This window comes from Streptomyces sp. NBC_01016 (assembly GCF_026341035.1).
Classification (GTDB): Bacteria; Actinomycetota; Actinomycetes; order Streptomycetales; family Streptomycetaceae; genus Streptomyces.
The window spans coordinates 1,480,865-1,538,029 of the sequence record NZ_JAPEOQ010000002.1; the positions used below are offsets into that span (position 1 = coordinate 1,480,865).

General features: G+C 70.8%; 55 protein-coding genes (2 of these 55 only partly in view). 42 read left to right on the forward strand and 13 right to left on the reverse strand.

All coding sequences use genetic code 11. The annotated features are described in order from the left end of the window. The 15 genes from OG746_RS33465 to OG746_RS33535 form a co-directional block, all read left to right on the forward strand. Positions 1–579, forward strand: the 3' portion of a protein-coding gene (locus tag OG746_RS33465) for an FKBP-type peptidyl-prolyl cis-trans isomerase (protein ID WP_266721506.1). Its footprint begins 438 nt before the window's first position; only the last 579 of its 1,017 coding nucleotides appear in the window; the start codon falls outside the window, past its left edge; its stop codon occupies positions 577–579. Positions 580–674: 95 nt separating this feature from the next. Next, entirely contained in the window at positions 675–1,049 is a 375-nt protein-coding gene (locus tag OG746_RS33470) for an FKBP-type peptidyl-prolyl cis-trans isomerase (protein WP_266721507.1), read from the forward strand. Between the two features lie 130 nt (positions 1,050–1,179). After that, a complete protein-coding gene (locus tag OG746_RS33475; protein WP_266721508.1) occupies positions 1,180–2,133 on the forward strand; it encodes a helix-turn-helix transcriptional regulator in 954 nt (317 codons plus the stop codon). An 18-nt stretch (positions 2,134–2,151) separates the two neighbouring features. Further along, positions 2,152–3,108, forward strand: coding sequence for a helix-turn-helix transcriptional regulator (locus tag OG746_RS33480; protein WP_266721509.1), 957 nt, complete (start codon positions 2,152–2,154; stop codon positions 3,106–3,108). Between the two features lie 118 nt (positions 3,109–3,226). Beyond that, positions 3,227–3,472, forward strand: coding sequence for a hypothetical protein (locus tag OG746_RS33485; protein WP_266721510.1), 246 nt, complete (start codon positions 3,227–3,229; stop codon positions 3,470–3,472). 9 nt (positions 3,473–3,481) lie between these two features. After that, complete coding sequence (locus OG746_RS33490; protein ID WP_266721511.1) at positions 3,482–3,679, forward strand: G protein-coupled receptor family protein; 198 nt, start codon at positions 3,482–3,484, stop codon at positions 3,677–3,679. A 259-nt stretch (positions 3,680–3,938) separates the two neighbouring features. Continuing rightward, positions 3,939–4,232 carry a Sec-independent protein translocase subunit TatA gene (gene tatA, locus OG746_RS33495; RefSeq protein WP_266721512.1) on the forward strand — a complete coding sequence of 98 codons (294 nt, stop codon included), beginning with the start codon at positions 3,939–3,941 and terminating at the stop codon, positions 4,230–4,232. 51 nt (positions 4,233–4,283) lie between these two features. Further along, entirely contained in the window at positions 4,284–5,249 is a 966-nt protein-coding gene (gene tatC / locus OG746_RS33500; protein ID WP_266721514.1) for a twin-arginine translocase subunit TatC, read from the forward strand. Positions 5,250–5,291: 42 nt separating this feature from the next. After that, positions 5,292–6,194 (forward strand): diacylglycerol kinase, encoded by a 903-nt coding sequence (locus OG746_RS33505; protein ID WP_266721516.1) that lies wholly within the window; start codon positions 5,292–5,294, stop codon positions 6,192–6,194. A 43-nt stretch (positions 6,195–6,237) separates the two neighbouring features. Next, positions 6,238–9,048, forward strand: a complete 2,811-nt coding sequence (locus OG746_RS33510; protein ID WP_524540509.1) for a DEAD/DEAH box helicase — start codon at positions 6,238–6,240, stop codon at positions 9,046–9,048. Between the two features lie 350 nt (positions 9,049–9,398). Further along, the gene (locus OG746_RS33515) at positions 9,399–11,099 is read left to right on the forward strand and encodes an ATP-binding protein (protein WP_266721519.1); all 1,701 of its coding nucleotides are present in this window, start codon (positions 9,399–9,401) and stop codon (positions 11,097–11,099) included. Beyond that, on the forward strand, positions 11,096–11,503 hold the full coding sequence (locus tag OG746_RS33520; RefSeq protein ID WP_266721521.1) for a roadblock/LC7 domain-containing protein: 408 nt from the start codon (positions 11,096–11,098) through the stop codon (positions 11,501–11,503). The genes OG746_RS33515 and OG746_RS33520 overlap by 4 nt, the downstream gene beginning before the upstream one ends. Next, on the forward strand, positions 11,500–11,907 hold the full coding sequence (locus tag OG746_RS33525; RefSeq protein ID WP_266721523.1) for a DUF742 domain-containing protein: 408 nt from the start codon (positions 11,500–11,502) through the stop codon (positions 11,905–11,907). Before OG746_RS33520 ends, OG746_RS33525 begins: the two co-directional genes overlap by 4 nt. Next, positions 11,888–12,532, forward strand: coding sequence for a GTP-binding protein (locus OG746_RS33530; RefSeq protein ID WP_266721525.1), 645 nt, complete (start codon positions 11,888–11,890; stop codon positions 12,530–12,532). Before OG746_RS33525 ends, OG746_RS33530 begins: the two co-directional genes overlap by 20 nt. A gap of 79 nt (positions 12,533–12,611) precedes the next feature. Next, complete coding sequence (locus tag OG746_RS33535; protein WP_266721527.1) at positions 12,612–14,162, forward strand: cytochrome P450 family protein; 1,551 nt, start codon at positions 12,612–12,614, stop codon at positions 14,160–14,162. Between the two features lie 72 nt (positions 14,163–14,234). Here the strand turns inward: OG746_RS33535 and OG746_RS33540 are convergent, their stop codons facing one another. The 3 genes from OG746_RS33540 to OG746_RS33550 are packed head-to-tail and all read right to left on the reverse strand — an operon-like array spanning position 14,235 to position 17,020. Continuing rightward, the gene (locus OG746_RS33540; protein ID WP_266721529.1) at positions 14,235–15,194 is read right to left on the reverse strand and encodes a pseudouridine synthase; all 960 of its coding nucleotides are present in this window, start codon (positions 15,192–15,194) and stop codon (positions 14,235–14,237) included. Positions 15,195–15,227: 33 nt separating this feature from the next. Then, positions 15,228–16,061, reverse strand: a complete 834-nt coding sequence (locus OG746_RS33545) for a siderophore-interacting protein (RefSeq protein ID WP_266721531.1) — start codon at positions 16,059–16,061, stop codon at positions 15,228–15,230. Positions 16,062–16,111: 50 nt separating this feature from the next. Further along, on the reverse strand, positions 16,112–17,020 hold the full coding sequence (locus OG746_RS33550; RefSeq protein ID WP_266725597.1) for a 5'-3' exonuclease: 909 nt from the start codon (positions 17,018–17,020) through the stop codon (positions 16,112–16,114). 291 nt (positions 17,021–17,311) lie between these two features. Between OG746_RS33550 and OG746_RS33555 the strand changes: the two genes are divergently transcribed. The 4 genes from OG746_RS33555 to OG746_RS33570 all read left to right on the forward strand — a co-directional run bounded on the left by OG746_RS33555 (position 17,312) and on the right by OG746_RS33570 (position 22,766). Then, complete coding sequence (locus OG746_RS33555; RefSeq protein WP_266721533.1) at positions 17,312–18,454, forward strand: quaternary amine ABC transporter ATP-binding protein; 1,143 nt, start codon at positions 17,312–17,314, stop codon at positions 18,452–18,454. Beyond that, on the forward strand, positions 18,447–21,056 hold the full coding sequence (locus OG746_RS33560; RefSeq protein WP_266721535.1) for an ABC transporter permease/substrate binding protein: 2,610 nt from the start codon (positions 18,447–18,449) through the stop codon (positions 21,054–21,056). The genes OG746_RS33555 and OG746_RS33560 overlap by 8 nt, the downstream gene beginning before the upstream one ends. A gap of 242 nt (positions 21,057–21,298) precedes the next feature. Beyond that, positions 21,299–21,880, forward strand: coding sequence for a helix-turn-helix domain-containing protein (locus OG746_RS33565; protein ID WP_266721536.1), 582 nt, complete (start codon positions 21,299–21,301; stop codon positions 21,878–21,880). A 169-nt stretch (positions 21,881–22,049) separates the two neighbouring features. After that, complete coding sequence (locus OG746_RS33570) at positions 22,050–22,766, forward strand: helical backbone metal receptor (RefSeq protein WP_266721538.1); 717 nt, start codon at positions 22,050–22,052, stop codon at positions 22,764–22,766. Here OG746_RS33570 and OG746_RS33575 read toward each other — a convergent pair. Beyond that, positions 22,735–23,856 (reverse strand): TDT family transporter, encoded by a 1,122-nt coding sequence (locus tag OG746_RS33575; protein WP_266721540.1) that lies wholly within the window; start codon positions 23,854–23,856, stop codon positions 22,735–22,737. The two genes, OG746_RS33570 and OG746_RS33575, sit on opposite strands and share 32 nt — an antisense overlap. Positions 23,857–23,926: 70 nt before the next feature. Here OG746_RS33575 and OG746_RS33580 point away from each other — a divergent pair, with 70 nt between their 5' ends. After that, on the forward strand, positions 23,927–24,862 hold the full coding sequence (locus OG746_RS33580) for a LysR family transcriptional regulator (RefSeq protein WP_266721559.1): 936 nt from the start codon (positions 23,927–23,929) through the stop codon (positions 24,860–24,862). A 517-nt stretch (positions 24,863–25,379) separates the two neighbouring features. Next, positions 25,380–26,366, forward strand: a complete 987-nt coding sequence (locus tag OG746_RS33585; RefSeq protein ID WP_266721561.1) for an aminoglycoside phosphotransferase family protein — start codon at positions 25,380–25,382, stop codon at positions 26,364–26,366. On the opposite strand, the gene OG746_RS33590 is transcribed toward OG746_RS33585, so the two are convergent. Further along, on the reverse strand, positions 26,320–27,018 hold the full coding sequence (locus OG746_RS33590) for a gamma-glutamyl-gamma-aminobutyrate hydrolase family protein (RefSeq protein ID WP_266721563.1): 699 nt from the start codon (positions 27,016–27,018) through the stop codon (positions 26,320–26,322). The two genes, OG746_RS33585 and OG746_RS33590, sit on opposite strands and share 47 nt — an antisense overlap. 204 nt (positions 27,019–27,222) lie before the next feature. Between OG746_RS33590 and OG746_RS33595 the strand changes: the two genes are divergently transcribed. Genes OG746_RS33595 through OG746_RS33610 form a run of 4 tightly spaced genes read left to right on the forward strand, consistent with a single transcriptional unit; the run spans position 27,223 to position 32,077 of the window. Then, positions 27,223–28,587 carry a glutamine synthetase family protein gene (locus OG746_RS33595; protein WP_266721565.1) on the forward strand — a complete coding sequence of 455 codons (1,365 nt, stop codon included), beginning with the start codon at positions 27,223–27,225 and terminating at the stop codon, positions 28,585–28,587. A gap of 11 nt (positions 28,588–28,598) precedes the next feature. Further along, on the forward strand, positions 28,599–29,954 hold the full coding sequence (locus tag OG746_RS33600) for an aldehyde dehydrogenase family protein (protein WP_266721567.1): 1,356 nt from the start codon (positions 28,599–28,601) through the stop codon (positions 29,952–29,954). 7 nt (positions 29,955–29,961) lie between these two features. Continuing rightward, complete coding sequence (locus tag OG746_RS33605) at positions 29,962–30,744, forward strand: 3-oxoacyl-ACP reductase (protein WP_266721569.1); 783 nt, start codon at positions 29,962–29,964, stop codon at positions 30,742–30,744. A gap of 43 nt (positions 30,745–30,787) precedes the next feature. Next, complete coding sequence (locus OG746_RS33610) at positions 30,788–32,077, forward strand: HAD family hydrolase (RefSeq protein WP_266721571.1); 1,290 nt, start codon at positions 30,788–30,790, stop codon at positions 32,075–32,077. A 40-nt stretch (positions 32,078–32,117) separates the two neighbouring features. Here the strand turns inward: OG746_RS33610 and OG746_RS33615 are convergent, their stop codons facing one another. Further along, positions 32,118–33,320: an amino acid deaminase/aldolase gene (locus OG746_RS33615; protein ID WP_266721573.1), complete on the reverse strand. Its 1,203-nt coding sequence runs from the start codon at positions 33,318–33,320 to the stop codon at positions 32,118–32,120. 760 nt (positions 33,321–34,080) lie between these two features. Between OG746_RS33615 and OG746_RS33620 the strand changes: the two genes are divergently transcribed. Further along, a complete protein-coding gene (locus OG746_RS33620) occupies positions 34,081–34,905 on the forward strand; it encodes a hypothetical protein (protein WP_266721575.1) in 825 nt (274 codons plus the stop codon). Positions 34,906–34,907: 2 nt separating this feature from the next. After that, a complete protein-coding gene (gene mycP / locus OG746_RS33625) occupies positions 34,908–36,068 on the forward strand; it encodes a type VII secretion-associated serine protease mycosin (protein ID WP_266721577.1) in 1,161 nt (386 codons plus the stop codon). Here the strand turns inward: mycP and OG746_RS33630 are convergent. Beyond that, a complete protein-coding gene (locus tag OG746_RS33630; protein ID WP_266721579.1) occupies positions 36,052–36,963 on the reverse strand; it encodes a serine hydrolase in 912 nt (303 codons plus the stop codon). The genes mycP and OG746_RS33630 overlap by 17 nt on opposite strands. Positions 36,964–37,058: 95 nt before the next feature. Here OG746_RS33630 and OG746_RS33635 point away from each other — a divergent pair, with 95 nt between their 5' ends. Further along, positions 37,059–37,790, forward strand: coding sequence for an SseB family protein (locus tag OG746_RS33635; RefSeq protein WP_266721581.1), 732 nt, complete (start codon positions 37,059–37,061; stop codon positions 37,788–37,790). A gap of 43 nt (positions 37,791–37,833) precedes the next feature. Here OG746_RS33635 and OG746_RS33640 read toward each other — a convergent pair whose 3' ends face one another. Next, the gene (locus tag OG746_RS33640; protein ID WP_266721583.1) at positions 37,834–38,196 is read right to left on the reverse strand and encodes a DUF1844 domain-containing protein; all 363 of its coding nucleotides are present in this window, start codon (positions 38,194–38,196) and stop codon (positions 37,834–37,836) included. Between the two features lie 348 nt (positions 38,197–38,544). On the opposite strand from OG746_RS33640, the gene infC reads away from it, so the two are divergent. The 10 genes from infC (at position 38,545) to OG746_RS33690 (ending at position 49,557) form a co-directional block, all read left to right on the forward strand. Beyond that, positions 38,545–39,249, forward strand: coding sequence for a translation initiation factor IF-3 (gene infC, locus OG746_RS33645; protein ID WP_266721585.1), 705 nt, complete (start codon positions 38,545–38,547; stop codon positions 39,247–39,249). A 122-nt stretch (positions 39,250–39,371) separates the two neighbouring features. After that, positions 39,372–39,566, forward strand: coding sequence for a 50S ribosomal protein L35 (gene rpmI / locus OG746_RS33650; RefSeq protein WP_266721587.1), 195 nt, complete (start codon positions 39,372–39,374; stop codon positions 39,564–39,566). A gap of 99 nt (positions 39,567–39,665) precedes the next feature. Beyond that, entirely contained in the window at positions 39,666–40,049 is a 384-nt protein-coding gene (rplT, locus tag OG746_RS33655) for a 50S ribosomal protein L20 (RefSeq protein WP_266721589.1), read from the forward strand. A 219-nt stretch (positions 40,050–40,268) separates the two neighbouring features. After that, positions 40,269–41,111 (forward strand): TrmH family RNA methyltransferase, encoded by an 843-nt coding sequence (locus OG746_RS33660; protein WP_266721591.1) that lies wholly within the window; start codon positions 40,269–40,271, stop codon positions 41,109–41,111. A 46-nt stretch (positions 41,112–41,157) separates the two neighbouring features. Then, on the forward strand, positions 41,158–42,273 hold the full coding sequence (locus OG746_RS33665; RefSeq protein ID WP_266721593.1) for a sensor histidine kinase: 1,116 nt from the start codon (positions 41,158–41,160) through the stop codon (positions 42,271–42,273). 140 nt (positions 42,274–42,413) lie between these two features. Then, on the forward strand, positions 42,414–43,544 hold the full coding sequence (gene pheS / locus OG746_RS33670; RefSeq protein ID WP_266721595.1) for a phenylalanine--tRNA ligase subunit alpha: 1,131 nt from the start codon (positions 42,414–42,416) through the stop codon (positions 43,542–43,544). Then, the gene (pheT, locus tag OG746_RS33675; RefSeq protein ID WP_266721597.1) at positions 43,544–46,057 is read left to right on the forward strand and encodes a phenylalanine--tRNA ligase subunit beta; all 2,514 of its coding nucleotides are present in this window, start codon (positions 43,544–43,546) and stop codon (positions 46,055–46,057) included. The genes pheS and pheT overlap by 1 nt, the downstream gene beginning before the upstream one ends. A 182-nt stretch (positions 46,058–46,239) precedes the next feature. Next, positions 46,240–47,325 carry a PP2C family protein-serine/threonine phosphatase gene (locus tag OG746_RS33680; RefSeq protein WP_266721598.1) on the forward strand — a complete coding sequence of 362 codons (1,086 nt, stop codon included), beginning with the start codon at positions 46,240–46,242 and terminating at the stop codon, positions 47,323–47,325. Between the two features lie 288 nt (positions 47,326–47,613). Continuing rightward, positions 47,614–48,954, forward strand: a complete 1,341-nt coding sequence (locus tag OG746_RS33685; protein WP_266721600.1) for an NsdA family TPR-like regulatory protein — start codon at positions 47,614–47,616, stop codon at positions 48,952–48,954. Between the two features lie 72 nt (positions 48,955–49,026). Beyond that, a complete protein-coding gene (locus OG746_RS33690) occupies positions 49,027–49,557 on the forward strand; it encodes an NUDIX hydrolase (protein ID WP_266721602.1) in 531 nt (176 codons plus the stop codon). Between the two features lie 13 nt (positions 49,558–49,570). Here the strand turns inward: OG746_RS33690 and OG746_RS33695 are convergent, their stop codons facing one another. Together OG746_RS33695 and OG746_RS33700 are read right to left on the reverse strand one after the other, a co-directional pair. Continuing rightward, positions 49,571–49,828 (reverse strand): hypothetical protein, encoded by a 258-nt coding sequence (locus tag OG746_RS33695; protein ID WP_266721604.1) that lies wholly within the window; start codon positions 49,826–49,828, stop codon positions 49,571–49,573. 193 nt (positions 49,829–50,021) lie between these two features. Then, on the reverse strand, positions 50,022–50,882 hold the full coding sequence (locus OG746_RS33700; RefSeq protein WP_266721606.1) for a 3-hydroxybutyryl-CoA dehydrogenase: 861 nt from the start codon (positions 50,880–50,882) through the stop codon (positions 50,022–50,024). 187 nt (positions 50,883–51,069) lie between these two features. Here OG746_RS33700 and OG746_RS33705 point away from each other — a divergent pair, with 187 nt between their 5' ends. Then, a complete protein-coding gene (locus tag OG746_RS33705) occupies positions 51,070–52,278 on the forward strand; it encodes a family 10 glycosylhydrolase (RefSeq protein WP_524540545.1) in 1,209 nt (402 codons plus the stop codon). A 21-nt stretch (positions 52,279–52,299) separates the two neighbouring features. Here the strand turns inward: OG746_RS33705 and OG746_RS33710 are convergent, their stop codons facing one another. After that, complete coding sequence (locus OG746_RS33710) at positions 52,300–52,512, reverse strand: DUF1918 domain-containing protein (protein ID WP_266721610.1); 213 nt, start codon at positions 52,510–52,512, stop codon at positions 52,300–52,302. 72 nt (positions 52,513–52,584) lie between these two features. Further along, positions 52,585–53,538 (reverse strand): DMT family transporter, encoded by a 954-nt coding sequence (locus OG746_RS33715; RefSeq protein WP_266721612.1) that lies wholly within the window; start codon positions 53,536–53,538, stop codon positions 52,585–52,587. On the opposite strand from OG746_RS33715, the gene OG746_RS33720 reads away from it, so the two are divergent. Beyond that, positions 53,537–55,006, forward strand: coding sequence for an aminotransferase-like domain-containing protein (locus OG746_RS33720; RefSeq protein ID WP_266721614.1), 1,470 nt, complete (start codon positions 53,537–53,539; stop codon positions 55,004–55,006). The genes OG746_RS33715 and OG746_RS33720 overlap by 2 nt on opposite strands. A gap of 10 nt (positions 55,007–55,016) precedes the next feature. Beyond that, the gene (locus OG746_RS33725) at positions 55,017–55,448 is read left to right on the forward strand and encodes a GNAT family N-acetyltransferase (protein WP_266721616.1); all 432 of its coding nucleotides are present in this window, start codon (positions 55,017–55,019) and stop codon (positions 55,446–55,448) included. On the opposite strand, the gene OG746_RS33730 is transcribed toward OG746_RS33725, so the two are convergent. Further along, entirely contained in the window at positions 55,445–55,894 is a 450-nt protein-coding gene (locus OG746_RS33730; RefSeq protein WP_266721618.1) for a DUF6314 family protein, read from the reverse strand. The two genes, OG746_RS33725 and OG746_RS33730, sit on opposite strands and share 4 nt — an antisense overlap. A gap of 117 nt (positions 55,895–56,011) precedes the next feature. Here OG746_RS33730 and OG746_RS33735 point away from each other — a divergent pair, with 117 nt between their 5' ends. After that, positions 56,012–57,165, forward strand: the beginning of a protein-coding gene (locus OG746_RS33735) for an alpha-L-arabinofuranosidase family protein (RefSeq protein ID WP_266721620.1). The gene runs 1,345 nt beyond the window's last position; the window shows 1,154 of its 2,499 coding nt (coding positions 1–1,154); the start codon lies at positions 56,012–56,014; its stop codon lies beyond the right edge, outside the window.

Here is a 57,165-nt window from a genome sequence, read left to right on the forward strand (position 1 = left end):
AAGGAGGGCAGCCGGGTCCTCGTCGTGGCGCCGCCGGCCGCGGGCTTCGGCAGCCAGGGCAACCAGCAGGTGGGCATCAAGGGCACGGACACGCTCGTCTTCGCCCTGGACGTCGGCAAGGTCATCCCGAAGAAGGTCGAGGGCAAGCAGGCCTCGATCCCGTCGAACCTGCCGCAGATCCAGGCCGACAAGGAAGAGCCGGCGACGATCTCGATCCCGAAGAGCGACCCGCCGAAGGACCTGGTGGACAAGGTCCTGATCCAGGGCAAGGGTGCCGAGGTCAAGAAGGGCCAGACGGTCACCATGCAGTACAGCGGTGCCGCCTGGAAGATCAACGAGGGCAAGAAGAAGGCCGCGCTGTTCGACTCGTCCTGGAAGAGCGGCCAGCCGTTCACGACGCCGATCGGCGGCGGTCAGGTCATCAAGGGCTGGGACAACGGGCTTGTCGGCAAGCACGTCGGTGACCGGGTGCTCCTGGTGATCCCGCCGGACCAGGCGTACGGCAAGAAGGCGCAGGGCAAGACGCTGCCGGCCAACTCGACGCTGGTCTTCACGGTCGACATCCTCGCCGCGCACTGAGCCCGCGCACCAAGCCCGCGCACTGAGCGCACCGAGCCACAGAAGATGGCAGACTGTCCCGGTTGCAGAGCAGTCGACAAGCAGGAGCACTTCACGTGAACATCGACAAGCCCGAGGTCGACTTCCCGATCGGTGACGCACCGGCGGACCTCCAGATCGAGGAACTCTGGGAGGGCGACGGCGCCGAGGCCAAGGCCGGCGACTTCGTGAAGGTCCACTACGTGGGCGTGTCCTTCTCCACCGGCGAGGAGTTCGACGCCTCCTGGAACCGGGGCAACCCGCTGGAGTTCCAGCTCGGTGCCGGTCAGGTCATCGCGGGCTGGGACAAGGGCGTGCAGGGCATGAAGGTCGGCGGTCGTCGTCGGCTGACCATCCCGGCGCACCTCGCGTACGGCGACCGTGGCGCCGGTGGCGGCCGCATCGCCCCCGGCGAGACGCTGATCTTCGTGTGTGACCTGATGGGCGTCTGAGTCAGTCACACTCCGACCGCAAGCGGTCAACCGAAGGCCCATGCCTCCTGGCATGGGCCTTCGGCTTTTGCCAGGACACGCCCGAGCGGTACGGTCGTCCGTCGGGAGTCACCTTCAGGAAAGGGCGTCGATGGCGATTGCCAAGGCCGAGCGGCTGATGAATCTGGCGCTGTGTCTGCTCGGGACGCGGCGTCCGCTCAGCAAGCGTGAGCTGCGTGGCTCCATCGAGGCCTACCTCGAAGCGGGCAGCGACGATTCCTTCAACCGGATGTTCGAGCGCGACAAGGACGATCTGCGCGAACTCGGCCTGGTCATCGAGACCGTGGAGAACCTGGACGGCGAGGTCGGCTATCTGGCCGGCCGCGACAGCAACCGCCTGCCGCCCGTCACGCTCGACGCCGAGGAGGCCGCCGCCCTCGGCCTCGCCGCGAAGGTCTGGCAGCAGGCCCGCCTCGCCGGTGCCGCGAGCGGCGCCCTGCAGAAGCTGCGCGCGGCCGGGATGCCCGAAGAGATGGACCCGTACGAGAGCCATGGCGCGCTCGAACCCAGGATCCCGGTGCACGAGGCGTCCTTCGAGCCGCTGATGCTGGCCTGCCGCGACCGGCGCCCCGTCGTCTTCGACTACCGCAAGGCCACGGCCGCCCGGCCCGGGCAGCGGCACGTCGAGCCGTGGGCCCTGGAGTGCTGGCGCGGCCATTGGTACCTCGCGGGCTGGGACCGCGACCGGCAGGCCGAGCGCGTCTTCCGGCTGTCGCGGATCACCGGCAAGGTGCGCTCGCGGGCGGGACAGTTCAAGGTGCCGGTGCCGGATGTGGTGACCGTGCGGGAGACCGTCGCGAGCTGGGCGGGGGAGACCGCCGACCGCTCCGCGCTGATCAAGCTCCGCGCGGGTGCCGGCTTCCCGCTGCGCTCCAAGGCCGCCTCCGTGCGTGAGCTCGGCGACGGCTGGGACGAGGTGGAGATCCCGTACGGGCACGGGCTCGACGCCTGGCTGGTGGAGTTCGGCCCGGACGTGGTGGTGCTGGAGCCCGCCGAGCTGCGGGCCGATGTCGTGGACCGGCTGCGCGCCGTGGCCAAGGGCTGAGGGGGAGTACGTACAAGCATGGCTTCCAACGCCATTGACCAGACCCGGCGGATGTTGTCCCTGGTGACGTATCTGCGTGAGCGCCCCGGCGCGCGCGTGGAGGATGTCGCGCGGGCCTTCGGCATCACCGAGGACGAGCTGATCTCCGACCTGGACGTGCTGCCGCTGTGCGGCACGAGCTTCCGGGGCGGCGATCTGCTTGACATCGACACCGACGGCGACCGCATCTGGTGGCACAACCCGGACGATGTCGCCGAGCCGCTGCGGATCGCTGCCGACGAGGCGACCGCGCTGTTGGTGGCCGCTCGCGCGGTGGCCACGCTGCCCGGGCTGCGTGAGAGCGACCGTCTCGCACTGCTGCGGGCGACCGCGAAGCTGGAGACCGCGGCCGGTGAGGTGGCCGGTGCGAGTGCGCGCCTGAGCGTCACCTTCGAGTCGGAGGGCGGCGTCTTCGCGGATGTCGACCGGGCGATCTCGGAGCGGCGTCGGCTGTGGATCCGCTACTACTCGCCCGCGCGTGACGAGGTCACCGAGCGGGAGATCGACCCGATCCGGCTCGTGAGCGTGGGCCACACCTACGTAGAGGCGTGGTGTCGTCGGTCGGAGGCGCGGCGGACGTTCCGGCTCGACCGGGTCGCCGAGATCAAGGTGCTGGACGAGCCGTCGGCGCCGCCGCAGGTCGAACTGCGGGACCTGTCCGAGGGGCTTGTGCAGCCCGCGGCCGAGGACCCCGAGGTGGTCATCGAGGTCGGGCCCGGCGGGCGCTGGGTCGCCGAGTACTACCCGCACGACAGCGCCGAGGAGTTGCCGGACGGCGGGCTGCGGATCACGCTGCGCACGCCGGACCCGTCCTCGCTGCGCAGGCTCGCGCTGCGGCTCGGCCGGGACGGGCACATCGTGTCGCCCGCCGAGCTGGCGACCAGTGCGCAGGCCGCGGCGCGCGAGGCGCTCGTGGCGTACGACGGGGCGGCGTGAGGGAGTTGGACGCGCCCCCGGGTTCCCGGCGACGTATCACGACGTACGGTGCACAACGGACAAATGGTGTGAGGTGTGTGACATGACTGGTGTGGCCGGTTTCACTGGCATTGCCGAAATGCCCGCCACGGCGACCACCGTGGCGCCCGTCGTCTTCAGGGCCGGCTGCCCCGACTGTCGCGCACGCTTCGAACTGGCCGCCTCGGCGATCCGGTTGGCGATCGGGGCCAGCAGTCGCACCACGTTCTACTCGTTCACCTGCCCCGAGTGCGAGACCTCGGTGCGCAAGCCCGCCGGTGAGCGCATCATCGAACTCCTCACCGGTGGCGGGGTGCGCACGCTGCGCCTCCACCAGACCGTCTAGGCTCGGCGCATGTTCTGGGCGATGCTGGCGGTTGCTGTGGGTTTCGTGGGGCTCGCCGTGCTGGCGGTCCTCGCGGTGCGGGTCTTCGTCGAGGCGCAGCGCCTCAGCCGTCAAGTGGCCGACACCACGCAGCGGATCAACAGCGCGGCGGAGGATCTCGAGCGGGCCGCCGTAGGTGTCGCGAAGGCCGGCGGCGACGTGGTCTGACGCCCCGTCGGCGTCCTCGGCGGAAGCGTGGAAAGCGCTTTATCGCCGCGGCCTGTCCCGTTGTCGGGGTCGGCGGGTACGCTCCCTTTGGCGGTCCGGTAGTGAGGCGCGGTCCGCAATTGGGAGGACGCACGGGCATTGCCTCGTGTTTACCCCCACGGGATACGATCGCTGCCAGCACGGTGGTCGGACAACAGTCCGAGGTCCGATCGGTACCGGCAGCCCCGCCCCTGCCGCCTCAGTGAGAAGGTAAACGGATATGTTCGGAAGGCTCGGTGCACCCGAGATCATCCTGATCCTCGTAGTGGTCATTCTGCTGTTCGGCGCGAAGAAGCTTCCCGACATGGCGCGTTCGCTGGGCAAGTCGGCCCGCATCCTCAAGAGCGAGGCCAAGGCCATGAAGAGCGAGGGCGGCGACAAGTCGGCTGCTCCCTCGGACCCGCCGCAGGACGCCGCGACGCCTCCGGCGCAGCGCACCATCAAGGCGGCCCCCGGTGACGTGGACGGCTCGCGTCCTGTGAACGAGCAGACGAACCAGACGACCAAGAGCTGATCGAAGGCCGCCCCTGCCATGGCGGCCTGCCGCACGAGATGAGGACGTGGGTTGCTCAAGCCTGCCCGCAAAGAGGAGAAGGATCCCGAGGGGCGGATGCCGCTCGCGGAGCACCTGCGTGAGCTCCGCAACCGGCTCGCGAAGGCGCTCCTGGCCGTCGTCGCGATCACCGTCGTCGCCGCGTTCTTCTACAACGACATCATCAACCTGATCACCCGGCCGATCCTCGACTCGGTCGGCTGTGAGCAGTCGTTCTCAGAGCTGGCCAGGTCCACGTCGGACAAGCCCTGCGCCCAGATCACCCTCAATGGTCTGCTCACCCCCTTCACGCTGGCGCTGAAGGTGTCGCTGATGGCCGGTGTCGTGGCTGCCTCCCCGGTCTGGCTGTTCCAGCTCTGGGGCTTCGTGGCACCCGGACTGCACCGGCACGAGAAGAAGTACGCGTACGCGTTCGTGGGCACGGGTGCCCCGCTCTTCATCGCCGGCGCCTACTTCGCCTACTCGGTGCTGCCGACGACGGCGAAGGTCCTCATCGAGTTCACTCCGGGCAACGCCCAGAACCTGCTGCCGCTCGACGACCTGCTCGACCTCGTGCTGCGCATGGTGCTCGTCTTCGGCCTCGCCTTCGAGCTGCCGCTGCTGCTCATCTTCCTCAACCTGATCGGGGCGATCACCGGCAGGCGGATGCTCGGCTGGTGGCGCGCGATGATCATGGGCATCACGGTGTTCGCCGCCGTCGCGACGCCGAGCACGGACCCGCTGACGATGCTGGCGCTCGCCGGTCCCATCTGGATCCTCTACTTCGCAGCGGTGTGCTTCTCGCTCCTCAACGACCGGCGCAGGCGGCTGAGCGAGGCCGCGGGGCCCGATGACGACGAGGCCTCCGAGCTCGACCTGACGCCGGAGGACATCGGCGAGATCGAGTCCGTCCCGGCGAGCCGGGCGCTCCCGGAGCAGGCGACGTCCGACGGGGCGTCGCGACCGGAGCGGGTCAACGGTTACGACGATGTGACCTGAGGTAACTCCAGTTCGGGCCGGGGCACTTGTTAGTGTCCGCCCGTGAGCAGTGAGATCACCCTCTTCGTCAATCCCACCGCGGGACGCGGCCGGGGCGCACGTGCTGCGCAGCCGGCCGCTTCCGCTTTGCGGGCAGCCGGTTTCCAGGTGCGCACCGTCGTCGGCGAGGACGCCGACGACGCCCTTGCACGCGCGCGTGAAGCGGTGGCGGAGGGGACCGGGGCGCTGGTGGCCGTCGGCGGGGACGGCCTCGTGAACCTCGCGCTGCAGGCCGTCGCAGGGACCGACACACCGCTCGGGATCGTCGCCGTCGGCACAGGCAACGACTTCGCCCGCGCCCTCGGGCTTCCGATACGTGACCCGGCCACGGCCGGGAGACTCGTCGCCGACGCGCTGAAGGGCTCGGGGACCCACGAGATCGACCTCGGCCGGATCGGTGACCACTGGTTCGGCACCGTGCTCGCCTCCGGCTTCGACTCCCGCGTCAACGACCGCGGCAACCGGATGCGGCTCCCGCTCGGCCGCTTCAAGTACGACCTGGCGATCGCGCTGGAACTGGCCACCTTCAAGGCCGTGCCGTTCAAGCTGACCCTCGACGACGGCTCCGTACGCGAGGTCGCGGCGACCCTGATCGCCGTCGGCAACGGGACCTCGTACGGGGGCGGCATGCGGATCTGCGCGGAGGCCGACATGAGTGACGGGCTGTTCGACGTGACCGTGGTCGGGGACTGCTCCCGTACGACCCTGCTGAAGGTGTTCCCGCGGGTCTACAAGGGGACCCACCTCGACCACCCGGCGGTGAGCGTGTACCGGGCCGCGCGTGTCGAGCTGGCCGCAGAGGGCATCACGGGATACGCGGACGGGGAGCCGGTCGGCGCGTTGCCGCTGGTCGCGCGGTGCGTGCCAGGGGCGGTGCGGATCCTCACCGGAGGCCTTACCGGATAATGATCGTCCGATGTCAGTGGTCGTCGGTAGGCTGGAAAGCACGATGACAGAGGACCTCTCCCCGGCCGAGCGGTATGCGGCAGCCCGTCAGCGGGCCGCCGAGCAGGCCACCGCGCTCGCGGACTTCCGCGAGATGTACGACTTCGGCCTCGACCCCTTCCAGATCGAGGCGTGCCAGGCGCTGGAGGCGGGCAAGGGCGTCCTGGTCGCGGCGCCCACCGGCTCCGGCAAGACGATCGTCGGCGAGTTCGCCGTGCACCTTGCCCTGCAACAGGGCAAGAAGTGTTTCTACACGACACCCATCAAGGCGCTGTCGAACCAGAAGTACCAGGACCTCTCGAAGCGCTACGGCGCGGACAAGGTCGGCCTGCTCACGGGCGACAACAGTGTGAACAGTGACGCGCCGGTGGTCGTGATGACCACCGAAGTGCTGCGCAACATGCTGTACGCGGGTTCGCAGTCGCTCCTCGGGCTCGGCTACGTGGTCATGGACGAGGTGCACTACCTCTCCGACCGCTTCCGTGGCGCCGTCTGGGAAGAGGTGATCATTCACCTCCAGCAGTCCGTGACACTCGTCTCCCTGTCGGCGACGGTGTCGAACGCGGAGGAGTTCGGCGACTGGCTCGACACCGTGCGCGGCGACACCGAGGTGATCGTCTCCGAGCACCGGCCCGTGCCGCTGTTCCAGCACGTGCTCGCCGGGCGCCGGATGTACGACCTCTTCGAGGAGGGCGAGGGCAGCAAGAAGGCGGTCAACCCCGACCTGACGCGGATGGCGCGCATGGAGGCCAGCCGCCCCTCGTACCAGGACCGCAGGCGCGGCCGGCACATGCGCGAGGCCGACAGGGAGCGGGAGCGCAGGCAGCGCTCCCGGATCTGGACGCCGGGCCGCCCCGAGGTCATCGAGCGCCTCGACAACGAGGGGCTGCTGCCCGCCATCACGTTCATCTTCAGCCGGGCCGCCTGCGAGGCCGCCGTCCAGCAGTGCCTGTACGCGGGCCTCAGGCTCAACGACGAGGACGCGCGGGCCGAGGTCCGTTCGATAGTCGAGGAGCGCACGGCGGCCATTCCCGACGAGGATCTGCACGTCCTGGGCTACTTCGAGTGGCTCGAAGGCCTCGAGCGCGGCATCGCCGCGCACCACGCGGGCATGCTGCCGACCTTCAAGGAGGTCGTCGAGGAGCTGTTCGTGCGCGGCCTGGTGAGGGCCGTGTTCGCGACGGAGACGCTCGCGCTCGGCATCAACATGCCTGCCAGGTCGGTGGTGTTGGAGAAGCTCGTCAAGTGGAACGGCGAGCAGCACGCGGACATCACGCCCGGCGAGTACACACAGCTCACCGGCCGTGCCGGGCGGCGGGGTATCGATGTCGAGGGCCACGCCGTGGTGCTGTGGCAGCGCGGCTTCAGCCCCGAGTACCTGGCGGGGCTCGCGGGCACGCGCACGTACCCGCTCAAGTCGAGCTTCCGGCCGTCGTACAACATGGCGGTGAACCTGGTGGAGCAGTTCGGCCGCCACCGGTCGAGGGAGCTGCTCGAGACCTCCTTCGCCCAGTTCCAGGCGGACCGCTCGGTCGTGGGCATCTCGCGGCAGGTGCAGAAGAACGAGGAGGGGCTCGAGGGCTACAAGGAGTCCATGACCTGCCACCTCGGGGACTTCGATGAGTACGCCCGGCTGCGGCGCGAACTCAAGGACCGCGAGACCGAGTTGGCCAAGCAGGGCGCCGCGCAGCGGCGCGTGCAGGCGGCGGCCGCGCTCGAGAAGCTGAAGCCCGGTGACGTCATCCACGTGCCGACGGGGAAGTTCGCGGGCCTCGCGCTCGTGCTCGACCCGGGCATCCCGGCCGGCCGGTCCAACGGGCATCGCGGCTTCGAGCACCACGACGGGCCGAGACCGCTGGTGCTGACCGCCGAGCGCCAGGTCAAGCGGCTCGCCTCGATCGACTTCCCGGTGCCCGTGGAGGCGCTGGATCGGATGCGCATCCCGAAGTCGTTCAACCCGCGCTCGCCGCAGTCCCGGCGCGACCTCGCCTCCGCGCTGCGCACCAAGGCCGGCCACATCGTGCCGGACCGGCACAAGAAGAAGGGCCGCTCGCAGGCGGCGGACGACCGGGAGATCACGCGGCTGCGGGCCGAGCTGCGGGCGCATCCGTGCCACGGCTGCTCCGACCGCGAGGACCACGCACGGTGGGCCGAGCGCTACTACCGCCTCAAGCGGGACACCGGGCAGCTGGAGCGGCGGATCGAGGGGCGCACCAACACGATCGCGCGGACCTTCGACCGCATCGTCAAGCTGCTCACCGAAATGGACTATCTGCGCGGCGACGAGGTGACCGAGCACGGCAAGCGGCTCGCCCGCCTCTACGGCGAGCTGGACCTGCTCGCCAGTGAGTGCCTGCGGGACGGCGTCTGGGAGGACCTGAGCCCGGCCGAACTCGCGGCGTGCGTCTCGGCGTTGGTGTTCGAGGCGCGGGTCGCGGACGACGCGCTCGCGCCCAAGCTGCCCGCGGGCAGGGCCAAGGCGGCGCTCGGCGAGATGGTGCGGATCTGGGGGCGGCTCGACGCCCTGGAGGAGGAGTTCCGGATCAACCAGGCGGAGGGTGTCGGTCAGCGCGAGCCCGACCTCGGCTTCGCCTGGATCGCGTACCAGTGGGCCTCCGGCAAGGGCCTCGACGAGGTGCTGCGGGAGGCCGAGATGCCGGCCGGCGACTTCGTGCGCTGGTGCAAGCAGGTCATCGACGTGCTGGGGCAGATCGCGGCGGCCGCACCGACGGAGGGCTCCACGGTGGGGCGCAACGCGCGAAAGGCCGTGGACGCCGTGCGGCGGGGCGTCGTGGCCTACTCGTCCGTCGGCTAGCGCGGCGGTCAAGGCCCGACGGGGTTTCACACAGTTCCCCGCGTCCCTCACAGGGGCGCGGGGAACTGTGCGTTCGCGCGCGTGGACGCCATTGCTCCACGTGTGCGAATCGCGACCGAGCGTGTAAATGGAGCGAGTGTATTCCTGTCATGGGGCCGATTTCAGGGCCTTGCTGAATATGACCCGGCGATGATCCGGTCGGACTAAGCTCGCTCACAGCGCACCGAGTTGAGATGGATTCGGCCGCTTGTTCCCTTCTGCGCCGAAGCTTCCCGAAACGGCGCAATTGAAGCGTGACGAACCATCCCGAATCTCCGACGTTCCCAGACCCGACCGTTCAGAGGGCATACATGGTGAGTGTTCAATCGCCTCCCGGTGGCCGAGAAGTCCCCTATCTGCGCGTGCTGTTGCTGCCCGCCATGGTCATGGCGGCCGCCACCGGAGCGGCCGCCGCCCTGGTCGCGGAGCCCGCTCGGGCGGCCGTCGCCCTGTGCGGCGCGCTCGGCATGCTCCTCGTGCTCGCCGTCTCCGCCGAAGCGGTCCGCCGCGGCCGCGTCAACAGGGCACAGCGCGCCCAATACACCCGGCACGTAGCCGAATTGGAAGCCCATATAGCCGCTCAGGAGCACCGCACGATGCGGGTGGCCAAGGAGGTCTTCCCGCACGCCCTGTACCGGATGGCGAGCGGTGACAGGCCGCACGACGCCGTCCGCAACACCTGCGACTCCGAGCCCGCCTTCCGCGATGTCACGCCGGGCGAGCGCGAGTTGATGAGCATGGCCCTCAAGGAGATCGACAACGAGATCACGATGCGGGACGCGGCGCAGCGCGCCTTCGTCTCCGTCGCCCGTCGCGTCCAGGCCATCGTGCACAAGCAGGCAGAGGAACTCCGCGAGATGGAGGAGGACCACGGCCGCAACCCCGAGGTCTTCGACGACCTGCTGCGCGTCGACCACGGCACGGCGCTGATCGGCCGACTCGCCGACTCCGTCACCGTCCTCGGCGGCGCCCGCCCCGGGCGGCAGTGGCCCAAGCCCGTCAAGCTCTACAGCGTGCTGCGCGGCGCCATGTCGCGCATCCTCGAGTACCCGCGCATCGACCTGCACGCCATCTGCGACGTGGCCATCAGGGGCGTCTCGGTCGAGCCCGTCATCCACGCCTGTGCCGAACTCCTCGACAACGCGACCCGCTACTCGCCGCCGACGACCCGCGTGCACGTCACCGCGGTCGAGGTGCAGACCGGCATCGCCATCGAGATCGAGGACGGCGGCGTCAGCCTCAGCGAGGACCAGCGCCGCAAGACCGAGGCGATGCTGGACAAGGCCAAGGCCGGCTACGACCTCAACGACCTCGGCGAGAACCCGCGGCTCGGTCTCGCGATCGTGGGCCGGCTCTGCGCGATGTACGACATGCAGATCTCGCTGCGCCAGTCCGCGTACGGCGGCGTGCGCGCGGTGCTCGTCGTGCCGCGCGCCATGATGAGCACCCAGTACGCCCCGGGCCTCGCCCACGGCATCGGCGCCTCCGCCGTGCCCCGCGTCGACCACAAGGGCGTACCGGTCAAGGAGGAGCCGCGGCTGAAGAAGACGCGCCGCCCCACCACGGGACCGCGTCCCGTCACGGGCCCGCGCCCTTCCGCCCCGCTCGTCGCCGCGATGGAGGACGACGTTCCCGTGGTCACGGAATGGCGGCCCAACGGCCTGCCGCAGCGGCGCAGGAAGTACGACACGAAGGTCATCGAGGACCAGATCATCGTGACGCCCCGCAACCCGGACCTCTCGATGCCGCCGTCCGCGGCGGAGCCCGCCCCGGCGGCGTACGGGAATCCGGCACCGGCCGCCGCCCCACCCGGGCAGCCGGACCAGCACGGCGGGGCCGAACAGCCCGAACCCGGCCTGTGGGTCGAGGCGTTCATGAACGGACTGAAGCCCGAGGGGGGCCAGGCCGAGGCGGCCGACGCGGTGGGGGAGACCGCGCAGGACCCGGGGGGTTCGGCCAAGCCGCATGACGACGCGTACAACCAGCAGGTCGACGAGGGAGACCACCAGTGATCCAGCAAAGGGCCAATTTCGACTGGATGCTCAAGGAGCTCGCCGAGTGCGTGCCCAATGTGAAGCAGGTGGTCGTGCTCTCCTCGGACGGGCTGCGCATCGCCCGCTACGGCGGTGATCCGGACGCCGCCGACCGGATCGCCGCCGCCTGTGCGGGACTTCAGTCCCTGGCCTCCGCCGTCGCCACGGAGATCCCGGAGAGCAGCGGCAAGATGAACATGGTCATCATCGAGGTCGACGGCGGCTTCTTCTATCTGATGGCCGCGGGCAAGGGCGCGTATCTCGCCGTGCTCGCCGACCAGTTCGTCGACGCGGGCCTCGTCAGCCACCAGATGCGCGATCTCGTCATCCGGATCGGCGCGCATCTGACGAGCCCGCCACGGCGCAACGGCCAGACCGTATGACGCACCGTCCTCCCGAACCCCCGTTCAGGGAACCGCCGCCGAAACGGGAGCGGCGGGCGCAGCAGGGCGACGGAAAGCCCGACCCGGAGCGTCTCTACGTCATCACGGGCGGCACCGACGGAAGCGACCGCGCGCCGCTCGACCTGGTGTCCCTGATCGTGGCACGCGGCGATCCGCCGCCGGCCTCGCCGCCCGAGCAGGCCTCCGTCATCCGCCTGTGCAAGACGCCCTTGTCGACGGCTGAGATCTCGGCCTACCTCCAACTGCCGTTCAGCGTGGTCACCGTGCTGCTCGGCGAACTTCTCGCGGCCGAGCTGGTGCAGGCGCGCGCGCCCGTGATCCGAGGCGCGGTCGCGGACCGTTCCCTTCTCGAAGCGGTGATGCATGGACTACAGAAGCTCTGACAGCACGGCCGGGGACACCGCGATGAGCGTGCACATTCCGGGGCCCCGGGCCGAGGAACGACTGCCCGACACCGTCACGTCCGCCGTCAAGATCGTCATCGTGGGCGGCTTCGGCGTCGGCAAGACCACCATGGTCGGCTCCGTCAGCGAGATCCGGCCGCTCACCACCGAAGAGACCATGACGCAGGCGGGCATCGGCGTCGACGACAACTACGGTTCGGAGACCAAAACCGCCACGACCGTGGCCATGGACTTCGGCCGGATCGGCATCACCGAGGAACTCGTCCTGTACCTCTTCGGCACGCCGGGGCAGGAGCGGTTCTGGTTCCTGTGGAACGGCCTGTTCGAGGGCGCTCTCGGCGCCGTCGTGCTCGTCGACACCCGCCGCCTCGAAGTCAGCTTCGACGTGATCGGGCGGCTCGAGGAGCGCGGAGTGCCGTTCGTGATCGCCAACAACACGTTCCCCGACGGGCCGCGCTACCCCACGGAGGAGCTGCGCAAGGCCCTCGACCTGGACCCCCACGTCCCCATCGTCGAGTGCGACGTACGCCGCAGGGCGTCGAGCCGCGAGGTGCTGCTCACGCTGATGCGATTCCTGCACGAGATGGCGCTGCACCACGCCTGATCCTGCACGAGATGGCGCTGCACCACGCCTGAGTGCCGCTCGACCGAATTCTGTTGACCACACCGACCGGAGCGAACCCGTGACGTCACCCTCCCAACCCCCGCAGTCGCCAGCCGGATTCGACGCCCCCGGAGACTCCGCGCTCGCGCCGCCGCCCGGCTGCCCCGCACACGCCTTCGGCCCCGACGGCCTTCGCCGGCTCTACGGCCCCGAGGCCGACGCGGACCTCGCCGGTGTCTACGAGAAACTCCGCGCCGAGTACGGCCCGGTCGCCCCGGCGCTCATCCACGAGGACGTCCCCATGTGGACGGTCCTCGGGCACAGCGAGAACCTCCAGATGGTGAGCACCACGGCCCTGTTCAACCGGGACTCCCGGAACTGGACCGCCGTCAGGGACGGCACCGTCAAGCCCACGCACCCGCTCGCCCCGGTCTTCACCTGGCAGCCCATGTGCGCGATGGAGGAGGGCGCCGAGCATCTGCGGCTGCGCAGCGCGGTCAACGACGCCGTCGAGACCGTCGAGCACCGTGATCTGCGCCGCGCCATCAACCGGGCCACGCAGGAGATCATCAACCGGTTCTCCGAGCGCGGCCGCTGCGAGGTCGTCAGCGAGTTCGCCGAGCATCTCCCGATGATGGTGATGCTGGAGCTGCTCGGCGCACCCGAGGCCTACAGCGAGCGCATCGTGCAGGCCACGCGCGACCTGCTCAAGGGTGGCGAGACGGCCATCGCGTGCAACGAGTACCTGATGGGGATCCTGACGGACCTCGCCGTGCGGCGTCGCGCCGAGCCGCTCGAGGAGGACTTCACCAGCACCCTCATCACCTCCCCCTCCGCGCTCAGCGACGACGAGGTCGCGCAGACTCTGCGGCTCATCCTCATCGCCACGTACGAGGGTTCGGCCAACCTCATGGTGAACGTGCTGCGCGTGGTGCTCACCGACCCCCGGTTCCGCGCGCGACTCAACGGCGGGCAGATGACCGTGCCGGAGGCGGTCGAGCAGTCGCTGTGGGACGAGCCGCCGTTCAGCGCCAACGTCGGCTACTTCGCCAAGGCGGACACGGAGCTGGGCGGGCAGCGCATCCGCGCCGGGGACGGCCTGATCTTCGGCATCCAGCCGGGCAACGCGGACCCGAGGGTGCGCCCCGAACCCGGCGCTCACATGCAGGGCAACCGCTCGCACCTCGCGTTCGGCGGCGGCCCGCACGAGTGCCCCGGGCAGGACATCGGGCGCGCCCTTGCGGAGATCGGGGTCGACGCGTTCCTGATGCGCCTGCCCGACGCCGAACTCGAGATTCCAGAGAGCGATTTGAGGTGGGTCTCGACGATCATGGGGCGGCATCTGGTGGAGCTGCCGGTGGACTTCACGCCGCGTCCGCCGCAGGACGTGAAGTCCCAGCCGGGCAAGCTGCCTTCGCAGCGGCCGGACTGGAAGATCTCCTCGGGCCTGCCGCCCACGATGCCGTCGGGCGCGATGCCGCCGGTGACGACGCCCGAGGCCGCGCCCGCCGCGCCGGCTGCTCCCGACCCGGCCGCGCAGCCGTCGCACCCGCACGCCCACCCGCACCGGCAGACGCCGGCCAGGCTCGGCGCCTGGCAGCGCTTCCTGCGTTGGTGGCGCGGCGAGTGATCAGGTGGGCGCGGTGAACGGACCGGTCGGCCAGGTGAATGAGCCGGCCGGCGCAGTGGATGAGCCGGTTGCCTAACCCGGCCCCTGCTCCCACTCCTCGTACGAGGTCCAGGCCGTGAGCTCCCTCCGGCTCACGAAGCGGTGCTCGCGGCCGCTCACCGGGTCCGTGAACTCCAGGGTCCGGGAGAGGAGTTGGAGGGGGCGCCGGAAGTCGTCGTCCGCAGCCCGGTCGGCGACCTCCGGGAAGAGCGGGTCGCCGAGGATCGGCAGGCCGACGCGGTTCATATGGACGCGCAGCTGGTGCGTGCGGCCGGTGTGCGGGGTGAGGCGGTACAGCGCCATGTCCCCCTTGCGCTCGGCGAGTTCGATGCGGCTCTCGGCGTTCGGCTCACCGCCCGGCACCTCGAACGCGGCGAGCCGGCCGGGCACCTTCTCGATCCGGCCGCGCAGGGTCACGGGGAGCTCCACCCCCGGGTCGTACGCGGCCACGGCCTCGTACTCCTTGGTGACCCGGCGGTCGCGGAAGAGGGTCTGGTAGTGGCCGCGCTCCTCGGGCCGCACCACGAACAGGACGAGCCCGGCCGTGAGCCGGTCGAGGCGGTGGGCCGGGCTCAGCCGCTCGATGCCGAGGTCGCGGCGGAGCCGGGCGAGCGCGGTCTCGGTGACATGGCTGCCGCGCGGTGTCGTGGCGAGGAAATGCGGCTTGTCGGCGACCACGATGTGCTCGTCGCGGTACACGACCTCGACGGGGAACGGCACGGGGACCTCGGGCGCGAGCTCCCGGTGGAACCACACGGTGCCGCCCACCTCGTAAGGGCTGTCGGCGGTGACCGGACGCCCGTCCGCGGTCACGAACGCCCTCTGCGCGATCATCCGGTCGATCACCGTGTCCTCGGCGGGGAGCCGGTGCACGAGGTGGTCCCGGACGGTGCGCCCCGGGCCGCCCTCCGGCATCCGCACGCGGACGGCGTCGATGCCTTGGCGCTGCGGGAGCGGGGAGGGCGGCGGGGCGGGGCGCTTGCGTCTTCTCACAGAGGGAAAGGGTACGGCGGCCGGGGCGCAGGATCAGGCCTCCTGCTCGGCCTCCACCTGCGCGTTCCAGTCGCGCTTCGAGGCCTGCCAGCCGTCCTCGTTGTGCCCGAGGCGCCAGTAGCCGGAGATCGACAGGTCCTCGCGCGGGATCGCGCGGTCGATCCGCAGGTGCCGGCGCAGCTCCTTCACGAAGCCCGCCTCGCCGTGCACGAACGCGTGCGGGCGGCCCTCGGGGAAGTCGAGCCCGGTCACCGCGGAGATGAGCGCCTGCCCGACCGGGCGGCCCGCGCGGTGCAGCCAGGTGACCTCGACGGGCGAGTCGATCTTCTGCTCCTCCTCGGGGCCCTCGACCTCGATGAAGGCGTGTGCCCGCGTGCCCTCGGGCAGCGCTTCGAGGGCGGCGGCGATCGCCGGCAGCGCGCTCTCGTCACCGGCGATGAGGTGCCAGTCCGCCGTGGTGTCGGGGTGGTAGGCGCCGCCGGGGCCCATCATGTGGATGGTCTCGCCCCCTTCGACGCCCGCGGCCCAGGGCCCGGCCAGGCCCTGGTCGCCGTGCACCACGAAGTCGAGCGTCAGCTCAAGAGTCTTCGGGTCCCAGTAGCGCACCGTGTACGTACGCGTCACGGGCCACTGGTCGCGGGGCAGCTCCTCGCGGATCCTGGCCACGTCGAAGGGCTCTTCGTAGGTCACCCCGGCCGGCGCGAAGAGCAACTTCACGTAGTGGTCGGTGTGTTCGAGCTCTTGCGGGAAGTCCGCGAGCCCCTCACCGCCGAGCACCACCCGTCGCATGTGGGGCGTGATGCTCTCGGCGCGCACGACCTGCGCGGAGCGGGCCTTGCGGGGCGGGCGTGCGGGGCGCTCGGCCATGGGCGGTCTCCCTGGATTCACAGTTAGTTAGGTATACCTAAGCTAACACCTCATTCTGAGAGGGTGGTGAGGAGGCGCTGCAAAGAACCTCCCAAGCCCCAGCGGGCCGCCAACTCGTCGAGGGTCGCGGCATCGTGCGGCTCACGCGGCAGGGCCGTGTCCACCTCAGGCAGCGGTACGTCGCCGGCGACGAGCACCACCGTCGGCGCCACCGCCAGATACGGGCGCGCCTCGTCGAGCCGCCTGCGCTGCGTCGGCGTCAGCTTCGACTTCGGGTCGTCGACGGCCGCCATGATCCCGGCCAGGTCCCCGTACTGCGCGAGCAGCTTCGCCGCCGTCTTCTCGCCGATGCCGGGCACGCCCGGCAGCCCGTCGCTCGGATCGCCGCGCAGCAGCGCCATGTCCGCATAGCCGGATCCGTCCACCCCGTACTTCTCGCGGAGCAGGTCCTCGTCCGTCACCTGCAGCGTGCCGACGCCCTTCAGCGGGTACAGCACGCGGCGCTCCAACTTGTCGTCGACCAGCTGGAAGAGGTCGCGGTCGCCGGTGACGATGTCGACCGGCCCCTCGGCCCGCCCCGTGAACGTACCGATCACGTCGTCCGCCTCGTACCCCTCGACGCCCACGCGCGCGATGCCCACCGCGTCGAGCACGGCCTCGATGATCGGGACCTGCGGGGAGAGGGTGTCGGGGATCTCCTCCTCATCCGGCGAGCCGGCCGCCGTCTCCTCGGCGACGCGGTGCGCCTTGTACGAGGGGATGAGGTCGACGCGCCACTGGGGGCGCCAGTCCGCGTCCATGCACGCCACCAGATGGGTGGGGCGGTGGTCGTGCACGAGGCGGGTGATGAATTCGAGGAGCCCGCGCACCGCGTTCACCGGGGTGCCGTCCGGGGCCTTCACCGAGTCCGGCACCCCGAAGTAGGCCCGGAAGTACAGAGATGCGGTGTCGAGCAGCATCAGGCGCCGGTCCGCCGATCCTGTCGTGGATGTCGTCTGGGTCACGTTCGCATCATGCCGCACCCCACTGACAGTCACCGACCGTAAGTACGTGATCAGCGTGAGTGAACACACTGTGAACTGGGTAACTTCCCCGTTTGTTTCAGATAAACGGGGGCAAGCGCAGCCACGGAGCGGTGCCGGTACGTACTTCAACTATTGAGGTCGACCGGTCAAGCGGACAGATCCGTATCGCTCTACGGCCCGCCGGCGGGGGAGGCGGGCCGTGTTGTTTCGACCCGAGAGGTGTATGTGTCCAGGCTTGAAGCCGAAGACCTGTACAAGGTGTTCGGCAGACGACCCGATGAGGCTGTGGAGAAACTCCGCAGTGGTGCAGACCGTGAGGAGCTGCGCTCCGAAGGAACCACCGCCGCCGTGATCGACGCGTCGTTCACGGTGGAGTCCGGCCAGATCTTCGTCGTCATGGGTCTGTCGGGATCCGGTAAGTCCACGCTCCTGCGGATGCTGAACGGACTCCTGGAGCCCACCGCGGGACACGTGCGCTTCGACGGTCAGGACCTGACGACGCTGGCTCCCAAGGACCTGCGCGAGGTGCGCTCCCGCAAGATCAGCATGGTGTTCCAGCACTTCGCGCTGTTCCCGCACCGCTCCGTGATGGAGAACGCGGGCTACGGCCTTGAGGTGCAGGGCGTTCCGCGTGCGGAGCGCGAGGAGCGGGCGATCGAGGCGTTGCGTCTGGCCGGTCTGGAGGGGTGGGAGAAGTCTTTCCCCGACGAGCTGTCCGGCGGTATGCAGCAGCGTGTGGGCCTGGCCCGCGCGCTCGCGACCGACGCCGATCTGCTGCTGATGGACGAGTCGTTCAGTGCGCTCGACCCGCTGATCCGGCGCGACATGCAGGACCAGCTTCTTGAGCTGCAGAAGACGCTGAAGAAGACGATCGTCTTCATCACGCACGATCTGAACGAGGCCATGCGTCTGGGCGACAACATCGCGGTGATGCGCGATGGTCGTATTGTCCAGATCGGTTCGGCCGAGGACATTCTCGTCACGCCGGCCAACGATTACGTGGCCTCCTTCACGCAGGACGTCGACCGTTCCCGTGTGCTGAGCGCGCGGGCGATCATGGCCGACGCGGAAGACGGCTACGACATGGCCGACGCCCCGGCGAGGGTCCACGAGGACGCGCCGATCGTCGAGCTCTTCACGCCGTGCTCGACGAGCGAGATACCCGTCGCCGTCGTCAATGACGAGGGCGAACTCCAGGGTGTGGTCCCGCGCGAGCGGCTGCTGGCCGTGCTCGGTGAGCCGATGAAGACCGTCGAGAACGGTACGAACGGTGAGGCCACCGGCCTCACGAAGGACAAGAAGGACGCCGTCCCGTCGCAGCGTGGCGAGGGCGACGAGCCGGCGGAGAAGGTGAATGCCGGTGCCTAGGATCCCCTTTGGTGACTGGGTCAACAGCATCGTCCAGTGGATGCTGACCCATCTCGACTGGCTGTTCGGCTTCTTCGAGAGCATCTTCAACGGTGTCTACAACGGCCTGAGCGACGTGCTTCAGGCGCCCGAGCCGCTGCTGCTCGCGGGCATCTTCGCCGTCATCGCGTTCTGGCTGCGCGGCACGCTCGGCGGTGTACTGACCTTCATCGGGTTCTGGTTCATCCAGAACCTGGAGCTGTGGGACGACGCGATGCTCACGCTGTCGCTCGTCCTGGTGTCCACGATCATCGCGCTCATCATCGGTGTGCCGCTCGGTATCTGGGCGGCGCGTTCGAACCGGATCAGCAATCTGTTCCGTCCGGTCCTCGACCTGATGCAGACGCTGCCGGCGATGGTCTACCTGATCCCCGCCATTCTGTTCTTCGGCTCGGGTGCCCCGGCCGGTATCGTCGCGACGCTGATCTTCGCGGTGCCGCCGGGCGTGCGCATGACCGAGCTGGGCATCCGGCAGGTCGACAAGGAACTGGTCGAGGCCGCCGACGCGTTCGGCACCAAGCCCAGCAACACGCTGTTCCGCGTGCAGCTGCCGCTCGCTCTCCCGACGATCATGGCGGGCGTCAACCAGGTCATCATGCTGGGCCTGTCGATGGCCGCCATCGCGGGCATGGTCGGCACCGGCGGTCTCGGTGGCGCGGTCAACGAGGCCATCGGTCAGCTGAACGTGGGTCTGGGTGCCGAGGCCGGCATCTCGATCGTGATCCTGGCGGTCTACCTGGACCGCATGACCAGCTCGCTCGGCCAGCAGGTCTCCCCGCTCGGCCGCCGCGCGCTCAACAAGCTGCGGTCCGCGCAGGGCCTGAAGATCTGGTCGTACCGTCCCCGCCCGGCGGTCGCCGTGGTCGGTGTCGTCGTCCTCGCGCTCGTCGCGGGCGGCATGGGCATGTTCGGGCAGAACAGCGGTGGGGCCACCCCGACCGCCGCGTCCACGAACGTGGGCCAGGGCAAGAAGATCTCCATCGGCTACATCCCGTGGGACGAGGGCGTCGCCTCCACGTTCCTGTGGAAGGAGATCCTCGAGCAGCGCGGCTTCGACGTCGAGACCAAGCAGTTCGACGCCGGCCCCCTCTACACCTCGCTCGCCGACGGCAGTGTCGACTTCCAGACCGACTCCTGGCTGCCGACGACGCACGCCCAGTACTGGAAGAAGTACGGCAAGGACCTCGAGGACCTGGGCTCCTGGTACGGGCCCACCTCCCTCGAACTGGCGGTGCCTTCGTACATGAAGGACATCAAGTCCATGGAGGACCTGAAGGGCCAGGCTGACAAGTTCGGTGGCAAGATCACCGGCATCGAGGCCAGCGCCGGTGAGATGGGGCTGCTCAAGAGCAAGGTGCTCAAGGAGTACGGCCTCGACAAGGACTACAAGGTCGTCGACAGCTCGACGCCGGCGATGCTGGCGCAGCTGAAGCGCGCGTACGCGGCGAAGAAGCCGATCGTCGTGCCGCTGTGGTCGCCGCACTGGGCGTACAACGACTACAAGCTCACCAAGCTCAAGGACCCGAAGGGTGCCTGGGGCAAGGGTGACGGGGTGCACTCGCTGGCTCGCAAGGGCTTCGGCAAGGAGTTCCCCGAGGTCAACAAGTGGGTCAAGAACTTCAAGATGAGCGAGAAGCAGCTCACCAGTCTTGAGGCCGAGATCAACAAGGTCGGCAAGGGCAAGCAGCCCGAGGCCGTCAAGGCGTGGCTGAAGAAGAACCCCGGCTTCGTCAACAAGGTCGCCCCGGTCAAGCAGGGCGCTCCGGCCGAGGCCAAGCGCCCGGTGAACGTGGCCTGGTTCCCCTGGGACGAGGACGTCGCGGTCACGCACCTCTGGAAGCACGTTCTGGAGAAGAAGGGCTACAAGCTCAACCTGAAGCAGATGGACGTCGGCCCGGTCTACACCGGCCTCGCCAGCGGTGACCTGGACGTCAACTTCGACGCCTGGCTCCCGCACGCGCAGTCCAACTACTGGGACAAGAACAAGAACAACCTCAAGGACCTGGGCAGCTGGTACAGCCCGACGTCCCTCGAGGTCTCCGTTCCGTCCTACGTGAAGGGCATCAAGTCCTACGAGGACCTCAAGGGCAAGGCGTCGAAGTTCGACGGCAAGATCATCGGTATCGAGGCCGGTACCGGCGAGATGAGCCTGCTGAAGAACGACGTGCTCCCGGCCTACGGCCTGGACAAGGAGTACAAGGTCGTCGACGGCTCCACGCCGGCGATGCTGGCGCAGCTCAAGCGCGCGTACGCCAAGAAGGAGCCGATCGCGGTCGTGCTCTGGTCCCCGCACTGGGCGTACAGCGACTACAAGCTGACCAAGCTCAAGGACACGAAGAAGGCCTGGGGCCCGGGTGACAAGATCCGGACCATCTCCAACAAGGAGTTCCCCAGCAAGTACCCGCAGCTCACGAAGTGGTTCAAGAACTTCAAGATGAGCGAGGGCGAGCTGGCGGGCCTGGAGTCCGAGATCAAGAAGCAGGGTCAGGGGCACGAGGAGGCGGCCGTCTCCAAGTGGCTCGAGACGCACCAGGACGTCGAGAAGCGGATGACCGCTTCCTGACCACTTTCTGAGGCGTGACCGATCGTGAGGGGCGGGTTCCCGAGAGGGAGCCCGCCCCTCACGGCGTTTCCGGCGCTCACATGAAACCGCGGGGTGAACATGCGTAGGGTGCAATCAAACGAATCGGGCGCATGAAGAACCGGGCGCGTGAAGAACCGGGCGCGTGAAGAACCGGGCGCATGAAGAACCGGGTGCATGAACAGGGAAACGCACAGGGCGACCGGCAGGAGGGAGCGGAAGTCATGGACGAACACAAGGAATCACTTCGCGTGGGCGCGGCCGTCCGACGCCGCCGCCGCTCCCTCGAACTGACCCTTTCGGCCGTCGCCGAGCGCAGCGGCCTGTCGGTGCCGTTCCTCAGCCAGGTCGAGAACGAGCGGGCGCGGCCCAGCCGCCGCTCCCTGGAGAAGGTCGCCGACGCGCTGGGCACCACCGCCGTCGAGCTCCTCGCCGCCGCCGACCCGGCCCACACCGTGGACCTGGTGCGCGCGGACGACACGGACGTGTCCGACCGCCAGGGCGGCACGGACTTCGTCGTACGGTCCCTGGTCCGCGGCCACCACCAGATGCACGCCCAGGAGTTCGTCGGCGACCACGACCCGGGCCGCGAGTTCCAGCTCCGCAACGACGTGCTGATGCATGTGACGGAGGGCGCCGTCGAGGTCGAGGCGGAGGGACGCGCGTACCGCCTCTTCCGCGGTGACACGCTGTACCTGACCGGTGGCGTGCGGCACCGGTGGCGGGCGACCGTGCCGGACGCGCGGGTGGTCGTCGTGGCGGTCGCCGAGCACATCGACGCGGTCGACGAGCCGGGCCCGAAGTAGGGTCTGTCGTTTGGATCAGGCCGGATCAGGGAGCGGGGGCCGGTGCGTGCGATCGCAAGGCGGAGGAGGGAGTCGACGCGGAGCGTCGGCAACCGACGACAACGCCGCGAGCGTGCGTGCCGGCCCCCGCGAGCCCGGCCTGATCCAAACGACAGACCCTGGGCCCGCCGTGCGTGTCGTCTCGCTTGTGCCGTCCCTGACGGAGGCGGTCGCCGTGACGCTGCCCGGGGTGCTCGTCGGCGCGACCGACTGGTGCACCCATCCGGCGGACCTCGACGTGGCCCGGATCGGCGGCACCAAGAACCCCGACGTGCGAGCGGTCGTCGCGCTGCGTCCGGACCTGGTCGTCGCCAACGAGGAGGAGAACCGGCCGGGCGACCTCGCCGACCTGCGTGCGGCGGGCGTCGAGGTGCTGGTCACCGAGGTACGTGAACTGCCGCAGGCGGTACGTGAGTTGGACCGGCTGCTGCGGGCGTGCGGGGCGGTGACGCGGCCGCGGTGGCTGGACGAGGCGGAGGCCGCCTGGAGTCAACTGGCCGTGCCCGAACGCCGGTTGACGGCCGTCGTGCCGATCTGGCGGCGGCCGTGGATGGTGCTCGGCCGGGACACCTTCGCGGGCGATCTCCTGGCCCGGCTCGGCGTCGACAACGTGTACGCGGGCCACGCCGAGCGCTATCCGCGCATCGCGCTCGACGAACTCCGCGACCGGAACCCGGACGTCGTGATCCTCCCGGACGAGCCGTACCGCTTCACGGCGGACGACGGCCCGGAGTGCTTCGATGGGCCGACCGCGCTGGTCGGCGGGCGCCATCTCACCTGGTACGGGCCGTCGTTGGCGCAGGCGGCGGTGGAGCTCAGCGCGGCGCTGCGAGCAGCCGTCCGCTGAGCAGGCCGCGTGCCGTGTGGACCGCGGCGACCGCCCAGACCGCCACCAACCCCACGTAGAGGACGACCGCGAGGCCGTCGAACACGGCGAGGCCCGTGTGCTTGCCCAGGCCCTCCGCGCCGGTCACGCAGGTGCCGACGGGGAAGGTGAACGCCCACCACGTCATCGCGAAGCCCATGCCCCGGCGGCGCGCCCGCAGGGCCATCGCGAGGGCGAGCGCCAGCCACAGCAGCGCGAAACCCATCACCGGGACCCCGTACAGGACGGCGAACGCGGTGAAACCGTGCGCGTACGAGGCGGGGAGCACGCCGCCCGCGACGTCCGCGAACTTGTTGGCGGCCGTCGTCGACTGGCCGAGCGGGCCCAGCACGAGGAACAGCGTCGGGGTCAGCAGCAGCGGCAGCGGGCCCGCCGTGACGAGCCGCGCGAAGATCACCGGCAGCATGACCAGGGTCGCCAGCAGGCTCAGTCCGAACATGGCGTAGCAGGCGAACAGCAGGGTCTGCTGCGCCTGACCGGCAGGCAGGTGCGGCAGCAGCAGAGGTCCCACGGCCGCGGACACCATCGGCGCGACGACCGGCAGCAGCCACACCGGCGAGGCCTCCTGGGCGGCGATGCGATGGCGCACCACCATCAGATACGGGATGGTGACCGCCGCGGCGAGCCCGATGACGGTGCCCACCGTGAACAGCACCGTGTCCACGGCGACGGCCGCTTCGAGGCCGATCCAGTCCTGTCCCACGAGGATCGTGCCCGCGCCCACCGCGAGGAGCGCCATCGAGAGGCAGCCGTAGAACGGTGCGGCCGTCGGGTCGAGCAGCTGTTCCCTGGCCCGGTCGCGGTGGTGCGTCCAGTGCAGCGCGCGGGCGCCGAGGAGGACGAGGAGCAGCACGAACGACAGGGCCCACACGGCTGTGAGGGCGGTGCGCAGGCCCGGGAACCGCACGGGCAGCGTGGCGCCGGCGTTGGCGATGATCGCGGTGCCCATGACGGCGGCGTACCAGTTGGGGCCGAGCTGCCGGACGGCGGCGCGGACGCCGGTCAGGGGAAGGGGGAGGGGACGGGGCGCGGGGTGGGCGGCAGTGACCATGGTTCTACGATCACGCCGGTCGACGGCCCCTAGTAGGGATGACCTCGCTATGAGCGCATAACCTGGCCTTATGAGCCAGGAGGACACAGGGATCACGGGGCACGCGCCGGACGCGGGGCTGGCACACCGCGTGCCCGAACTCGGCGCGCTGCAGCTGCTCCTCGCGGTGGCCCGCCTCGGCAGCCTCGGCGCGGCCGCCCGCGCCCTCGGCATCACGCAGCCCGCCGCGAGCAGCCGGATCCGGTCGATGGAGCGGCAGCTCGGGCTCGCCCTCGTCGACCGCTCGCCGCGCGGCTCCCGGCTCACCGACAGTGGGGCGCTCGTCACGGACTGGGCCCGGCCCATCGTGGAGGCGGCCGAGCAGTTCGATGCGGGGGCGTCCGCGCTGCGGGACCGGCGCGATTCGCGGCTGCGGGTGGCGGCGAGCATGACGATCGCCGAGTATCTGCTGCCGCGCTGGCTGATCGCGCTGCGCGCCGAGCGGCCCGACACGGCGGTGTCGCTGCTGGCCGGGAACTCGACGGCGGTCGCGGAGCGGCTGCTCGGTGGTGAGGCGGACCTCGGGTTCGTGGAGGGGCGCACGGTCCCTGCGGGGCTCGACTCGGCGGTCATCGCGCACGACCGGCTGGTCGTGGTGACGGCGCCGGGGCATCCGTGGGCGCGGCGCCGCAAGCCGCTGGCCGCGGGGGAGCTGGCCGTCACCCCGCTCATTCTGCGGGAGGAGGGGTCGGGGACGCGGCAGGTCCTTGACGCGGCGTTGGGTGGGTTGGCGCGGCCGTTGATCGAGCTGTCGTCGACGACCGCGGTGAAGTCGGCGGCGGTGAGTGGGGCGGGGCCCTCCGTGTTGAGTGAGTTGGCGGTGGGGGAGGAGTTGGGGGCGCGGCGGCTCGTGGAGATTCCGTTGGAGGGGGCGGAGTTGAGGCGGGAGTTGAGGGCGGTGTGGCCGACGGGGCACCGTCCGGTGGGGCCTGCGCGGGACCTGCTGTCGCTGACCCGGTCTGGGTGAGGCGGCGGGTGGGTGTGGCGGGCGGTGTGGCGGGCTGCGACGGGGGTGCGGTCGCGGGGCTCTGCCCCGGACCCCGCGCCTCAATCGCCGGCGGGGCTGGAAAGATCGGGGCTCTGCCCCGGACCTCGCGGGCTCTCGTCCAAGAGCGGGGCTTGATTTGGGGCTCTGCCCCGGGCCCCGCTGCTTGATGGCCGCAGGGCTTGAAAGATCGGGGCTCTGCCCCGGACCCCGCTGCTCAATCGCCGCAGGGGCTTTAATTGCCCAGCCGCCGCTGCTTGGTCGTCGCAGGGGCTTGAATGGGGCACTCGCCGCCGAGGCCGCTGGTTGTGGGCCGTCGCCGTCGAGACCGCTTGGATGGGGCGCTCATCGTCGAGACCGATTGGATGGGGCGCTCGCCGGCGAGGCCGCTTGATGCGGGCCGTCGCCGTCGAGAGCGCTTGATGGGGTCTCCCCGTGCTGAGCGAGACTCGGCGAAATCGGGTGGCGGTGGGGTGGGTGGTGGCGGGAGTATCGGGGCATGGAGTCAGTGCCCTCTGCCGCCGGTGTGCGTACTCCCTGGAGTGCGCTCCCCGGCCCTGTTCGGCGTGGTGTCGAGGAGGTGCTCGGGGCCGGTGTCGTGGAAGCCGTGACGCAGGGTGGGGGGTTTTCGCCCGGGGTTGCTGTGCGGGTCGTGCTTGACGATGGGCGGCGGGCGTTCGTCAAGGCTGTCAGTGCCGAGGTGAATCCGGTCAGTCCCCGGTTTCATCGGCGGGAGGCGCGGAACGCTGCCGCGCTGCCGGTCGGGGTGCCCGCTCCGCGGCTGCTCGGTGCCTACGACGACGGGACCTGGGTCGCCCTCGCCTTCGAGGACGTGGCGGGGCGCCAGCCTCATGTGCCGTGGCGGGACGGGGAGTTGGGGAGGGTTCTGGACGCTGTGGGTGAGCTGGCCCGGGTTCTCACGCCCGCCCCGTTCCCCGCGCGTGCCGTCGGTGACGAGCTCGGCGCGGGCTTCAACGGCTGGCGGGTGCTGCTCGACCAGGGGCGGACGGCGGACGCGGGACTCGATCCGTGGGCCGTCCGTAATGTCGAGTGGCTCGCCGAACTCGCCGCGCCCTGGGGCACTTTCGCGTCCGGTGACACGCTCGCGCACGCCGATCTGCGGGCCGACAACATGCTGCTCACGCCGGGCGGCGTGGTCTTCGTCGACTGGCCGCACGCCATGCGCGCCGCCCCCTGGTTCGACCTGCTGATCATGCTGCCGTGCGTACGGGCGCAGGGCGGGCCCGAGCCCGAGGGGGTCTTCGCGGGGCATCCGCTGGGGCGCGCGGCCGATCCGGAAGGTGTCACCCGGACGCTCGCCGCGCTCGCCGGGTTCTTCCTGGAGCACGCGGCCCGGCCCGCGCCGCCCGGCCTGCCCACGCTCCGGCCCTTCCAGCGCGCGCAGGGCGACGCCGCCCTGGCCTGGTTGCTGACCCGGCTCAGAAACCGTGCGGCGTACCCGCGGCCCGTACCAGACCTTCCGTGACCCGGGCGTCCTCGCCCATCTCGGGGTGCCACTGCACGCCCATCACCCAGGACATGCCGGGGAGTTCGACCGCCTCCACCGTGCCGTCGTCCGCGTGGGCCGAGGCGACCAGGCCCCTGCCGAGGCGGTCGACCGCCTGGTGGTGGTAGGTCGGGACCTCGGTGGGCTCGGGGACGAGGTCGCCGTAGCGGGTGCCCGGCAGCGGAGTGACGGTGTGGGTGCCGAAGGTACCGATCTCCTTCACGTGGCCCTCGATGTGCTGCGTGAGCGTGCCGCCGAGGGCGACGTTGAGGAGCTGCATGCCGCGGCAGATGCCGAGCAGCGGCGTGCCGGACGTCAACGCGGCCCGGATCAGGGCGAGTTCCCACGTGTCCCGCTCCCCGGCGGCCGGCCCCGTGCGCGGGTCGCGCTCCGCGCCGTACCGGACCGGGTCCACGTCGGGGCCGCCCGCCACGATCACCCCGTCGAGCCGGGCCACCACCGACGGCGCGTGCTTCGGGTCGTCCGGGGGCGTCATCGCGGCGAGCCCGCCGGATTGCTGCACGAGCCGGGGGTAGCCGATGGGCAGCAGCGCCGCGGGCAGCTCCCAGATGCCCCAACTGGCCCTGTCCTCCAGGTAGGTGCTGATGCCGATCAGCGGCCTGCTCACCATGGTGTCGCGCTCCCCGATGCCGTTCCCCGATGCCGTACGTACCGAGCACCCGAGCGTACGAGATCACGACGCACGCCACCGGGGCGTTCAGCATGCGGGCAGCGCCACCGGGGCAGTGTCCTCTCGGCGTGCCCCGTGGCTGCTTCCCAGGTGGCGGCCCGGCGATTACGTTGTGGTTCCGGTTGACCTGAGGAGGATCTTCCCGTGGCAGACCGACCGTCCCCGCTGACCGTGGAGGAGCTGCACGCCCTCGTCGGAAGCGGAGAGATCGACACCGTGGTCCTGGCGTTCCCCGATATGCAGGGCCGCCTCCAGGGCAAACGCTTCGCCGCCCGCTTCTTTCTCGACGAGGTCCTCGAGCACGGCACGGAGGGCTGCAACTACCTGCTCGCCGTCGACACCGAGATGAACACCGTCGACGGCTACGCGATGTCGTCCTGGGACCGCGGCTACGGCGACTTCGCCATGCACCCCGACCTGTCCACCCTGCGCCGCGTCCCGTGGAACGCAGGCACGGCCATGCTCACCGCCGACCTCGCCTGGGACGACGGCTCCCCGGTCGTCGCCGCGCCCCGACAGATACTGCGCCGCCAACTGGAGCGCCTCACCGATCTTGGGCTCACCGCCCAGGTCGGCACCGAACTCGAGTTCATCGTCTTCAAGGACACGTACGAGCAGGCCTGGGACGCGAACTACCGGGCCCTCACGCCGGCCAATCAGTACAACATCGACTACTCCGTCCTCGGCACCGGGCGCATCGAGCCGCTGCTGCGCCGCATCCGCAACGAGATGGCGGGCGCGGGCCTCACGGTCGAGTCCGCCAAGGGGGAGTGCAACCCCGGGCAGCACGAGATCGTCTTCCGCTACGACGAGGCCCTCACCACCTGCGACCAGCACGCGATCTACAAGACCGGCGCCAAGGAGATCGCCGCGCAGGAGGGCTGCTCGCTCACCTTCATGGCGAAGTACAACGAGCGCGAGGGCAACTCCTGCCACATCCACCTGTCGCTCGCCGACGCCGACGGCACGAACGTCATGGCGGAGCCCGGCGGGCACGGCATGTCGGAGCTCATGCGGCACTTCCTCGCCGGGCAGCTCGCCGCGCTGCGCGACTTCTCCCTGCTCTACGCGCCGAACATCAACTCCTACAAGCGGTTCCAGCCGGGTTCCTTCGCGCCGACCGCCGTCGCCTGGGGCCACGACAACCGCACCTGCGCGCTGCGCGTCGTCGGCCACGGCCGCTCCACCCGCTTCGAGAACCGGCTCCCCGGCGGGGACGTCAACCCGTATCTCGCGGTGGCCGGGCTCGTCGCGGCGGGCCTGTACGGGGTCGAGAACAAGCTGGAGCTCCCCGAGGCCTGCGCGGGCAACGCCTACACCGCCGACTACGCGCACGTCCCCGCCACCCTGCGCGAGGCCGCCGAGCTCTGGGAGAACAGCCCGATCGCCAAGGCCGCCTTCGGCGACGAGGTCGTCGCCCACTACCGCAACATGGCGCGCGTCGAGCTCGACGCGTACGACGCCGCCGTGACCGACTGGGAACTCCGTCGGGGATTCGAGAGGCTGTGAAAGGGAGCGCCTTGCTGCACGTACTGAACCCGGCCACGGAAGAGCTCGTGGCCACCGTCGAGTCCGCCACCCGCGAGGACGTCGACACCGCCGTCGTCCGCGCCACCGGCGCGCAGCGCGCCTGGGCGGCGGTCGCCCCCGCCGACCGGGCCCGCCTACTGCGCCGCTTCGCCGCAGCCGTCGACCAACACCTCGAAGAACTCGCCCAGTTGGAGGTCCGCGAGGCCGGACACCTCATCGGCAACGCCCGCTGGGAGGCCGGCAACGTACGCGATCTGCTGGAGTACGCGTCCGGGGGCGTCGAGCGGCTGACCGGGCGGCAGATCCCGGTGGCGGGCGGCCTCGACGTCACCCTCCTCGAACCGCTCGGCGTCGTCGGTGTCATCGCGCCGTGGAACTTCCCGATGCCGATCGCCGCCTGGGGCGCGGCCCCGGCCCTCGCGGCGGGCAACGCGGTGCTCCTCAAGCCCGCGGAGACCACCCCGCTGACCGCCCTGCGGCTCGCCGAACTCGCCCTGGAGGCCGGGCTTCCCGAGGGTCTCTTCCAGGTGCTCCCGGGGGAGGGTCCTGTCGCCGGGGACGCCCTCGTCGAGCATCCGGGCGTGGCCAAGATCGTGTTCACCGGCTCCGCCCGCGTCGGCAAGCAGGTCATGGCCAAGTGCGCGGACCGCGTCAAGCGCGTGACCCTCGAACTCGGCGGCAAGAGCCCGAACATCGTCTTCGCCGACGCGGACGTCGAGGCCGCCGCCCTCGCCACCCCCATGTCGTTCCTCGACAACTCAGGGCAGGACTGCTGCGCCCGCACTCGCATCCTCGTACAGCGGTCCGTGTACGAGCGGTACCTGGAGCTGCTCGCCCCGGCCGTGGAGTCGGTCGTGGTCGGCGACCCTTCCGACGAGAAGACAGAGATGGGTCCGCTCATCTCCAAGTCCCAGCTGGCGCGCGTGCGTTCGTACGTTCCGGCGGGCGCGTCCGCGATCAGGGGCGCGTGCCCCGAGGGGGCGGGCTTCTGGTTCCCGCCCACCGTCCTCACCGACACCGCTCCCGACGCGCCCGCCGCCGTCGACGAGGTCTTCGGCCCGGTCGCCGTCGTCCTCCCCTTCGAGGACGAGGCGGACGCCGTGCGCCTCGCCAACGCCACCGATTACGGCCTCTCCGGTTCGATCTGGACCCGCGACGTGGGCCGCGCCCTGCGGGTGTCCGGGGCCGTCCGTGCCGGGAACCTGTCGGTCAACTCGCATGCCAGCGTGCGCTATTCGACCCCGTTCGGCGGCTACAAGCAGTCCGGGTTCGGCCGTGAACTCGGTCCCGACGCCCTCGCCGCGTTCACCGAGACCAAGAACGTCTTCATCAGCACGGAGGCCTGAACAGCTTATGAGCGAAGAGATCATCTGCCGCCGCCTCGTCGGCCGCACCGCCGTCATCACCGGCGCCGGCAGCGGCATCGGCCTCGCCACCGCGCGGCGGCTCGCCTCCGAGGGCGCGCACGTCGTCTGCGGAGACATCGACGAGAGTGCGGGCAAGAAGGCGGCCGAGGACGTCGGCGGGACCTTCGTCCAGGTCGACGTCACCGACGCCGAGCAGGTCGAGGCGCTGTTCAGGACCGCGTACGACACCTACGGCAGCGTCGACATCGCCTTCAACAACGCGGGCATCTCGCCGCCGGACGACGACTCGATCCTGGACACGGGCCTGGAGGCCTGGAAGCGGGTCCAGGAGGTCAACCTGACCTCCGTGTACCTGTGCTGCAAGGCGGCCCTCCCGTACATGCGGCGCCAGGGCCGCGGCTCCATCATCAACACGGCGTCGTTCGTGGCCCGGATGGGCGCCGCCACCTCGCAGATCTCGTACACCGCGTCCAAGGGCGGCGTCCTCGCCATGTCCCGCGAGCTGGGCGTGCAGTTCGCGCGTGAGGGCATCCGGGTCAACGCCCTGTGCCCAGGCCCGGTCAACACCCCGCTGCTGCAGGAGCTGTTCGCCAAGGACCCGGAGCGGGCGGCGCGCCGACTCGTGCACATTCCGGTCGGCCGGTTCGCGGAGGCGACGGAGATCGCGGCGGCCGTCGCCTTCCTCGCCAGCGACGACGCGGCATTCGTGAACGCCACCGACTTCCTGGTCGACGGCGGGATCTCAGGCGCGTACGTGACACCGGTGTGAGAACCCTGTGAGCAACGCGCTCACGCGTGTACGGTCCACTCACATGCGTAACAGACATGTTGCCGCGTGGACCTCGGTCGCGGCCGCCGCCCTCATGGCGGCCGCGAGCCTGACCACTCCTGCGGCCGCCGCCACGTCCGCACAGCCCGCCGGCTCCGCCGCCAAGTGCCCCCAGCTGTCGACGAAGTTGCCCTGGTACGGCCAGAACAGGGCCAAGCTCCAGCGCATGATCGACGAACGGGGAATCTGCGGCGGACACAAGGGCCCGCGTCCCGTCGCCGCGTTCGACTGGGACAACACCGTCGCCAAGAACGACGTCACCGACGCGACCATCGCCTGGTCGCTCAAGCACGACAAGATCCTGCGGCCCGCGAGCTGGAAGAAGACCAGCAAGTGGATGACCGCCGACGCCGACAAGGCGCTCACCGCCGCCTGCGGCACGGACGTCCCGGTGGGCGCCCCGCTGCCCACTTCCACGGACACCGACTGCACGGACGAGATCTTCAACATCCGTGAGTCCGGCAAGACGATGAGCGGCGCCGCCGCCTTCGCGGGCGAGTGGAACCACCGCCGCACCGTGCCCCAGTACGCCTGGGTGCCGCAGCTGTTCGCGGGCCACACGGTCCCCGAACTGGAGGCGTACGCCTCCGCGGCCCGCGCCGAGGCCCTCGCCGCGCCCGTCGGCTCCACGCAGAAGCTGGGCACGCACACCATCCCCGGCTACGTGCGCTATTACGACCAGCAGCGCGACCTGATCCGTACGCTGCAGCGGGCCGGCTTCGACGTCTACATCGTGTCCGCCGGGTCCGAGCCGGTGACCGAGGTGTGGTCGCAGGGCGTCGGCATCGACCGCAAGCACACCATCGCGATCCGCTCGATCCTCGACCGCAAGGGCCGCATCACCACGTACAACGAGGGCTGCGGCGGCGTCGGGGTGAACCAGGGCGAGGCCATCCCGTACATCGACGGCAAGCGGTGCTGGATCAACCAGGACATCTTCCACATCAAGGGGAAGTCGGCCTGGGAGAAGCAGCGCTGGAACAAGCGCATCGCGCTCGGCGGCGGTGACGCCGACACCGACGTGACCTTCGTCGGCGACGCGACCGGCGCGCACCTCGTCCTCAACCGCAACAAGCCCGAGATCATGTGCCGGGCCTACGACAACGCCGACGGACGCTGGGTCGCCAACCCGATGTTCATCGAGCCGCTGCCGCAGAAGACGGGCACGTACCCGTGCTCCACGGCCGGGTACAACAAGCCGGAGGGCGGCTTCGGGCCGCTGCTCAGGGACGACGGTTCGGTCGTCCCCGACCAGGTCGACTCGATCTTCTGAGCCCTACGTCGGTGGGTGAGGGCTAGTCGGTGGGTGAGGGCTACAGGAACGCGTAGCCCTCGCCCCGGTACGTCGGCACCGTCTCCACGATCCGGTCGCCGGACACCAGGTGCAGCGTCTCGAACCGCTCGCACAGCTCCCCGGCCTTCGCGTGCCGGAACCACACCTTGTCCCCGATGAGTAGATCGTCGGCGGCAGAGCCGAGCAGCGGCGTCTGTACTTCGCCGGGACCCTCCTGCGCGTCGTAGCGCAGCCCCTCCGGCAGATACGGCACCGGCAGCCGGTCGGCGCCCGCCGCGCCGGAGGCCGGATAGCCGCCGCCGAGCACGGTGACGACACCGACGCCCGGCCTGCGCACCACGGGCTGCGCGAACAGCGCGGCCGGACGGCCCGTGAACGACGTGTAGTTGTCGAAGAGCCGTGGCACGTAAAGGCCGGAGCCCGCGGCGATCTCGGTCACCGCCGCCTCCGCCGCCGTGTGCTGCACGCTCCCCGTGCCGCCCCCGTTCACGAACTCCAGGTCGGGCGCCACGGACCGCACCGCACGCACCACTTCCGCCCGCCGCACCGCCAGCTCCTTGCGGGCCGCGGCCTGCATGAGGCGGATCGCCCGCGAGCGCACCGGCCGCCCCGCGAGCGAGTCCCCCACGCCCGCCACATGACCCTCGTACGCCATGATCCCCGCGAGCCGGAAGCCCGGACGGCGGGTCACGACGCGGGCCAGGTCGGCGAGTTGGGAGGGCGTACGCAGGGGGGACCTGAGCGCGCCGACCCGGACCCGGCCGCCGAGCGCCCGCCACGAGGTGTCCAGCTCCACGCAGACCCGGATCTCCTCGCGGCCCCCGTCCCGCGCGCCCTCGATGAGCCGCAACTGGGCCGGGTCGTCGACCATCACGGTCACGGCCGCCGCCAGCTTCGGATCGTGCGCGAGCTCCGCGAAGCCGGAGCGGTCGGCCGAGGGATAGGCGAGGAGCACGTCGTCGAACCCGGACCGCGCGAGCCACAGCGACTCGGCGAGGGTGAACGACATGATCCCGGCGAAGCCCGGCCTCGCGAGCACCCGTTCCAACAGGGCGCGGGAGCGCACGGACTTGCTGGCGACGCGGATCGGCTTTCCGGCGGCCCGGCGCACCAGGTCGTCGGCGTTGGCGTCGAACGCGTCCAGGTCCACGATCGCCAGTGGGGCGTCGAGATGAGCGGTGGCCCGGTCGTACCGGGCCCGATCGGCGGCGCGCGGTGTCATGGCCGAAGCCTGCCAGACAGGATTACCGCAGGGTAGGGGGACGGATGGTGATGGATCGGTCGATCCCGTGTGCGGAGTACGCGTTGGCCTGGTCGGGCCCGTTAGAGTGACGCGCACGTTGGCTTGAGAAGACGGGGGAGGCATGAGTACGGAAGCCCGACGCGTCCCTCCGCGCCCCACGACGCCGCCTCCCTCCACCCAACTTCCCCCCACGGCCCCACCGTTGCCCCCCACACCCCCGCAGCCGGACCCGACCGCGCCGTCGCCCCGCACGTCGTCGCCGTCCTCGTCCGCCACGCCGCCGCCTCCGGCCCCCTCGTCCCGCCTCCCCGACGGGCCGCCGCCGGCCGAGCCCGCCAAGAGCTCCGGCGCGCCGCTGCCGCCCGCCAGGAGTTCGGGTGCGCCCCTGCCGCCAGCCCGGAGTTCGGGTGCGCCGTTGCCGCCTGCCAAGGGCTCCGGTGCGCCGTTGCCGCCCGCGCGTGTTCCCGGTCCGCCGCCCGCGCCCGCCGCGCCTCCCGGCCCGCCGCCCCCGCCTGCCGCCGCTCCCTCGGCTCCCGGTGCGCCGAAGGAAACCCCGGTCGAATCCACCACCCGGCTGCGCCCCGTGCCGCCCGCGCCGGTGGCGTCGCCCGGCACGCCTGGACGGCCGCCTGTCACGCCCGGACCGCCGCCCATACCCCCGGCGCCGCCCCAGCCGCCGCGCCGCCCCGTCGGTGCCGTCGACCTCACCCCCCACCCGGACACCGCCGGACGGCCCTTCGTGCGGTTCGCGCGACCGGACCACTACGACGACAGCACCACGCTCCTGCGCCCCGTCGGCCGCCGCCTCAAGCCACGGACCGCGGCCATCGCGGCCTGCCTCGTGCTCGGCCTCGGCCTGATCGGCGGCGCCACGACGGGCTCCCTGCTCACCGGCGACGACAGCGGCCCGCCCTCCGTGCAGACCGCGTACCGCGAGGCGGGCCAGCTCTGGCACGGCGTCCCCGTCGACCAGCTGTTCCCGCGCACGCTCAAGGGCGAAGGCGCGGGCCCCGGCCGCGCCGACCGCACCTGGACGCGGATCGCGGTCGCCCCCGATGCGACCTGCGCGGACGCCTTCGACCCGCTGCTGCACAAGGCGCTGCGCCCGGCCGGCTGCCTGCGCCTGCTGCGCGCCACCTACACCGACGCCACACAGAGCAGCGTCACCACGGTCGGCCTGATGTTCACCAAGGCCGACGCGGAGGCCACCCAGGCGCTGCGCTCCCGCTTCACGGAGCAGGGCCTGGACCGGCGCGACGACCTCATGCCCCGGCCCTACGCCGCCAAGGGCACCCTCGCCGCCGGCTTCGGCGACCGCCAGCGCGCGTCCTGGGCGATCAACGTCCTGACCGACGCCCCCGTCGTCGTCTACGCGGTCTCCGGCTTCGCCGACGGCCGCACCGTCAGCGAGCCGCAACCCGCCGCCGACGCCATGAAGTCCGGTGCCACCAGCGCCCCCGCCCAGGCGGGACTCGGCCACGACGCGCAGGGCGTCGCCGACCGGATAGAACGCGACCTGCGCAAGACGGTCAAGAAGGCCGCGGACCGGGACACGGAGCAGTAGCCATGAACCGCCAGCACAAGATCGCCGCGATCGGCACCGCGGCCCTCCTCACGCTGCTCCCCGCCACCGCCGCCCACGCCGACTCGGTCCGCTCCCAGCAGTGGGGCCTCACCGCGCTGCACACCGACGAGGCCTGGGAGACGACCCGCGGCAAGGGCGTCACGGTCGCCGTCCTGGACACGGGCGTCGACGACGAGCACCCGGACCTCAAGGGCAGCGTGCTGCCCGGCAAGGACCTCGTCGGCTTCGGCGCCGGGCGCGGCGACCGCCCCTGGGCCCGGCACGGCACCGCGATGGCCGGGGTCATCGCGGGCCACGGACACGGCAAGGACGACGGCGACGGCGTCATGGGCGTGGCACCCGAGGCGAAGATCCTGCCGGTCCGGGTGATCCTGGAGGACGGCGACCCGTCCCGCGCCAAGGCCAGGGAGAGCCGTGGCAACGCGCTCTCCGAGGGCATCCGCTGGGCCGCCGACCACGGCGCCGACGTCATCAACCTGTCCCTCGGCGACGACTCGAACACCGCCCACCCCGAGGCGAGCGAGGACGCGGCCGTCCAGTACGCGCTGAAGAAGGGCGTCTCCGTCGTCGCCTCCGCGGGCAACGGCGGCGAGCAGGGCGACCACGCCTCCTACCCGGCCGCGTACCCCGGCGTCATCACCGCCACGGCCGTCGACTCGACCGGCACCCGCGCCTCGTTCTCCACCCGCCGCTGGTACGCCTCCGTCGCCGCGCCCGGCCGGGGCATCGTCACGGCCGACCCCGACCGCAAGTACTACTCGGCGTGGGGGACGAGCGCCGCCTCCGCGTTCGTGTCCGGAGCCGTCGCCCTGGTCCGCGGCGCGCACCCCGGCCTGAGCCCCGCGCAGATCAAGAAGCTCATGGAGGACACGGCCGACGATCCCCCCTCCGGCGGCCGCGACGACTCCCGCGGCTTCGGCCTCGTCGACCCGGCCGCCGCGATCACCGCCGGCGCGAAGCTGAAGCCGCAGCGCCTGACCTCGGCCTCGTACGGCGAGAAGTACTTCGGCCCGGGCCCCGACGACGACTCGGCCGGCTCCCTCTCCACCTGGGTGGGCGTGCTCGCGGGCACCGTCGGGGTACTGCTGCTCGGCGCGGCCGGCTACCTGTGGCGCGGCCACCGCCTCACGCGCCGCCGCTGACCACCGGCACGGCGGCCTTCGCCACGTCCTCGACGAGATCGATGCCCGCGGCCTTGGTGGCGCTGCCGTTGGAGACGACGGCCACCAGGTACCGCTGCCCGTCCACGGTGACCTGCCCGATGCTGTTGATGTCCCACAGTCCCGTGGTGCTGCGCTGCAGCCACCCGTTCTTCAGCGCGGCGCCGCCGCCCCCGGCCGCGGACACGCCCCACGCCTGATCGCTCTCCACGTTCCCCATGAGCTCCTGGACGTACGACCGCGATTCCTTGCTCAGGGCGAGATCGTCACCGACCCCGAACACCTGCTTGAGCAGGGTGAGTTGATCGTCGGCGGTGGTCTGCGTGAGCCCCCACAGCTCCCCGTCGCCCCCGCTGGTCCCGGTGAGCCCGAGCCGCTCGTTCGCCGCGTCGAGCCCGTCGGCCCGGCCCAGCTCGTCCCAGAGCGCGGTCGTCGCGTCGTTGTCGCTGCTCTCGATCATCGCGGTGGCGTACGTCCGCTCCTGCGCGGTCAGCGCCCGCCCCTCGTCCTGCGCCCGCAGCAGCAGCGTGGCGAGGACGTCGACCTTCATGATGCTCGCGGTGTCGTACGTCCCGTCCCCGGACGCGTACGAGGCGCTCGTCCCGTCGGTCTCGTTCAGGACGGTGACGGAGACCTCGCCGTCGTGCCCCTGAGCGGCCTCCTTCACCGCCTTGGCCAGCTCGGCGTCCCTGTCCACGGTTGCACTCTCCTTCGGCGCCGAAGCGGCGTGCGAGACGAGGGCGGCCGCGGTGTGCGGCTGCGTCTGCGCATAGACCGTAGTGCCGGCGATCGCGGCGGCGAGCACCACCGAGGTGACGGCGGCGTAGACGCGGGGACGCCGACGGGACGGATGGGGCTCTGCGGAACGGTGGGACATGCCGCGATGCTCCGTCGCCGCCCTGTGTGCTCCATGAGTCGCGGCTCAGGGTCCGCTGAGAATCTGTCCTCAGCCGCTCGGTAGGCTCGGTGAACGTGGCGAACAAGAACATTCCCGACCCCGGCTTCTCCGACGACGACGGTACGGCGGACCCGCACCTGACCGAGGCCCTGGCCGCGTGGTCGCGGGACCGCACGGCCCACGGCCCGGTCCTGGCGGCGCTCAAGGACACCCGGCTGCTCGTCCCCATCGTCGCGGTGCTCGGCGAGGTGGAGGAGGACGAGAACGGACTTCGCCGTGAGAAGACGAGCGACATGGCGGTCCCGACCCTGAAGGCGGCGGGCCGCAAGGCGCTCCCGGCCTTCACCTCGACCGAGTCGCTCGCCCTGTGGGACCCCGAGGCCCGCCCGGTGGCCGTCCCGCTGCACCAGGCGCTCCAGGCCGCCGCCCACGAGAAGGCCGACACCGTCGTCCTGGACGTCGCGGGCCCCGTCCCGTACGAGCTGACGGGCCCGGCCCTGTACGCCCTCGCGGAGGGCCGCACCGACGCCGACCCGCTCGCCGACCCCGCCGTCAGGGATGCGGCGCGCGCGGCGGTCGCAGCCGAGCCGGCCGTGGCCCGCGCCTACCTGGGCCCCGGCCAGGCGGACGGCACGCTGGCCCTGGTCCTCGACGCGAACGCCGACGTCCAGGCCACGGCCCAGGCCCTCGCCGGCCGCATCGCCGCCGACGAAACACTGAGGGCCCGCCTGGTGCGCGGCCTCGATCTGGCACTCCTGCCGACCGAGGCGACGCCGCCGGGCGAGCCCCTCTACGTACGTCAGTGATTTCGGCTACGTCCTACGTATGTAGGGCGTAGCCCTTTGATGCTCAGCCGTACACGGCGCCCGTGTACTTCTCGCCCGGGCCCTTGCCCGGCTCGTCCGGCACGACCGAGGCCTCGCGGAACGCGAGCTGCAGCGACTTCAGGCCGTCACGCAGGGGAGCGGCGTGGAAGGAGCTGATCTCCGTCGCACTGCCGTCGAGCAGGCCGGCCAGGGCGTGGATCAGCTTCCGCGCCTCGTCGAGGTCCTTGTGGGCGTCGCCCTCCTCGGTGAGGCCGAGCTTCACCGCGGCGGCACTCATCAGGTTCACCGCGACCGTCACGATGACTTCTACGGCGGGAACCTCGGCGATGTCGCGGGTCAGCGCGTCGTAGTCGGGGTTGTCGGTTGCGGGGGTCGCGTCACTCATGGGCCCCACGATATGTCGCGCGCACCCGATTGGGCGCACCCCCCAAGTCCTGCTAACCTTGTGTAACGACCGGCCGGACACACGTCCTCGCGGATGAAGTGGCCGGCCCACAAGTGGAGGCTCCGATCTCCCACCTGACCGTCCGACCAGGGCGGTGGGTCACCGGTCAGACGGTCACCGTCGTTCCGTACGGACGACGGAACCGTCCGAGTCTGCGCCCCGCGGTTCACCGTGGTGGTGCTCCGGTAATTCTTGGAGCCCTGCCTGTGTACCGGCCGGGGCATTTTTTGTGTTTCGGCACGGTTGGTACTTACGTCACAAACGTACGCGGCGGTCCGCCAGGCCGTCGTGTGGTGCTACCGAGGAGGATCCATCAGCGCCGAGCCCCGCATCAACGACCGGATTCGCGTTCCCGAAGTGCGACTTGTCGGTCCAAGCGGCGAGCAGGTCGGGATTGTTCCGCTTGCCAAGGCCCTTGAGCTTGCTCAGGAGTACGACCTCGACCTGGTCGAGGTGGCGGCGAACGCCCGTCCGCCCGTATGCAAGCTCATGGACTACGGGAAGTTCAAGTACGAGTCGGCCATGAAGGCCCGTGAGGCGCGCAAGAACCAGGCGCACACGGTCATCAAGGAGATGAAGCTCCGGCCGAAGATCGACCCGCACGACTATGACACCAAGAAGGGTCACGTCGTCCGGTTCCTCAAGCAGGGCGACAAGGTCAAGATCACGATCATGTTCCGTGGTCGCGAGCAGTCCCGTCCGGAGCTCGGCTTCCGGCTGCTGCAGCGTCTCGCGAACGACGTTCAGGACCTCGGGTTCATCGAGTCGAACCCGAAGCAGGACGGCCGAAACATGATCATGGTTCTCGGTCCGCACAAGAAGAAGACCGAGGCGATGGCCGAGGCCCGCGAGGCGCAGGCCGCCCGCAAGGCCGACGCGAAGGCCAACCCCGGCAAGTCGCAGAACCTTGCCGAGGACCAGGCCGACGAGGCCGACGAGGACGTCGTCGAGGCAGCTGCGGAAACCCCCGCCGAGGCTCCGGCCGAGGCATGATCCGTGCGGCGCACAGCCCGTGCGTCACGGATACCAACTGACACAACTGACGTTCCATCACGGCCGGTTCGCGCCCAGCACGGACCGGCCGGGAGCGCCACTGACGAGGAGAGAACGGCGCCATGCCGAAGAACAAGTCGCACAGCGGTGCCAGCAAGCGCTTCAAGATCACCGGCTCCGGCAAGGTGATGCGTGAGCGCGCCGGCAAGCGCCACCTGCTCGAGCACAAGTCGTCCCGCGTGACGCGTCGCCTCACCGGCAACGCCGAGATGGCCCCGGGCGACGCCGCGAAGATCAAGAAGCTTCTCGGCAAGTGATGTACGGGCGTCTGCACGCCCTGTACGTCAGCTAGACCGGGACCCATTCGAATTCGGGCCGGGTGACAACAACCCCGGCCCCGCTACAAGGAGTTAACAGTGGCACGCGTCAAGCGCGCGGTGAACGCGCACAAGAAGCGTCGGGCGATCCTCGAGCAGGCCAGCGGCTACCGCGGTCAGCGTTCGCGCCTGTACCGCAAGGCGAAGGAGCAGGTCACCCACTCCCTCGTCTACAACTACAACGACCGCAAGAAGCGCAAGGGCGACTTCCGTCAGCTGTGGATCCAGCGCATCAACGCCGCTGCCCGCCAGAACGGCATGACGTACAACCGCCTCATCCAGGGTCTGAAGGCCGCCAACATCGAGGTGGACCGCAAGATGCTGGCCGAGCTGGCCGTGAACGACATCAACGCGTTCGCCGCCCTCGTCGAGGTTGCGCAGAAGGCGCTGCCGGCTGACGTGAACGCGCCCAAGGCTGCGTGAACGCTCCGCTGAGCTGCATGTGACGTGGGACCCGCAAGCCGGTTGGCTTGCGGGTCCCACGTTGTTCGGGGCCGTTCGTTCTGTGTCCCGTATGTTGGCCGGCTGCCGGTTTGCGTGTGGTTTGCGCAGTTCCCCGCGCCCCTGAAGGGGCCACCGGCCCCCGGTGCCGCGCCCCCTGGCTCAGGCCCCGACCCCGTCACCATCCCGAAGGTTTCCCGCATGGTTGCAACGCCCGAGTTGATCTCTTCCAAGTCGCCCCGCGTGAGCGCCGCGCGGCGTCTCGCCAAGCGGAACTTCCGGGGGAAGGAGCGGCTGTTTCTGGCCGAGGGGCCGCAGGCTGTGCGGGAGGGTGCCGCGCACGGTGGGCTCGTCGAGATGTTCGCGACCGTGGAGGCCGCCGAGCGGTACGCCGACATCGTCGGGGAGGCCAGGGACGCGGGCGCCCGCGTGCACCTCGCCGAAGAGGACGTCATCGCCGACATCTCCACCACCGTCACCCCGCAGGGCCTCGTGGGGGTGTGCCGGTTCCTGGACACGCCGTTCGAGGAGATCCTCGCCGCGCGGCCCAAGCTCGTCGCCGTCCTCGCGCACGTGCGTGACCCCGGGAACGCCGGAACCGTGCTCCGGTGCGCCGACGCCGCGGGCGCCGAGGCCGTCGTGCTGACCGACGCCTCCGTGGACCTCTACAACCCGAAGGCCGTCCGTGCCTCCGTGGGGTCGCTGTTCCACTTGCCCGTCGCCGTGGGCGTACCCGTCGAGGAGGCCGTCGCCGGGCTCAAGGAGGCCGGCGTCCGGATTCTCGCCGCCGACGGAGCGGGCGAGGACGACCTCGACGCCGAGCTGGACCAGGGGACCATGGGCGCCGCGACCGCCTGGGTGTTCGGCAACGAGGCCTGGGGCCTGCCGGAGGAGACCCGCGCACTCGCCGACGCCGTCGTGCGCGTGCCCATCCACGGCAAGGCCGAGAGCCTCAACCTCGCGACGGCGGCCGCCGTTTGCCTGTACGCCTCCGCGCGTGCGCAGCGTGCCCCCGGAGGGTGCCGCTCCGTCACTCCCGGCTAGTAGGGTGACTCTTCCGGATCGACCGCCGGGAGGGGGAGCGCGGGAGATGAGCGTCGTCAACGGCAGCGGCTCACGCGGCCTGACCGGGCCCGACGCGTCCGGTCCCGACGGACTCGCGACGCTCGGCGTGCACCCCGACGACCTGCCCGACGGCCTCGTCGTCGCGGACGAGCGCGGCCGCGTCATCTGCTTCAACGCCGCCGCGGAGCGCATCACCGCGGTCCGCGCGGGCACCGCGCTGGACGCGCCGCTCGAGCGCGTTCTCCCGTTGGAGGACCTCGAGGGCCGGCGCTGGTGGCAGCTCACCGATCCGTACGGCGGCCTCGCCATCCGGGGCGGGCAGCCCGAGCGGAACCTGCTGCTTCCGGGCGGCCGGGAAGTGCTGGTCACCGCGCGTTACGTGCGCACCCGGCCGACCGGGCCCGTGCGCCGCGTCGTCGTGTCGCTGCGGGACACCGAGGCCCGGCAGCGTACCGAACGCAGCCACGCCGAGCTGATCGCCACCGTCGCCCACGAGCTGCGCTCCCCGCTGACCTCGGTCAAGGGCTTCACCGCGACGCTGCTCGCCAAGTGGGAGCGATTCACCGACGAGCAGAAGCGGCTGATGCTGGAGACGGTCGACGCCGATGCGAACCGGGTGACCCGGCTCATCGCCGAGCTGCTCGACATCTCCCGCATCGACTCCGGGCGGCTCGAACTGCGGCGTCAGCCCGTCGACATCGCGGCCGCCGTCTCCCGGCACATCCAGGCGCACGTCGCCTCGGGGCAGTCGGCCGACCGGTTCCTGCTGCGCGTCGAGCATCCGCTGCCCGACCCGTGGGCCGACCCGGACAAGGTCGACCAGGTCCTGAGCAACTTGCTGGAAAACGCCGTGCGTCATGGCGAGGGAACCGTCACCATTGACGTCGAGCCAACCCGGCCCACCGGCACGTCGGTCACCGTGAGCGACGAGGGCCCCGGCATCCCGGAGGAGTCCATGAACCGCGTCTTCACCCGCTTCTGGCGGGGCAGCAAGCGCGGCGGCACGGGCCTCGGGCTGTACATCGTCAAGGGCATCGTCGAAGCCCACGGCGGGACGATCACCGTGGGGCGGGCGCCCGGTGGCGGCGCCGAGTTCCGATTTACGTTGCCCGTGGCGACGCCGGCCTATCTCACCAGCTGACCGGCCAGGCACCACGGGCGCAGTCACCCACCTCACCCCCGTTAGACTCGTCCTTTGGCACGTTTGCGTCCCCGCCACTCGACGGCCGTCGAACGCGTCTGCGGGACCATCAGCCACGCCAATCGGAAGCACGGGAAGAGATGTCGGCACCGAACAAGTCGTACGACCCTGTCGAGGTCGAGGCACTGAAACCGGAAGAGATCGAGCGCGTCCAGGGGGAGGCGCTCGCCGCCTTCGCCGCCGCGGACTCGCTCGAGGCGCTTCAGGAGGCCAAGGTCGCGCACACCGGCGGCACCTCGCCGCTGGCGCTCGCCAACCGCGAGATCGGCGCGCTGCCGCCGCAGGCCAAGGCCGCGGCGGGCAAGCTCGTCGGGCAGGCCCGCGCCGCCGTCGGCCGGGGCCTCGCCGCCCGCCAGGCCGAGCTGGAGGCCGAGCGCGACGCGCGCGTCCTGGTCGAGGAGGCCGTGGACGTCACGCTGCCCCACGACCGCGAGCAGGCCGGCGCCCGGCACCCGCTCACCACGCTCTCCGAGCGCATCGAGGACGTCTTCGTGGCCATGGGCTACGAGGTCGCCGAGGGCCCGGAGATCGAGGCCGAGTGGTTCAACTTCGACGCGCTCAACATCGGCCCTGACCACCCCGCCCGCGGCACCCAGGACACCTTCTTCGTCCAGGGCGCCAAGGAGGCAGGGGGTGCGGACGAGGCCGGTCTCGTGCTGCGCACGCACACCTCGCCCGTGCAGATCCGCTCGATGCTGGACCGCGAGCCGCCGGTCTACGTGATCTGCCCCGGCCGCGTGTACCGCTCCGACGAGCTGGACGCCACGCACACCCCCGTCTTCAACCAGGTCGAGCTCCTCGCCATCGACGAGGGCCTGACCATGGCGGACCTCAAGGGCACCCTCGACCACATGGTCCAGGCGCTCTTCGGCCAGGGCATGAAGACGCGGCTGCGCCCGAACTTCTTCCCGTTCACCGAGCCGTCCGCCGAGATGGACATGGTCTGCTACGTGTGCCGCGGCGAGTCCGTCGGCAACGCGGACCGCCCCTGCCGCACCTGCTCCTCCGAGGGCTGGATCGAGCTGGGCGGCTGCGGCATGGTCAACCCGAAGGTGCTCGTCGCCTGCGGTGTGGACCCCGAGAAGTACAGCGGATTCGCCTTCGGGTTCGGCATCGAACGGATGCTGATGTTCCGCCACAACGTCGAAGACATGCGAGACATGGTCGAGGGTGACGTCCGCTTCACCCGGCCGTTCGGGATGGAGATCTGATGCGTATCCCGCTTTCCTGGCTGCGGGAGTACGTCGATCTCCCCGCCTCCGAGACCGGCCGCGACGTGCAGGCCAAGCTCGTGTCCGCAGGGCTCGAGGTCGAGACGGTCGAGCAGCTCGGCGCAGGCCTCAAGGGCCCCCTCGTCGTCGGTCAGGTCAAGACCATCGAGGAGTTGGAGGGCTTCAAGAAGCCCATCCGCTTCTGCACCGTCGACGTCGGTCAGGCCAACGGCACCGGTGAGCCGCAGGAGATCGTCTGCGGCGCCCGGAACTTCGCCGTCGGCGACAAGGTCGTCGTGGTCCTGCCGGGCGCCGTGCTGCCCGGCGACTTCGCGATCGCCGCGCGCAAGACGTACGGCAAGACCTCGCACGGCATGATCTGCTCCACCGACGAGCTCGGCATGGGCGACGACGGCACGCACGGCATCATCGTGCTGCCGCCGGAGCACGAGGTCGGCACCGACGCCATCGAGTTGCTCGAACTGGTCGACGAGGTGCTGGACATCGCGGTGACCGCCAACCGCGGCGACTGCCTGTCCATCCGCGGTGTCGCCCGCGAGGCCGCCATCGCCTACGGTCTGCCGCTGCGCGACCCGGCCCTCCTCGACGTGCCGACGCCGAACGCCGACGGCTACCCGGTGCAGATCACCGACCGCCTCGGCTGCGACCGCTTCACCGCGCGCACCGTCGCCGGGCTCTCGCCCGACTACCGCTCCCCGATCTGGCTCCAGCGCCGCCTGCAGAAGGTCGGCATGCGCCCGATCTCGCTCGCCGTCGACGTCACGAACTACGTGATGATGGAGCTCGGCCAGCCGCTGCACGCCTACGACCGCTCGCTCGTGCAGGGCGCGATCGGCGTCCGCCGCGCCGAGCAGGGCGAGCAGCTCACCACCCTCGACGGCACCAAGCGCAAGCTCGACGCCGAGGACCTGGTCATCACCGACGAGCGCGGCCCGATCGGCCTCGCCGGCGTGATGGGCGGCGCCAACACGGAGATCGCGGACCACGAGGAGACGGCCGGCACCACGGACGTCGTCATCGAGGCCGCGCACTTCGACGCCGTCTCCATCGCCCGCACCGCGCGCCGCCACAAGCTGTCCTCCGAGGCGTCCAAGCGCTTCGAGCGCGGCGTCGACCCGGAGGCCGCTTCGGCCGCCGCCCAGCGCGCCGTCGACCTGCTCGTGCTGCTCGCGGGCGGCAAGGCCGAGCCGGGTGTCACCGAGGTCGTCGCCCCGTCCGGGCCGCACACCATCACCGTCCCGGCCGACCACCCGGACAAGGTGGCGGGCGTGTCGTACGGCCGCGAGACCGTGGTGCGCCGCCTCCAGCAGGTCGGCTGCGACGCGTACGGGCAGGACGTCCTGACGGTCACCGTGCCGTCCTGGCGCCCCGACCTCGTGGACCCGAACGACCTCGCCGAAGAGGTCATCCGCCTGGAGGGCTACGAGAACCTGCCCTCCACGCTGCCGAAGCCCCCGGCGGGCCGTGGCCTGACCGCGCGCCAGCGCCTGCACCGCCGTGTCGGCCGCGCGCTGGCCGGTGCCGGGTACGTCGAGGCGCTCAACTACCCGTTCCTGGGCGAGGGCGTCTTCGACCAGCTCGGCCTGGAGGCGGACGACGCCCGCCGCAAGGTCGTCAAGCTGATCAACCCGCTCAACGACGAGGAGCCCGCGCTCCGTACGACGCTGCTGCCGGGGCTGCTGAACGCGCTGCGCCGCAACGACGGCCGCGGCAGCCACGACCTGGCGCTCTTCGAGACCGGCCTGGTGTTCCGGCCGACCGGTGAGGAGACCGCCCCGGTCCGCCTCCCCGTCGACCGCCGCCCGACCGACGAGGAGATCGCCGGTCTGGACGCCGCGCTGCCCGAGCAGCCGCGCCGTGCCGCCGTCGTCCTCGCGGGCGCCCGCGAGCAGGCCGGCTGGTGGGGCAAGGGCCGTCCGGCCGACTGGGCCGACGCCATCGAGGCCGCGCGCACCCTCGCCCGCGAGGCGCACGCGGAGCTCACGGTCCGTGCCGACCGGCACGAGCCGTGGCACCCCGGCCGCTGCGCCGCCCTGTACGTCGACATCGACGGCACGGAGACGCTCGTCGGCCACGCCGGTGAGCTGCACCCGCGCGTCGTCAAGGCGCTGAGCCTGCCCGAGCGCACCTGCGCGATGGAGCTGGACCTCGACGTCCTGGAGCGGGCCGGCACCGGCCTGCTGGAGGCGCCGCGGATCTCCACGTTCCCCGTCGCCACGCAGGACGTCGCGCTCATCGTCGACAAGACCGTCCCGGCCGCCGAGGTCGAGAAGGCGCTGCGCGAGGGCGCCGGTGAACTCCTGGAGTCCATCCGCCTGTTCGACGTGTACGAGAACGCGGAGCAGCTCGGCGACGACAAGAAGTCGCTCGCCTACGCGCTGTGCTTCCGGGCCGGCGACCGCACGCTGAAGGCCGACGAGGCGTCGGCCGCCCGCGACGCCGCGGTGGCGCTCGCCGCCGAGCGTACGGGCGCGGTGCTGCGCGGCGCGTAACAGCGCCGGCGCGTGACAGCGCGCACAGCCGCAGCTGAGGGGTGTATCCGGGAGACCGGGTGCACCCCTCACTCATTCGAGTGAGGATTCTCGATGATCCGGTCCGGAACGGGGAGACGGTCGACAGAATCATTGCGGTCGCCCGGCCTGATCCAAACGACAGACCCTAGGGGGCCGTCGGCATGATCCGTATCAAGACCAAGGCGCCCACGGGACTCGAACCGAGGCGTGCCCGGCGCACGTTGATGCTGGGCCTGCCGACCGTGTGGGGCGCGGTCGCCATGACGTACAAGTTCGTCTGCCCGCTCGCGCAGTTGGACGGGTTAGGCGCGCGGATCGCGACCAGCGCCGTCTTCTTCGCCGTCGGCACCGGGCTGATATTGCGCGTGCGCCACACCCTGATGCGGGAGTTGAGCGAGGCGCGGGCCGTCGCGGACGCCGCGCAGTCCGCGCTGCTGCGCCCGCTGCCGTCCCGGCTCGACGGTCTCGCGCTCGCCGCAGGACAGCTCTCCGCCGACCGCGGCGCCAGCATCGGCGGCGACCTGTACGACGTCGTCGCCACCGACCACGGCGTCCGCGTGGTCATGGGCGACGTACGAGGGCACGGGATCGCGGCGCTCGGCACCGTCGGCGCCGTCCTCGGCAGCTTTCGCGAGGCCGCGCACGACGAGGACGAACTCGGGGCGCTGCTGCGGCGGTTGGAGCGCGCGCACGCCCGCTATCTGCGCCAGCGCGCCCGGGAGGAGCATCCCGCCGCCGGGGGAGGGGAGCCGGAGAACCCGGTCGCGGAGGAGTTCGTGACGGTGCTGCTCCTGGAGATCCGGCGGGACGGCGCGGTGCACGCCCTCAACTGCGGTCACCCGTGGCCGTATCTGCTGCGTCCCGGCGCCGTGCGCTGCGTGGAGCCGATGAGCGGTGGCGATCCGATGCCGCCGCTCGGCCCGTTCCCGCTGCCCGCCGAGCTGCCGCCCGTGCGCTGCGGGCGGATCAGGCCCGGCGAGGGGCTCCTGCTGCACACCGACGGCATCGAGGACGCCCGCGATCACCAGGGCCGGTTCTTCCCGCTGCGGTCCACGCTCGACGGGGCCCTGCGCCGCGGCCCCATCATGCCCCAGGCCGTCATCCACGCCGTCTACACCCGGCTCCTGTGCCACGCCGGCGGCCGGCTCTGCGACGACGCCGCGCTGCTCGTGCTGCGCAACGACCGGAGCCGGGTGCCCGCCCAGCACGCCGGTCCCGTCGTGTGCACCGCCCACAAGGTGCTCTGAGCTTCCGGCCGTTCACGACCGTACGAGGCCGGGGGCCGCGTCGTCCGCCCGTCGCGGAGTGTGTCGGGCAGGCGAACGGGCGGACGACGCGGGTTCGGGCCGCCGCGCTGTACGAGGGGGAGCCGACGGCCCGGCCGGCCTCTTGCGAGGCAGTTCAGTCAAGCGGGTACCAACCAGCCACAACAGCGCGCACACGCCACGGACTTGGGCATTCCGATCACACCCCGTGTGAACACGCCTCGACTAGGCTGGCGGCACCGGGCCAATGGCGGGCAACGGAGGCTCTCGATGCAGCCCAACACCCTGCTCGACGCGATTCTCGACGAGGCCGGAATCTCCCATGCGGGACTCGCGGCACATGTGAACCAGGTGGGCAAGGCGCGCGGCCTCGCCCTCCGCTACGAACACACGGCGGTCGCCCGCTGGCTGAAGGGCCAGCGGCCGCGCGGCCAGGTGCCCGACCTGATCTGCGAAGTGCTGGCGGCGCGGCTTCAGCGGCACGTCACCCTCGACGACATCGGCCTCGGCGTCTCCTGCGAGCCCGCCACGGCGCACGTGACGACGCTGTCCGGCTTCGTGGAGCGGGCCACCGCTCTGTGGCGCTCCGACGAGCAGCAGCGCCGGCACATCCTGGACGCGCCCGCGGTCACCGGCACGCCGGCCGTCATGCCGGTGTGGGAGTGGGAGAACCCGCCCGAGGACAATGATGTCTCGCGCGGCGGCCGCCACCCGGTCAGCGTCGCCGACCTGGAGATGATGCGCTCGGCCCGCGCCCACTACGAGCAGATGTACCGCAAGGCGGGCGGCATCGCGACGCGCAGCCGCATCGTCGGCTTCCTCAACAGCGAGGCGGCGCCCCTCCTGCGCGGCAGCTACACCGACGACACGGGCCGCCAACTGCACCGCGCCACGGGCGGTTTGGTGGCCATCGCCGGCATCTGCGCGTACGACTCCGACGCGCACGGGCTCGCGCAGCGCTACTTCCACCAGGCGCTGCGGCTCGCAAAGGCCAGCGCGGACAGGGGACTTGGGGCGTACGTCATCGCGCTGCTCGTCAACCAGTCGCTGCACATGCGCGACTACCGGCAGGCCGTCGCCTTCGCGGAGGCCGCGCTGCGCGCCGCGGGGCGGCACATCACGCCCGCGCTCGCGTCCGATCTGTACGCGATGCAGGCGAAGGCGTACGCACACCTCGGTGACGGCACGAGTGCCCTGGAGTGCATCCGGCGTGCCGAGTCCGCCGCCGATCGCATCCGGCGCGGACACGAGCCGGACGAGACCGGTTACGTGCAGCCGGGATTCGTCAACGTACAGGTGGCGGAGGCCCTGTTGAGCCTCGGGGACTACGCGGCCGCCAAGGAGCACGCGCAGGAGGCGGTGCACACTCCGGCGCACGATCGGGGACGTGTGCACCGGCTCGCGGTGCTCAGCCAGATCCAGCTCAGACAGGGGAACGCGGAACAGGCCGTGGCCACCGCCGTGGAAATGGCCGAGACCGCTCGGGGCATGGAGTCGCAGCGCTTGCGCGACAGACTCAGGGCCGTCCGCGAACACCTCGTGCGCAGCGGATGCGCAGGTACGGCCGAGGCCGCCGAACTCATCGATGGAGCGCTGCGCGTACCACTGTGAGCCTTTACGCGGGGAGCCCGCGGACGCCACTGCTGCGATATTGCCAGCAACTCGGCGGAAGGTGGCAGAACCGTGCAGTGGACGAAACAGAACGAACAAACTGTGTATGCAAACCGATGGTTCAGCGTCAACCTGGCAGACGTCGCTCTGCCGGACGGCCGACACCTCGATCACTTCGTGATACGCCTGCGCGCCGTGGCTGTCGCCACGATCGTCAATGAGGCGCACGAGGTGCTCCTGCTGTGGCGGCACCGCTTCATCACCGACAGCTGGGGCTGGGAACTCGCCGCGGGTGTCGTCGAGGACGGGGAGGACATCGCGTACGCGGCGGCAAGGGAATTGGAGGAGGAGACCGGCTGGCGGCCGGGACCGCTGCGGCACCTGATGAGCGTCGAACCGTCCAACGGCCTCACGGACGCCCGGCACCACATCTACTGGACCGACGAGGGAACGTACATCGGCCACCCCCAGGACGATTTCGAGTCGGACCGCAGGGAATGGGTCCCGCTCAAACTCGTCCCCGACATGATCGCTCGCGGAGAGGTCCCGGCCGCCAACATGGCGGCGGCACTACTTCTCCTGCACCACCACAGCCTCGGCTAGCACCCTTCGGGGGCTAGTGTCCGAGGGCCTGCCACACCGTGATGGCCAACGCGCCGACCGAGGTCAGCGCGGCCACCGTGGGCAACGGCCAGCGAGTGTTCTCGAGCGCGCTGAGCCGGGTACTGAGATCGTCCTGATCCTTGGCGGTCTGGTCGTCGCGGTGTGTGTGCAGGGCCAGTTGACCGTCGATGCGGGTCAGTTGAACCTCGAAAACCCGTCGTAACTCTGCGAGTTCTTCCGGGACCACGGGATTATCCGGGTCGGTGGTCACGAGTTGGCTCCTTTCTCGATCGTGGCATCAGTCGTGTCTTCACTGATGTACAGACCGGAGTCAACTCGCCTGGTGGACGCGGCGGGAGCGTGTGCGAACGGCATATGCGGGTCAGTTGCGCACTCCCCGTGCGAACGCAGTGGGCCCGGTGCTCCGAAGAACACCGGGCCCACTTGCGGATTACGCTGCGTGGTCAGGCGTAGGTGTAGAAGCCCGAACCGCTCTTGCGGCCGAGCCGACCGGCGTCGACCATCCGCTGCAGCAGCGGGGGAGCGGCGTACAGCGGCTCCTTGTACTCGTCGTACATCGAGTCCGCGATGGAGACGATGGTGTCGAGGCCGATCAGGTCGGAGAGCTTGAGCGGGCCCATCGGGTGGGCGCAGCCGAGCTCCATCCCGTTGTCGATGTCCTCGCGGCTCGCGATGCCCGACTCGAACATCCGGATGGAGGAGAGCAGATACGGCACGAGCAGCGCGTTCACCACGAAGCCCGAGCGGTCCTGGGCGCGGATCGCGTGCTTGCCGAGGATCTTCTCCACCATGACCTGGGCGCGGCTGATCGTGCCCTCGGACGTGGTGAGCGCCGGGATCAGCTCGACGAGCTTCTGCACCGGCGCCGGGTTGAAGAAGTGGATGCCGACCACGTGGTCCGGGCGGGACGTCGCCACGGCCAGCTTCACCAGCGGGATGGAGGAGGTGTTCGACGCGAGGATCGCGTCGGACCGGGTCACGACCTGGTCGAGGACCTGGAAGATCTCCGTCTTCACCTGCTCGTTCTCGACGACCGCCTCGATGACGAGGTCGCGGTCGGAGAACTCACCGAGGTCCGTGGTGAACGTGAGGCGCTCCTGCGTCTCGGCCAGCTCCTCCTCGGTGATCTTGCCGCGCGAGGCCGCCTTCGAGAGGGAGCTCAGCAGCCGCGTGCGCCCGTACTCCAGGGCCTCGCCGGTGGTCTCGGCCACCTTCACGTCGAGTCCCGCACGGGCGCAGACCTCCGCGATTCCGGCGCCCATCTGGCCGCAACCCACCACGCCGACGCGTTGGATGTCACTCAAGGGGTCCGTCACCTCGTGCCTTTCGCTCTTCGTCCGGAGATCACCGATACCAGGGGCACGGTGTCTCGCCGGGGGCTTCCGGATCCGCACGTTACCCCGTAGACATGAGTGGGGTGGAGCCCGGGTTAACGGCTGTTCATGCCGTCAACACCGTGTCACACGAGGTTGGGGGGAACCTATGGGACGTATCTCACGTATTTCGCGGCGCGGGTTCACGCTCGGGGCGGTCCTCGCGCTGACCGCGGCGACGGCGGCGGACGCCGCCGCCTCGGGGCCGGTGCGGCCGCTGCGGCGGGAGCTGCGGGGCATGTGGCTGGCCACGGTGGCCAACCGGGACTGGCCCTCGCGGGCGGGTCTGGGCGCCGCCGAGCAGCGTGCCGAACTGATCGCGCACCTGGACACGGCCGTTCGCCGCCGGCTCAACGCCGTGATCTTCCAGATCCGGCCGACCGCGGACGCCCTGTGGCCGTCCGAGCACGAGCCGTGGTCCGCCGTCCTCACCGGAACGCAGGGGCAGGACCCCGGCTGGGACCCGCTGGGCACGGCGGTGGCCGAGGCGCACGCGCGGGGCCTGGAGCTGCACGCCTGGTGCAATCCGTACCGGATCGCCAACCACACGGACCCGAGTCGGCTGATCCCCACCCATCCGGCGCGGCTGCACCCCGAGTGGGTCGTCCCCTACGGCGGCAAGCTCTACTACAACCCGGGTCTGCCGGAGGTCCGCCGCTTCGTCGTGGACGCGATGCTGGACGCGGTCGAGAAGTACCCCGTGGACGCCGTGCACTTCGACGACTACTTCTACCCGTATCCCGTCGCGGGCCAGACCTTCGACGACGACGCGGCCTACGCCACGTACGGCGGCGGCTTCCCGGACCGGGCGGCCTGGCGGCGTGACAACATCGACCGGCTGATCCGGGAGATGGCGGCGCGCATCAGGAAGACCCGGCCGCGGACCCGGTTCGGCATCAGCCCCTTCGGGGTGTGGCGCAACAAGGCCACCGACCCGAAGGGTTCGGACACCACGGCCGGCGTGCAGACCTACGACGACCTGCACGCGGACACCCGTAAGTGGGTGCGCGAGCGGTGGATCGACTATGTGGTGCCCCAGGTGTACTGGAACATCGGCTTCGCGGCCGCCGACTACGCGAAGCTCGTGCCGTGGTGGGCCCGGGTCGTACGGGGCACGGGCGTGCGCCTCTACATAGGCGAGGCGCTCTACAAGGCGGGCGATCCGGCGCAGCCCGCCGCCTGGCAGGACCCCGCCGAGCTGTCCCGCCACCTCACGTTGGCGGACCGCTTCCCGGAGGTGCGCGGGCACGTGTTCTTCTCGGCCAAGGAGGTCGGGCAGGACAGGAACGGCGCGATGGTCCGCGTGGTGGCGGACCACTACAGCTGACCGACAGGCCCTACGCCGGGGTCAGGCCTTCTTCGTGGCCGAGTGCTTTGTGGCCGGGTGCCGGACGACCGCGTCCGGGCCCGGCGACATGATCGCCTCGTGGCCGTCCGCGAACCGCACGCGGAACGGTGGATCGCCGTCCGCGCCCAGCACTTCGATGATCTGTGCCACCCGGTCGTGCTGCCCGACGATCCGGCCGTGCACCAGGAGCTGGTCCCCTACGGTTGCGCGCATCAGGAGTGACCTCCTCAACGTGCCGTTGCGTTGCGGCAAGTGTACGGCGGCACACGGAAGTTGGACCCGTCCTCAGCCACGCGCGCGTTGGGTGGCCGCGATGCACAGCAGCACCGCCGCCGCGGTGAGCGGCGCCGCGACCGGCAGCGCCTCGCCGAGCAGGGCGACCGACCAGACGAGGGTCAACAGCGGCTGCGCGAGCTGGAGTTGGCTCGCCTTCGGGATACCGATCAGTGCCATGCCCTTGTACCAGACGACCAGGCCGAGGAACTGCGAGCCGACCGCCACCCACAGCAGCCCGGCCACGGCGTGCCCGGTCAGATGCACCGGCTCGTACGGGAGGGAGATCGCCGCGCCCGCCACCGCGAGGGGGAGGCACGGGACGAGCGCCCACGCGATGACCTGCCAGCCCGGCATCACGGACGCGAGCCGGCCGCCCTCGGTGTAACTCGCCGCGCAGATCAGCAGCGCCCCGAACAGGAGCAGGTCGGCCCGGGTGAGGGCGCCGCCGCTCTGCTGCACCGTGAACGCGATGACCGCCGCCGCGCCCACGCACGCGGCGATCCAGAACGTGCGCGAGGGGCGGGACCCGGTGCGTATCGACGAGAAGACGGCCGTGGTCAGCGGCAGCAGGCCGACCACCACCGCGGAGTGCGCGGTCGTCGCCGTCTCCAGCGCGAGCGTGGTGAGCAGCGGGAAGCCGACCACCACTCCGGCGGCGACGACGGCGAGGCCCGCCCAGTGCCGCCGGTCGGGGACGCGGACGCGCAGGGCCAGCAGACAGGCGCCCGCGACGAGCGCGGCCAAGGCGCAGCGCACGCTGATCAGCGAATAGGGGCCGAAGCCCTCGAGGCCCCAGGCCGTGGCGGGGAAGGTGAGCGAGAAGGACGTGACGCCGATGGCGGCGAGCAGGGTTCCTGCGAGCCTGCCCGGCCGGACCTCGGGCGCGGGCGGGGCGGCCGCGGCGGTCGGCCGCTCGGCAACTGCTACCCGGTCCGGCTCGATAGCGCTATTCTGTGCTCTCATGCAACAGAGTAGCAGCGTGGGCGAACTGGCGAAACAGCTCCGATCCGAGCTGAACCGCTACTCGCCGGGTGAAAAGCTGCCGTCGAGCCGCGTCCTCGTCGACCGCTTCAAGGTGAGTCCGGTGACGGTCTCCCGCGCGCTCGCCCAGCTCGCCGCCGAGGGCCTCGTCGTCACCCGCCCCGGCGCCGGCGCCTACCGGGCCGAGGCGCGGGCCTCGGCCGGGCCCGTCGGCGACACCTCCTGGCAGGAGGTCGCGCTGAGCGCCGACGCCGCGACGGAGGTCGTGCCGCGCGCGGTCGACGCGGCGGGCGTCCTCGTGACGCTCTCGCCGCCGCCACCCGGCGTCATCGAGCTCAACACCGGCTATCTGCACCCGGTCCTGCAGCCGGGCGCCGCCATGTCCGCCGCCCTCGCGCGCGCCGGACGGCGCCCCGGGGCCTGGGCCAAGCCGCCCGTCGACGGCCTGCCCGAACTGCGTGAGTGGTTCGCGCGCGGCATCGGCGGGGCGATCTCCGCCTCGGACGTACTGATCACGTTCGGCGGGCAGTCGGCGCTCACCACCGCGCTGCGCGCACTCGCGCCGCCCGGCGCCCCCGTCCTCGTCGAATCGCCCACGTATCCGGGCATGTTGGCGATCGCGCGGGCGGCGGGGCTCCGGCCGGTGCCGGTGCCTGTGGACCGCGACGGCGTGCGCCCCGAACTCCTCGCGCAGGCCTTCAGGGCGACCGGCGCCAGGCTCTTCGTGTGCCAGCCGCTGTTCCAGAACCCGACGGGGGCGGTGCTCTCCGCCGACCGCCGCCCCGAGGTGCTGCGGATCGCGCGGGAGGCCGGGGCGTTCATCGTCGAGGACGACTTCGTGCGCCGGCTCGTCCACGAGGACGCGGGGCCGCTGCCCCGGCCCCTCGCGTCCGACGACCCCGACGGCGTCGTCGTCCACGTCTGCTCGCTCACCAAGGCGACGTCGCCGAGCCTGCGCATCGGCTGCCTCGCCGCCCGCGGGCCCGTCCTCGAACGGCTGCGCGCGATCCAGGTCGTCGACCACCTCTTCGTCCCGCGGCCCCTCCAGGAGGCCACGCTCGAACTCGTCGGCTCCCCGGCCTGGCCGCGCCATCTGCGCACCCTGGCGGGGGTGTTGAGGGGGCGCCGCGACATCCTGGCGGCCGCGATCATCGCGGACCTCCCCGCGCTCGACCTCACGCACATCCCGGCCGGCGGCTACCACCTGTGGCTGCGCCTGCCGGAGGGCAGCGACGAGGCGGCGCTGGTCGCGGGCGCCCTGCGCGCGGGCGTCGCGGTCGCCCCGGGCCGCCCGTACTTCTCGGCCGAACCCCCGGCGCCGCACATCCGGCTGAGCTTCGTGGGCGTCGCGACGACCGCCGAGCTCACCGAGGGCGTACGCCGCCTGAAGGCGGCCTGCGCGGAGCTCCTGCCCCCGAATTCCCTCGACGCACCCGCGTCCGACCTGTGAGGATCCCCGCATGACCAGCTCACTGCCCGACGGCTACGAGATATCCACGGACCCCGCCCGCATCGACACGGACCGCGTCCACGCGTGGCTCTCCGGGGACGCGTACTGGGCACTGGGCCGCCCGCGCGCCCAGCAGGACAAGGCGCTCGCCGGCTCCCTCAACTTCGGTGTGTACGACGCCGCTTCGGGCGAACAGGTCGCCTACGCGCGCGTGGTCACGGACGAGGCCACGTTCGCCTGGCTCTGCGACGTGTACGTCGACCGCTCGGTACGCGGCAAGGGCATCGGCAAGGCGATGGTGACGACGATCCGCGACCACCTGAAGCCGTTGGGCATCCGCCGCATCCTCCTGGCGACGCAGGACGCGCACGGGGTGTACGAGGAGGTGGGCTTCAAGCCCTTGGAGCACCCGGACCAGTGGATGGCGTTGTACTTCGTTTAGAGCAAGCCCTTGCGCCGATAGTCCGTTGTGAGCAGCAGATCCTTGGCGGGCCCCTTCACCCGCCACACGGTCCGCCACCGCTCCGCGTCGTACACGGTGAACTCGCCCCGGTAGAGGTCGGCCGAACACGGGTGGTCGGCGACGTGGTGGCCGGTCCGCAGGTCCAGGTCATGGAAGAACCGCCCGTCGGCGAACCGCACGACGGCCGTGCCGGCCTCCTCGCCCGGCAGGTACCGGAGCGTGCGCTCGGCGGGCCGGGCAACCCCGTGCCACTCGAACGTCCCGGACTCGAAGTGCAGCAGGCCGTCCCCCTCGGCCGTGAAGCCGGTCGTCCCGGCGAACGTCCCCGTCGCGTCCGCCGCGAGGTCCCGTACCGTCCGCTCGACCCGCCAGCTCCCCGCCAGGAACGCCAACACGTCGGAAACCGGCCAGAGTTCACTCGTCACGCACACCACTCCCGCTCACCTCTGCGCGAACCGTTGACGCGCGTACCGCTGCTTCCTATGTTGCCGTTCGCAGTTTAGGACGCCGTACGAAACCCCGAACAATCCGAGGGAGTGCGCATGACGCGTGGACGACGCAGAGGCTGGAGACTGGGGCTCGGGGCGGCGGTGGGCTCCCTGCTGGTGGGCACGGCCGTACTGCCGTCATCGGCTGCCGGGGCCGATACGAAGGCCGACGCCACCGACTACTCCGTCACCGTCGACCCGAGCCGCTCGGGCGCGGCCATCGACGACACGATGTACGGCGTCTTCTTCGAGGACATCAACCGGGCCGCCGACGGTGGGCTCTACGCCGAGCTCGTACAGAACAGGTCCTTCGAGTACTCCACCGCCGACAACGCCGCGTACACCCCGCTCACCGCGTGGAAGACGAGCGGCACGGCGAAGGTCGCCGACGACGACGGGAGACTCAACGCGCGCAACCGCAACTACCTCTCCCTGGCCGCCGGTTCGAGCGCCACCAACTCCGGCTACGGCACCGGCTACACCCTCAAGAAGGGCGCCACGTACGACTTCTCGGTCTGGGCACGCGGCGAATCCGAGCTCACCGTGACCCTCGGCGACGCCGACGGCGCCCTCGCCACGCCGCGCAAGGTACGGACGCGCGGCGGCTGGGCGAAGTACACGGCGACGTTCACGCCGCGCCAGGACACCACCACGGGCCGCCTCACCGTCGCCACCACCAAGGACGCCGCGCTCGACATGGTGTCGCTGTTCCCGCGCGACACCTACAAGGGACACAAGAACGGCCTGCGCAAGGACCTCGCCCAGAAGGTCGCCGACCTCAAGCCCGGCTTCGTTCGCTTCCCCGGTGGCTGCCTCGTCAACACCGGCTCCATGAAGGGGTACGACGAGGCCTCCGGCTACGAGCGCAAGCGTTCGTACCAGTGGAAGGACACGGTCGGCCCGGTCGAACAGCGCGCCACCAACTCCAACTTCTGGGGATACAACCAGAGTTACGGTCTCGGCTACTACGAGTACTTCCAGTTCGCCGAGGACATCGGCGCGATGCCGCTGCCCGTCCTCCCGGCCCTCGTCACCGGCTGCGGCCAGAACAAGGCCACCGACGACGACGCGCTCCTGAAGCGGCACATCCAGGACACACTCGACCTCATCGAGTTCGCCAACGGCCCGGCCAGCAGCAAGTGGGGCAAGCTCCGCGCCGAGATGGGCCACCCGAAGCCCTTCCACCTCACGCACCTCGAGGTCGGCAA

Excerpts from the sequence above, each read along its gene's own strand:
- OG746_RS33475 (WP_266721508.1), top strand. The coding sequence starts at position 1,180 with ATGGCGATTGCCAAGGCCGAGCGGCTGATGAATCTGGCGCTGTGTCTG.
- OG746_RS33480 (WP_266721509.1), top strand. The coding sequence starts at position 2,152 with ATGGCTTCCAACGCCATTGACCAGACCCGGCGGATGTTGTCCCTGGTG.
- OG746_RS33485 (WP_266721510.1), top strand. The coding sequence starts at position 3,227 with ATGCCCGCCACGGCGACCACCGTGGCGCCCGTCGTCTTCAGGGCCGGC.
- OG746_RS33490 (WP_266721511.1), top strand. The coding sequence starts at position 3,482 with ATGTTCTGGGCGATGCTGGCGGTTGCTGTGGGTTTCGTGGGGCTCGCC.
- tatA (WP_266721512.1), top strand. The coding sequence starts at position 3,939 with ATGTTCGGAAGGCTCGGTGCACCCGAGATCATCCTGATCCTCGTAGTG.
- OG746_RS33510 (WP_524540509.1), top strand. The coding sequence starts at position 6,238 with ATGACAGAGGACCTCTCCCCGGCCGAGCGGTATGCGGCAGCCCGTCAG.
- OG746_RS33515 (WP_266721519.1), top strand. The coding sequence starts at position 9,399 with ATGGTGAGTGTTCAATCGCCTCCCGGTGGCCGAGAAGTCCCCTATCTG.
- OG746_RS33525 (WP_266721523.1), top strand. The coding sequence starts at position 11,500 with ATGACGCACCGTCCTCCCGAACCCCCGTTCAGGGAACCGCCGCCGAAA.
- OG746_RS33530 (WP_266721525.1), top strand. The coding sequence starts at position 11,888 with ATGGACTACAGAAGCTCTGACAGCACGGCCGGGGACACCGCGATGAGC.
- OG746_RS33545 (WP_266721531.1), bottom strand. The coding sequence starts at position 16,061 with ATGGCCGAGCGCCCCGCACGCCCGCCCCGCAAGGCCCGCTCCGCGCAG.
- OG746_RS33550 (WP_266725597.1), bottom strand. The coding sequence starts at position 17,020 with ATGCTGCTCGACACCGCATCTCTGTACTTCCGGGCCTACTTCGGGGTG.
- OG746_RS33565 (WP_266721536.1), top strand. The coding sequence starts at position 21,299 with ATGGACGAACACAAGGAATCACTTCGCGTGGGCGCGGCCGTCCGACGC.
- OG746_RS33575 (WP_266721540.1), bottom strand. The coding sequence starts at position 23,856 with ATGGTCACTGCCGCCCACCCCGCGCCCCGTCCCCTCCCCCTTCCCCTG.
- OG746_RS33580 (WP_266721559.1), top strand. The coding sequence starts at position 23,927 with ATGAGCCAGGAGGACACAGGGATCACGGGGCACGCGCCGGACGCGGGG.
- OG746_RS33585 (WP_266721561.1), top strand. The coding sequence starts at position 25,380 with ATGGAGTCAGTGCCCTCTGCCGCCGGTGTGCGTACTCCCTGGAGTGCG.
- OG746_RS33590 (WP_266721563.1), bottom strand. The coding sequence starts at position 27,018 with ATGGTGAGCAGGCCGCTGATCGGCATCAGCACCTACCTGGAGGACAGG.
- OG746_RS33605 (WP_266721569.1), top strand. The coding sequence starts at position 29,962 with ATGAGCGAAGAGATCATCTGCCGCCGCCTCGTCGGCCGCACCGCCGTC.
- OG746_RS33610 (WP_266721571.1), top strand. The coding sequence starts at position 30,788 with ATGCGTAACAGACATGTTGCCGCGTGGACCTCGGTCGCGGCCGCCGCC.
- OG746_RS33615 (WP_266721573.1), bottom strand. The coding sequence starts at position 33,320 with ATGACACCGCGCGCCGCCGATCGGGCCCGGTACGACCGGGCCACCGCT.
- mycP (WP_266721577.1), top strand. The coding sequence starts at position 34,908 with ATGAACCGCCAGCACAAGATCGCCGCGATCGGCACCGCGGCCCTCCTC.
- OG746_RS33630 (WP_266721579.1), bottom strand. The coding sequence starts at position 36,963 with ATGTCCCACCGTTCCGCAGAGCCCCATCCGTCCCGTCGGCGTCCCCGC.
- OG746_RS33640 (WP_266721583.1), bottom strand. The coding sequence starts at position 38,196 with ATGAGTGACGCGACCCCCGCAACCGACAACCCCGACTACGACGCGCTG.
- rpmI (WP_266721587.1), top strand. The coding sequence starts at position 39,372 with ATGCCGAAGAACAAGTCGCACAGCGGTGCCAGCAAGCGCTTCAAGATC.
- OG746_RS33660 (WP_266721591.1), top strand. The coding sequence starts at position 40,269 with ATGGTTGCAACGCCCGAGTTGATCTCTTCCAAGTCGCCCCGCGTGAGC.
- OG746_RS33665 (WP_266721593.1), top strand. The coding sequence starts at position 41,158 with ATGAGCGTCGTCAACGGCAGCGGCTCACGCGGCCTGACCGGGCCCGAC.
- pheS (WP_266721595.1), top strand. The coding sequence starts at position 42,414 with ATGTCGGCACCGAACAAGTCGTACGACCCTGTCGAGGTCGAGGCACTG.
- pheT (WP_266721597.1), top strand. The coding sequence starts at position 43,544 with ATGCGTATCCCGCTTTCCTGGCTGCGGGAGTACGTCGATCTCCCCGCC.
- OG746_RS33680 (WP_266721598.1), top strand. The coding sequence starts at position 46,240 with ATGATCCGTATCAAGACCAAGGCGCCCACGGGACTCGAACCGAGGCGT.
- OG746_RS33685 (WP_266721600.1), top strand. The coding sequence starts at position 47,614 with ATGCAGCCCAACACCCTGCTCGACGCGATTCTCGACGAGGCCGGAATC.
- OG746_RS33710 (WP_266721610.1), bottom strand. The coding sequence starts at position 52,512 with ATGCGCGCAACCGTAGGGGACCAGCTCCTGGTGCACGGCCGGATCGTC.
- OG746_RS33720 (WP_266721614.1), top strand. The coding sequence starts at position 53,537 with ATGCAACAGAGTAGCAGCGTGGGCGAACTGGCGAAACAGCTCCGATCC.
- OG746_RS33715 (WP_266721612.1), bottom strand. The coding sequence starts at position 53,538 with ATGAGAGCACAGAATAGCGCTATCGAGCCGGACCGGGTAGCAGTTGCC.
- OG746_RS33725 (WP_266721616.1), top strand. The coding sequence starts at position 55,017 with ATGACCAGCTCACTGCCCGACGGCTACGAGATATCCACGGACCCCGCC.